Annotated in this window: 40 protein-coding genes; 24 read left to right on the top strand and 16 right to left on the bottom strand. The window is 59.9% G+C overall.

Annotation, left to right across the window (positions count from 1 at the left end):
* Nucleotides 1-157 precede the first annotated feature (157 nt).
* Nucleotides 158-1462, top strand: coding sequence for a TAXI family TRAP transporter solute-binding subunit (locus tag JNM42_RS13945; protein WP_294271160.1), 1305 nt, complete (start codon nt 158-160; stop codon nt 1460-1462).
* 276 nt (nt 1463-1738) lie between these two features.
* Here the strand turns inward: JNM42_RS13945 and JNM42_RS13940 are convergent, their stop codons facing one another.
* From JNM42_RS13940 to JNM42_RS13925, 4 genes are all read right to left on the bottom strand, one after another.
* Entirely contained in the window at nt 1739-2038 is a 300-nt protein-coding gene (locus JNM42_RS13940; protein WP_294271157.1) for a hypothetical protein, read from the bottom strand.
* Nucleotides 1989-2279, bottom strand: a complete 291-nt coding sequence (locus JNM42_RS13935) for a hypothetical protein (protein ID WP_294271154.1) — start codon at nt 2277-2279, stop codon at nt 1989-1991. Before JNM42_RS13935 ends, JNM42_RS13940 begins: the two co-directional genes overlap by 50 nt.
* Nucleotides 2280-2652: 373 nt before the next feature.
* Nucleotides 2653-3282, bottom strand: coding sequence for a PEP-CTERM sorting domain-containing protein (locus tag JNM42_RS13930; RefSeq protein WP_294271152.1), 630 nt, complete (start codon nt 3280-3282; stop codon nt 2653-2655).
* A 477-nt stretch (nt 3283-3759) separates the two neighbouring features.
* The gene (locus JNM42_RS13925) at nt 3760-4275 is read right to left on the bottom strand and encodes a DUF1269 domain-containing protein (protein WP_294271149.1); all 516 of its coding nucleotides are present in this window, start codon (nt 4273-4275) and stop codon (nt 3760-3762) included.
* Between the two features lie 363 nt (nt 4276-4638).
* Here JNM42_RS13925 and JNM42_RS13920 point away from each other — a divergent pair, with 363 nt between their 5' ends.
* The 4 genes from JNM42_RS13920 (at nt 4639) to JNM42_RS13905 (ending at nt 7506) form a co-directional block, all read left to right on the top strand.
* The gene (locus JNM42_RS13920; protein ID WP_294271147.1) at nt 4639-5505 is read left to right on the top strand and encodes a hypothetical protein; all 867 of its coding nucleotides are present in this window, start codon (nt 4639-4641) and stop codon (nt 5503-5505) included.
* Nucleotides 5506-5550: 45 nt separating this feature from the next.
* A complete protein-coding gene (locus tag JNM42_RS13915; protein WP_294271145.1) occupies nt 5551-5985 on the top strand; it encodes a hypothetical protein in 435 nt (144 codons plus the stop codon).
* Between the two features lie 146 nt (nt 5986-6131).
* The gene (locus JNM42_RS13910) at nt 6132-6599 is read left to right on the top strand and encodes a nucleoside 2-deoxyribosyltransferase (RefSeq protein WP_294271143.1); all 468 of its coding nucleotides are present in this window, start codon (nt 6132-6134) and stop codon (nt 6597-6599) included.
* 22 nt (nt 6600-6621) lie between these two features.
* Nucleotides 6622-7506, top strand: coding sequence for an alpha/beta hydrolase (locus tag JNM42_RS13905; protein WP_294271140.1), 885 nt, complete (start codon nt 6622-6624; stop codon nt 7504-7506).
* Between the two features lie 114 nt (nt 7507-7620).
* On the opposite strand, the gene JNM42_RS13900 is transcribed toward JNM42_RS13905, so the two are convergent.
* Together JNM42_RS13900 and JNM42_RS13895 are read right to left on the bottom strand one after the other, a co-directional pair.
* A complete protein-coding gene (locus tag JNM42_RS13900) occupies nt 7621-8067 on the bottom strand; it encodes a rhodanese-like domain-containing protein (RefSeq protein WP_294271137.1) in 447 nt (148 codons plus the stop codon).
* 20 nt (nt 8068-8087) lie between these two features.
* The gene (locus JNM42_RS13895) at nt 8088-9740 is read right to left on the bottom strand and encodes a phosphoethanolamine--lipid A transferase (RefSeq protein ID WP_294271134.1); all 1653 of its coding nucleotides are present in this window, start codon (nt 9738-9740) and stop codon (nt 8088-8090) included.
* A gap of 234 nt (nt 9741-9974) precedes the next feature.
* Between JNM42_RS13895 and JNM42_RS13890 the strand changes: the two genes are divergently transcribed.
* Both JNM42_RS13890 and JNM42_RS13885 read left to right on the top strand, forming a co-directional pair.
* Complete coding sequence (locus tag JNM42_RS13890) at nt 9975-11120, top strand: trypsin-like peptidase domain-containing protein (RefSeq protein WP_294271131.1); 1146 nt, start codon at nt 9975-9977, stop codon at nt 11118-11120.
* Between the two features lie 283 nt (nt 11121-11403).
* A complete protein-coding gene (locus JNM42_RS13885; RefSeq protein ID WP_294271128.1) occupies nt 11404-13110 on the top strand; it encodes a diphosphate--fructose-6-phosphate 1-phosphotransferase in 1707 nt (568 codons plus the stop codon).
* 100 nt (nt 13111-13210) lie between these two features.
* On the opposite strand, the gene JNM42_RS13880 is transcribed toward JNM42_RS13885, so the two are convergent.
* Nucleotides 13211-13918, bottom strand: coding sequence for a hypothetical protein (locus JNM42_RS13880; protein ID WP_294271125.1), 708 nt, complete (start codon nt 13916-13918; stop codon nt 13211-13213).
* A gap of 112 nt (nt 13919-14030) precedes the next feature.
* The gene (locus JNM42_RS13875; RefSeq protein ID WP_294271122.1) at nt 14031-14435 is read right to left on the bottom strand and encodes a surface-adhesin E family protein; all 405 of its coding nucleotides are present in this window, start codon (nt 14433-14435) and stop codon (nt 14031-14033) included.
* 284 nt (nt 14436-14719) lie between these two features.
* Here JNM42_RS13875 and JNM42_RS13870 point away from each other — a divergent pair, with 284 nt between their 5' ends.
* Nucleotides 14720-15772, top strand: a complete 1053-nt coding sequence (locus tag JNM42_RS13870; protein ID WP_294271120.1) for a DMT family transporter — start codon at nt 14720-14722, stop codon at nt 15770-15772.
* A gap of 429 nt (nt 15773-16201) precedes the next feature.
* Nucleotides 16202-17470 (top strand): ATP-dependent 6-phosphofructokinase, encoded by a 1269-nt coding sequence (locus tag JNM42_RS13865; RefSeq protein ID WP_294271115.1) that lies wholly within the window; start codon nt 16202-16204, stop codon nt 17468-17470.
* A gap of 45 nt (nt 17471-17515) precedes the next feature.
* On the opposite strand, the gene JNM42_RS13860 is transcribed toward JNM42_RS13865, so the two are convergent.
* Nucleotides 17516-17944, bottom strand: coding sequence for a hypothetical protein (locus tag JNM42_RS13860; RefSeq protein ID WP_294271113.1), 429 nt, complete (start codon nt 17942-17944; stop codon nt 17516-17518).
* Nucleotides 17945-18190: 246 nt separating this feature from the next.
* Between JNM42_RS13860 and JNM42_RS13855 the strand changes: the two genes are divergently transcribed.
* From JNM42_RS13855 to JNM42_RS13820, 8 genes are all read left to right on the top strand, one after another.
* On the top strand, nt 18191-19015 hold the full coding sequence (locus JNM42_RS13855) for an undecaprenyl-diphosphate phosphatase (RefSeq protein ID WP_294271111.1): 825 nt from the start codon (nt 18191-18193) through the stop codon (nt 19013-19015).
* Nucleotides 19012-19581 (top strand): YqiA/YcfP family alpha/beta fold hydrolase, encoded by a 570-nt coding sequence (locus JNM42_RS13850; protein ID WP_294271108.1) that lies wholly within the window; start codon nt 19012-19014, stop codon nt 19579-19581. Before JNM42_RS13855 ends, JNM42_RS13850 begins: the two co-directional genes overlap by 4 nt.
* 8 nt (nt 19582-19589) lie before the next feature.
* Complete coding sequence (locus JNM42_RS13845; protein WP_294271105.1) at nt 19590-21527, top strand: RNB domain-containing ribonuclease; 1938 nt, start codon at nt 19590-19592, stop codon at nt 21525-21527.
* A 1-nt stretch (nt 21528) separates the two neighbouring features.
* Complete coding sequence (locus JNM42_RS13840) at nt 21529-22413, top strand: energy transducer TonB (protein WP_294271102.1); 885 nt, start codon at nt 21529-21531, stop codon at nt 22411-22413.
* 10 nt (nt 22414-22423) lie between these two features.
* Nucleotides 22424-23245: a shikimate dehydrogenase gene (aroE, locus tag JNM42_RS13835; protein WP_294271099.1), complete on the top strand. Its 822-nt coding sequence runs from the start codon at nt 22424-22426 to the stop codon at nt 23243-23245.
* Between the two features lie 14 nt (nt 23246-23259).
* Complete coding sequence (gene mtgA / locus JNM42_RS13830; protein ID WP_294271171.1) at nt 23260-23949, top strand: monofunctional biosynthetic peptidoglycan transglycosylase; 690 nt, start codon at nt 23260-23262, stop codon at nt 23947-23949.
* A 191-nt stretch (nt 23950-24140) separates the two neighbouring features.
* The gene (corA, locus tag JNM42_RS13825; protein WP_294271096.1) at nt 24141-25439 is read left to right on the top strand and encodes a magnesium/cobalt transporter CorA; all 1299 of its coding nucleotides are present in this window, start codon (nt 24141-24143) and stop codon (nt 25437-25439) included.
* Between the two features lie 52 nt (nt 25440-25491).
* Nucleotides 25492-26826: a DUF3422 domain-containing protein gene (locus JNM42_RS13820; protein WP_294271093.1), complete on the top strand. Its 1335-nt coding sequence runs from the start codon at nt 25492-25494 to the stop codon at nt 26824-26826.
* A gap of 40 nt (nt 26827-26866) precedes the next feature.
* Here the strand turns inward: JNM42_RS13820 and ilvD are convergent, their stop codons facing one another.
* The 4 genes from ilvD to JNM42_RS13800 all read right to left on the bottom strand — a co-directional run bounded on the left by ilvD (nt 26867) and on the right by JNM42_RS13800 (nt 33754).
* Nucleotides 26867-28546, bottom strand: a complete 1680-nt coding sequence (gene ilvD / locus JNM42_RS13815) for a dihydroxy-acid dehydratase (RefSeq protein ID WP_294271090.1) — start codon at nt 28544-28546, stop codon at nt 26867-26869.
* Nucleotides 28547-28653: 107 nt separating this feature from the next.
* Nucleotides 28654-29619, bottom strand: coding sequence for a DUF6671 family protein (locus JNM42_RS13810; protein ID WP_294271087.1), 966 nt, complete (start codon nt 29617-29619; stop codon nt 28654-28656).
* Nucleotides 29616-32102, bottom strand: coding sequence for a DUF2309 domain-containing protein (locus tag JNM42_RS13805; protein ID WP_294271084.1), 2487 nt, complete (start codon nt 32100-32102; stop codon nt 29616-29618). The genes JNM42_RS13810 and JNM42_RS13805 overlap by 4 nt, the downstream gene beginning before the upstream one ends.
* Nucleotides 32102-33754 carry an NADH-quinone oxidoreductase subunit L gene (locus JNM42_RS13800; RefSeq protein WP_294271081.1) on the bottom strand — a complete coding sequence of 551 codons (1653 nt, stop codon included), beginning with the start codon at nt 33752-33754 and terminating at the stop codon, nt 32102-32104. The genes JNM42_RS13805 and JNM42_RS13800 overlap by 1 nt, the downstream gene beginning before the upstream one ends.
* A gap of 227 nt (nt 33755-33981) precedes the next feature.
* On the opposite strand from JNM42_RS13800, the gene JNM42_RS13795 reads away from it, so the two are divergent.
* Nucleotides 33982-34953: a LysR family transcriptional regulator gene (locus tag JNM42_RS13795; protein WP_294271078.1), complete on the top strand. Its 972-nt coding sequence runs from the start codon at nt 33982-33984 to the stop codon at nt 34951-34953.
* Nucleotides 34954-34979: 26 nt separating this feature from the next.
* Here the strand turns inward: JNM42_RS13795 and hemL are convergent, their stop codons facing one another.
* Genes hemL through JNM42_RS13780 form a run of 3 tightly spaced genes read right to left on the bottom strand, consistent with a single transcriptional unit; the run spans nt 34980 to nt 37736 of the window.
* Complete coding sequence (gene hemL, locus JNM42_RS13790; RefSeq protein WP_294271074.1) at nt 34980-36260, bottom strand: glutamate-1-semialdehyde 2,1-aminomutase; 1281 nt, start codon at nt 36258-36260, stop codon at nt 34980-34982.
* Nucleotides 36257-36901 carry a thiamine phosphate synthase gene (gene thiE, locus JNM42_RS13785; protein WP_294271072.1) on the bottom strand — a complete coding sequence of 215 codons (645 nt, stop codon included), beginning with the start codon at nt 36899-36901 and terminating at the stop codon, nt 36257-36259. Before thiE ends, hemL begins: the two co-directional genes overlap by 4 nt.
* On the bottom strand, nt 36894-37736 hold the full coding sequence (locus JNM42_RS13780; protein ID WP_294271070.1) for a hydroxymethylpyrimidine/phosphomethylpyrimidine kinase: 843 nt from the start codon (nt 37734-37736) through the stop codon (nt 36894-36896). Before JNM42_RS13780 ends, thiE begins: the two co-directional genes overlap by 8 nt.
* 137 nt (nt 37737-37873) lie before the next feature.
* On the opposite strand from JNM42_RS13780, the gene JNM42_RS13775 reads away from it, so the two are divergent.
* The 6 genes from JNM42_RS13775 to JNM42_RS13750 all read left to right on the top strand — a co-directional run.
* Nucleotides 37874-38026, top strand: a complete 153-nt coding sequence (locus JNM42_RS13775; protein WP_294271168.1) for a rubredoxin — start codon at nt 37874-37876, stop codon at nt 38024-38026.
* Between the two features lie 130 nt (nt 38027-38156).
* Nucleotides 38157-38516: a response regulator gene (locus JNM42_RS13770; protein WP_294271164.1), complete on the top strand. Its 360-nt coding sequence runs from the start codon at nt 38157-38159 to the stop codon at nt 38514-38516.
* 43 nt (nt 38517-38559) lie between these two features.
* Nucleotides 38560-38922, top strand: a complete 363-nt coding sequence (locus tag JNM42_RS13765; protein WP_294271067.1) for a response regulator — start codon at nt 38560-38562, stop codon at nt 38920-38922.
* 15 nt (nt 38923-38937) lie between these two features.
* Nucleotides 38938-39447: a chemotaxis protein CheW gene (locus tag JNM42_RS13760; RefSeq protein WP_294271064.1), complete on the top strand. Its 510-nt coding sequence runs from the start codon at nt 38938-38940 to the stop codon at nt 39445-39447.
* Between the two features lie 146 nt (nt 39448-39593).
* Nucleotides 39594-41678: a methyl-accepting chemotaxis protein gene (locus JNM42_RS13755; protein WP_294271061.1), complete on the top strand. Its 2085-nt coding sequence runs from the start codon at nt 39594-39596 to the stop codon at nt 41676-41678.
* A gap of 33 nt (nt 41679-41711) precedes the next feature.
* Nucleotides 41712-45178 (top strand): Hpt domain-containing protein (locus JNM42_RS13750; RefSeq protein ID WP_294271055.1); only part of this gene is annotated, 3467 nt, incomplete at its 3' end.

Genomic DNA, 45178 nt, shown 5'->3' with positions numbered 1-45178 from the left:
AAACCTTCACTGATGTTAGAGGCACCAGGGGTGGTGCTTGGCAGAGTGGTGGCGCGCCGATTCGTTCTTTAACTGCCCATCGTGCCATTCTGGCTGCGAGAGTTATTTATTGCCATTCAGCCATACTTTTTCACGGTAATGAACAGGGATGTCCTCAATGTTTAATCGCTATGCCTTTGCCGTATTCATCGCGGTTGGTGCCATTGCAGCCACCATTACCTGGTTCTGGTTCCCTTGGCTATTTTCTCCGACATATACCATTCGCGTAGCGACCGGGCCGGTCGGCAATACCGGGCAAAGGTTCGTTGCCGCTTTGAAGCGCGAGTTGGCGGAGGAACATCCCCGCGTACGTCTGGTTATGGAGGAAAGCGAGAGCCTCAAGCAAAGCGCCGAGGAATTTCAAACCGGCAAGTTCGACCTGGCCGCTGTCAGGAGCGACCACCCGGCGGCGGCCAGCGGGGGAACGATCGTTATTTTGCGACGGATTCCTCTGGTGATCATGGTGCCGGCGAATTCATCCGCCAAATCGATGAAGGACCTTGTCGCGAAAAAGATTGCCGTTCTTGAGGGTACGCCGGACGACGATCCGCTGCTCAAAACGGTGATGCAATTTTATAGTCTCAAAGCCGACGATATCGTCAAGACGGCACCTGCCGAGATCGGGGAATCGCTGCGCAACAAGCGTGTGGCTGCCGTTCTCGCCATGGGCCCCGGCGGACCGGGGGCGGTAAGCGATGCGGTCAAGGCCATCGTCAAGGCGACAAAAAAACCGCCGAAATTCATCGATCTTGAGGCCAAGGAGATTGCCGCACAAAGTCCGGTGTATGAGGAACTGGAAATTCCCAAGGGCGCCTTCCTGAGCGTGCCGGCCATTCCCGATGACGACGTGACGACGGTGGCGGTCACGGTTCGGCTGGTGGCCAAAAACTCCATGCTGAACGATGTCGCCGGAGAACTGACGCGTTTGCTGCTGGCGACGCGCGCCAAGCTTGCTGCGAATAATGTGCCGGGTGCGGGGCAGATTGAAGCGCCGGACACGGATAAAAAAGGCGTTCTGCGCGTGCATCCGGGAGCCGCCGCCTACCTTGACGGGACTCAGGAAAGTTTGTTCGACCAGGCGATGAGCCAGCTTTTCAATATATCGATCATCGGTGGCATTCTGGGTTCCTTCGCGCTTTGGGTGAACGGCTATTGGCGCAAGCATCGTCCTGACGAGGTAATGGCACAAAAGAATCTGGCGCGACTGCCGGCCATGATGAGCGAGGCCAGGACGGTTCCCGTCGATCAACTGGAAGCGATCGAGGAAGAGCTTGATACGCTGTCGGGATGGCTGCTTGAGCGCTTTGTTCACGAAAAGATCGAGGCAGACCGGATTAACGGCGTCGCGGTAATCATATCGCATATCCGCCTGATTATCGAACGCCGTCGGAGACTCGCGCAAAACATGGTTCCTGGCGGATGATAGCCGCATGGATTTTTGATCGCTACACCCTTGCCATGCGAAGGCAGGTCAGGGATGAAGAGTGTCTTCTGGGCGTGAGCGACGGTTTCATCGGATCGGCGACAGTGCGGGCAGAGCCTGGAAACGACGCTCGGCTTTGCCTTTACATGGTAGTCGGTACCGGCTGCCTTGAAGTCCGGCACTCGCAAGCCAGTGAAATTAAGGACTTTGACGGGCACATGCAGGGTTCAGATGGGGTATCCCGCCAAGCCAATTGAGCAAAGCGGAGTGGCATTTCTATTTTTCCCCGTAGGCACCATCGTGAACAAGGTGGAGCGTTTGAAACAGCATCAACGCGCCCTCTCGTTCGACAACGGTGCGATACGATTTTGATAGTCGAATCGTGAATGTACCTGGTTCTTTTTTGACTTGTTCCCACCTCAACCCGTGGTCACGGAAGACCTCGTTCCAGGTTAGCGCTTGAAGCTTCTGAAACGTCTTGAACACCTTCCTTACCTCTCCGGCATCAAGCTCAAACAGTTTCTTCTCAAACGCGGGCACGTTCAGGTCTAACAGCACCGCATCGTCGTTGCTCACTCTTCCGTAATTTCGAGTTTGGTTCAGTTGCTTTTGCCGGGTTGTTTCGCCGCCACTCGCGGGCAGCCTCCAGTTCCGCATGCACTACCGGGTCAAGCAGTCTTTCGTTCATAGGAACGACAACGGCTCGTTTGAGCACGATGTCACCTCCGGGCAGTTCTTGCATAATGAAACCCATCCCGGCCATTGCCTTGCCAAGCGAGATTTGCCCGCTTTTTCCAAGCGTTTTGATAGTGTGCATTACGCTATCCTTCGTGCCGCATGATTGCCTGCCTGCACGATGCATTCAATTTGGTGCTATGGGAATTTGATTTAGCGGGGCGACGTTGTTTATAGAAGCAGATTCCGGCAATCGCGTACTAAGGGAAGCATCCTCAACACGACACGCAGCACAGGTGCAGTGCAGCACTTTCTCTCAAGAAATCCTGTTTAAGCACTGAATTGGTTATGTCTCAGTACGACCCATCGTTGCCATTCAGAATCGTACGCAGCGGACGTCAGCTTTGTGAGGTGGGGTTACCGCTTGGTGGGTAGTGGCAAACTTCGGCATGTCGGACAACGCGGGGATTTCGAAACCACATGTTCGAGTCATGGTTGGCGCCCTGTTTCTTCCGTCATACGACTCGTGCAGGAACGCAGCTTTTACTCCGTCGAGAAAGTAATCCCATAACACTTAGACCGATTGCGAAGAGTACGAACGGCGAGGGCTCAGGAACGGCACTTAAAGGCGCTACGCTAAACCGCAGGTTATCGAGTTGTATCCATTCGTCAGAAATGACATCCACACGGGCAATTCCCGATCCAGAAATACTGATGGTTCTGAAGCCCGGCCAGGGTGTTGCAGGTACTGTAACCCAATCCGAGTAGCCCAGCGAAATACCATCCTTATCATATGCAGCCAAGATAGCTGAATCGGTTCCGAGGCCCTGATCGTCGTTGACAACATCGATAGCGAAGAAAGAAATCGGGTTGTTGAATAACGCAATGAACTGCTGTCCATTGTGGAAGCCACCGCCAAAATTGCGAACCCCTGTAGATGAATAATCAGCCCCGAGTTCAATACTCATGACCGGTATGGTAAAGGGAATCTGATAGTTCCTCATCTCTAAGGTAACGCCGGGATAGACGATATCGGCGCCAGACGCATAGTCATCCGGCTCTATGGTTTGGACAGCCGCCCAGGCGAGTTGAGTACTCGCCGCAAGAGCAATGACGAAAAGAAGACTTTTCTTAATGGTTTTCATGGTGTTCTAATCCGATAAAATTTCAACAACTCAGCACAAAACATGCCAGAACAGTAACCAACTGATTGGCCACACGATTGTCATTGGCATTGACAGCGAGTGTAAAGATTCTCGACAATTTCGAATCTATGGTCAGGGAATAACCCAGGCTTTTCTAGGTTCTCGCGAGTGTCTGCAATGACCGCTGTCAAGACTCAAGCCGACGCTCAAAGGTGGGTAATTCATGCGTCGCCACTGTTGGCTGCTGGCCGGACTCGGACCTAGCTCATCGCTCGCATTTACATGATGGGTCAATTTTGCACTGCACAATGCGTAACCAAAATCTTACCCGTCCACCGAAAAATCCGGATGTCCACAATTTAAACAGATAGATGACTCTGGTTTCCGGCTTGTGCCGGAAAGACCGCGAAGCCCGGCCTCGGGCCACGGTGGACGGTCAGAACAAATTTACCCTGCTGCCCACCTGCCTCGCGTTGCTTACGGAAAAGCCGGAATACACGGGTCGGTGCCTTCGAGTGCAGCTTCCGGGTGATGCGACTTGACCAGTTCGTCGATCTCCTCGACACGCGATATCGGCACGTCGATCATCATCAGAATCTCGCCTTTCTCGATCGCTGCCTCGAACTGCGTGTGCCGGGTATTGTCGACACTGAGTCCTATCATGCCGCTCAACCAGGCACCGACTCCCGCCCCACTAAGGCCAGAGGCAAGAAGGACGCCTCCCGCGATCACGGCGGCACCGGGCGCCACCGCTATGGCAACCAGCCCGGCCAGCGATCCGATAACTCCCCCCAGGGCGAGTCCGCGCTGGACTGCCGGGACGAAATCGGATTTTTGCATCAGCGTGGCCTCAGGCAGCTCATGCATATCAGTGCCCTCCTTGGCCAGGATGTGCATGTGATGCTCGTCGACGCGGGCCAACAGCAACTCGTTCACGATCGTTCTGGCCACGTCGGCGTTCGGCACCATGAAATAGATTCGCTTTATCTTCATCTTGTTCTCCTGGAAGGACTGGAATGTCAACGTTTAAGCCTCAAGTATCCTCGTCCGCCGCACCCCGGTCAATGTCTGTTTTCATTCCGAAATCCCTGAGTCAGGTCAATTTTCAGGCACCGCTCACGAGGGAAAAGTCAGGCGTTGCTAGGACAGCGCTTGAATCCTCGGCGCCTTGTGCCGAGGACACCTTCGCATCCGCTGCCGGCCGGTATGCTGACGCCCATCTTGTTCGGCAAAGTGCGAACTGGCGCCGATCATTGTAGGCGTCCTGGCACTCTATCGTCCTATCCGCCGAAGAGCAAACATCGACTTGTCGGGTTTAAAGCAACGCGTTGCGGGTATATCTATAGAATACTCGGCATGGAATTTTTCGTTGTGCGCGTACGCTACTCGCTTGGGCTGGCTGTCATTGTTTCCCTGCTGCTGCACGCGGCTGTACTTTTCATCAATTTCTCCCCACCCGACCAGTCATCCTGGCTGGCAGACAATCCCGACACGTCGCGCGGCACGGCGCGACCCCGTTACTTCGCCACCCTGACCAGACCGGCGACTCCCCGGCCAGTGGAGCCATCCCCAAGCACTGCCGCCGCCGCGCAGAGCCCGCCCAGGAAACCTGCGGCATCGTCAGGGAAACCCTCTGAACCGCGCAAGTTGAGTGCCCCCTCCGGGGTCTGGGCGAATCGCACGTGGTCGAATGCCGAGCGGGCAGACATGAATAAATTCCTTAACGAGCTGGCGGCCGAGGCCAGAGCGCCAGACCCGCGCAATCTATCGCAACGGGCTCTGGCCATGGCAAGGGAGTTGGGCAAGCTGGGGCCAAAGGAGGGTGAAGACGAGGCTCTGGGCCGGCCGGAAGCCAGTGGCAAAGTCGTCGAGCCGTACAGTCTGGAAATGTATTTTGACGCCTTCGTGCGCAAGATGAACCGGAGTGCGGCCTTCGTCAAGAATGAACCGAGAGTCCGCGGATCGCGCAAGGCGCTGGTGGAGATTTCGCTGAATTCTGACGGCTCGCTGAAAAGCTACCGCGTGCTTCGCTCGGGCGATCAGGCGGCGGAGATTGCCTATATCAAAAGCGTGATTGACCGCGCGTCACCATTTTCAGCGTTTCCTCCCGACATCCGTCGGGCCAGGGATTCACTGTCGATCATGATGTGCATCATCCCGGCCAGTGCGGGAGGGAGCGGGGGCTTCTCGCGCAGCTTCGGCGCTCAGGATTGCACGGACTGAGTGCTCCCGACAGCCGGGTGTCCAAGCCTGTGGCCGGTCACGGCGGTGTCCAGCGTCACGCCATTGCGCCCCTTGTTTTTTAGAGACGTAGAGGGCGTTGTCCACGCGTTCGATAAACTCGCCGGCCGTTTCATCGGGGCGATACGCGGCAACCCCGAGCGATACCGCGATCCGGGCTATTTCCTGATTATTGTCGGCGTGACGAACCCGGCTTGCTTCAATCGTCAAGCTGGCTTTTTAAGCCACCGCACGTGCACCGTCAAACCTTGTCTCGGGAAGCGGAACGAAAAATGTCTCGCCGCCATGGCGGGCCGCTGTATCCTACCCTTTCATGCTGGCCTTCAGAGTTTTCGCCACGGCGCGAATCACCTTGTCGCCAAAGAGATGGCGATCCTGGGTCCCGGCTTTCGCCGGGACGACGGTTTCTGGATAAGAAAGGCTCTGTGGAGCCTCGAAAAAATGACAGATGCATTCATATGATTACCCTTCGGTGCTTGTGAAGGATTTGACGCCCCCTGGGGTAAAATCCACGCCATGACACTCTCCGATCTGATCAAGGCAAACAAGGAAATTCGGGAACGCGTCGAACCGTCGGTCAGGCGCACGCCGTTCGAGCGGGCGGACTGATGCGTGTCTATATTGCCGGGCATGATATCTTCCGCGCGGACGCTGCGATCTGGGCAGAATCGGTGCGCGATCTTCTTGACAGGCACGGCCATCAGGCGCTGATTCCCCTCGATGGCGAGGAAGTCACGGCCAGCGGCATCTACCAGGCCAACATCAGGATGATCCGCTCGGCCGATGCGGTGCTGGCCAATCTGAACCCCTTTCGCGGCGACGAGCCGGATTCGGGCACCTGCTTTGAGGTCGGTTTTGCTGTCGCCCAAGGCCTCCCCGTGATCGGCTACCTCAGAGATGGCCGCAGGCAGATAGACAAAGTGGGCGATGGCGATGCCGATAGGCCGCTCGATGCCAATGGCCAGCTCATCGAGAATTTCGGACTTCCGCTCAATCTGATGCTGGCGATACCCTGCCGCATTGTCGTCGGTGACCTGCGCGTTGCCGTCGCCGAACTTTCAACCCTGATTTCCTGACTCCCTGACTCCTGGATCGCCGATGCCACGTATAGCTGCCAACTCGATAGAACTTCACTACGACTCCTTCGGAGCCGCCAGCGCCCCGGCTATTCTTTTGATCATGGGGCTGGGCGCTCAACTGACGCGCTGGAACAGCGAACTCTGCGATCTGCTGGTTGAACGCGGCTTTCGTGTCCTCCGCTTCGACAATCGCGACTGTGGCCGCTCGACGCTCTGCGACGGCCTGCCCTTGCCCGACATCGGTGCCGCCCTGCGCGGTGGCTTGCTGTCTGCCCTGCCCTACACCCTGGAGACGATGGCCGCCGACAGCGTCGGCCTGCTTGATGCGCTGAGAATCGATCAGGCGCATCTGGTCGGCGCCTCGATGGGGGCATCCATTGCCCAGACCATCGCCGCCCGTTACCCGCAGCGAACACTCTCGCTGACCAGCATCATGTCAACCAGCGGCAACCCGCTGCTGCCGCCACCGACGGCGGCCGCCGCCATGTCACTCTTCGCCCCGCTCCCCGCTTCCCGCGATCGGGCAAGCATCGTCGCCGACGCCATCACCCGTCACCTGGCGGTTGCCAGCCCGGACTACCCCACGCCCCTGGCCGACTTGCAGCAAATGTTCGGCGAGGAATTCGATCACGGCTTCTACCCTCAGGGCGTCGCCCGGCAGCTCGCTGCCCTTCTCGCCAGCGGCGATCTTCGCCCGCTGCTGAGAACGATCACCTGCCCGAGCGTCGTCGTCCATGGCCGCAACGATCCGCTGATTCAACTGGCTTGCGGCGAGGATGTGGCCAAAAATATTCCGGATTCACAGATGCGGGTGATCGAGGGAATGGGGCATGATTTTCCGGTGGCTCTGAGCGGGGCCTTCGCCGACGCGATCTGCGCGGCGGCGGAGCGATCAAGGCGTTGAAAAGTCAAGACACTGGATACCGGCTTCTGCCCCGAAGGTGAAAGGGCCTATGGCTTGAACACGTCTGGACGTGCGCCGGTGTGACGGCATATTTGCGTTTCCCCAGGATAATTTTCAGCAGCGCGTCCCCGGTGCGCAAACCGCCATCGAAGTAGACGGCGGAACCAATGGCCGAGCGTCGCCGGCCCACGCCTTGATCCCCTGGCTGACGTTGTAAACCGTCTTATAGCCGGCTTGTTCCGCGAGGAACTGCGCTGCGGCTCTGGTGCGGTTTCCACTGCGGCAGACCAGAATCACCGGCTGCTCGGGTTTGGCGATCGGCTTGAGCTTCTCCAGCCATTGCGGCGGATTGCTTCGCCCGTTCTCGTTAAAGAAGGTGAGCAGCCGGCTACCGGCAATCACCCCGGTTTCCTTCCATTCGCCTTCAGTACGGATATCGATCACCGGAACACCACTGGCCGCCAGCCGCGCCAGCTCGGCATTGTCGATGTTGATGATCTCGGCACGCGCCGTCAGTGTGGAAAGGCAAAGTACGGCAAGCACCAGGAATGCTTTGATCATGATTACTCCTTTATTGATTATCAAGGTCGGCAAGTCGCCGACAGATCCATTGAACGCTCGTAAACCCCGGTGCGCACATCAAGCAGGCCGAGCACCGTATGAAACAGATTGTCGTGCGATGCAGGCAAGCCGGAACGCTGTTTCAGGCAAGCCTTGTCAAGCGAAAAACTCGCTGCAAAACCGGGCGAGAACCACATCACCATGGGCACCTCGATCTGCACCTTCGGCGCAATCGAGTAGGGCACGCCGTGCAGATACAGCCCGTTTTCTCCGAGCGACTCGCCGTGGTCGGAGAGATAGATCATTGCCGTGTCGAATTTGCCGTCCTGCCGCTTGAGGAAGGCGATCGTCTGCGCCAGCATGTGATCGGTATAGAGCAAGGCGTTGTCGTAGGTATTGACCACCGCCTCACGCGAACATTTGGCCAGATCGGCTGTTTCACAAACCGGCTCGAACTTGCGGAAAGCCGGCGGGTAGCGCTTGAAGTAGGCGGGTCCGTGGTTGCCGAGCTGGTGCAATACCAATACCAGATTGCCTTTGCTATCGGCCAGGATGCTGTCGAGACCGTGCAGAAGGATTTCGTCGAGGCAGCGATCCCCGTCGCACCATTCCGGCACTGTGGAGTTTCCAAGCTTGTGTTCCTCAACCCCCGTACAGACTCCCTTGCAACCGGACTGATTGTCCCGCCAGATGACCTTCATGCCGACTCGATCAAGTATGTTGAGCAGCGACTCGCTGTTGCGGATCTTGTCATCGTCGTACTTGCGTCGCCCGTAAACCGAGAACATGCAGGGCAGCGAAACCTCCGTGTTGGTTCCACAGCTTGTCACCTGAGTGAAGTTGATCACATCGAGCTGCGCCAGTTCCGGCGTAGTCTGCCGTGCGTAGCCCGACAAACCCCAGTTGGCGGCTCGCGCCGTCTCGCCGACCACGATAACGAAGAGCACCGGCTTTTTCCGTTGTTGCCAGCTCTCGGCCTTCACCGCATCGAGGCCGACCGGTTCGCGCGGGCGGGTGGCCGCGCTGGCATCAGCACCAAGCACCCGCGCCAGCGAGTAGAGATAATTACCCGGCGTAATGAGGTAGCGAATCTCCTTGTTGTTGCGCATCAGCGGTGCCACGTCCTTGAAGATCAGCAGCAGGGATCCCGCACCGACAAGCAGGGCGAGAGAAATCGAAAGGAGACGTACCAGCACGGCGCGCCGGAAGGAATCAAGGCGCAGACGTATCCTGAACAGCAGCAGCAGGGGCAGCAGCGCATAAAAAAACAGATGCGGCAACATGCCGAAACTGAACAATTCGCCCGCTTCCTTGACATCGGTGCGCAACACATTGCGCAGCATGCTCGGATCGAGGAATACGGTGAAGGTGCTCATGTAATACGCCGCAAAGGCGGTGACCACGATCAGCAGTCCAAGCAGGGGCTTTGCCGTCCACCGGTTGAGGGCGAGGCACAGCAGGGTAAAGTGAAGCGCCGTTAGCGCGACTAAAAGGCAGGCGGCAAATAGCCAGGTATCTGCCTGAGTGAATGAACGTCCGGCGAGCGTGGACTTCCAGAACAGCCCGTTGCAGGCCAGCGAGAAGTACAGGCTGGCGATCAGGGCCAGCGTTTCGACACGCAGGGTGGGTTGCCATTTGCGCCATCGGCCGAAAGCCGAAGCAAGGATTGTCATGCGTTGGGTCGAACGGAAAAAAGAAGAGGGCGTGAGTATACCTGCATGCCCCGTCGCTTTGTCGATTCGGCAACGCCTGGGCACATCGGCTGACACCCACAGCCTCAAACACTGCCCCCGCGCCGACATTCCGCAGCCGACCCCTTGCTTTCTCCGTGCAGCGCAGACCAGGCGCCAAGTTCGGGCGCGGCATACTACAATTCGACTATTCCGAGCACCGCACTGAGCTGAGACATGAACAGCCCGAATACTCTCTACGCCGCCCTCGGCATTACACCGGAGGCCACTGCCGACGCCATCGAGGCGGCCTTCCATGAGCGCAAGCAAGCACTGCAGGGGAATACCGATGCGCTCTCTCTCGTCCGCGTAGCCTACGACACCTTGCGCCACCCGGTAAGGCGCGCCGCCTACGACAGCACGCTGGAACAGCAGCTTGCGCGTAGCGAAACCATCGTCAGCGAATACGATGTGGCTCCGCAGCGGAATTCGTACGCCAGGAATGGGCTCATTCTGGCCCTCGTCGTTGCCTGCACTGCCGGTCTATTCTGGTTCAACAAGAAGCCTGTACTGAAGATGGTGACGCCAGGCGTCGCTAACCGGCCGGCAGCGGAGGCCAGTGCCGGAGAAACGCCCCCGTCAATACGCACAGCCGTCGAAGCGATAACGCCCAATGAGGCTCCTGCTGCAATCGTCAGCCGCGAACTTACAGTTTCTGCCGCACCGACGCTGGCGACAACAACGGTCATGCAATCGCGCGGTGTCAAACCTCCGGGATTCGATGCCCGCTATGTTGCATGGTCAGTATTCGCCATCCGTCAGCGCAATCGTTCCGGATCGGGGGTATTGATCGGCCCGGATCGCATTCTTACCAACTGCCACGTACTGGCTGGCGGCGCCACCAACGGACTGGTGGTCATCAACGGCATGACCGACAAAGTCAGCACAGTGGAAAAGTACGCTCGGCTCGATGACGAGGACGCTTGCCTGCTGCTGGCGCCGGGAGCAGGTAGCGACAGCATTGCCTGGGGCAGTTGGGCTGCGTTGCGCCAGGGCGACACGGTGTACACTTTTGGCCACCCCGGAGGTTCGAGCGACATCATGTGGTCGGAGGGATCGTTCCGCGCCCCGGTCGAACGGAGCGGTGAAACATTCCTGATCACCACCAACTATTGCCGCCCCGGCTCATCCGGCGGCCCGCTGCTCGATAATGAGGGGCGGCTGGTCGGCATCGTCACCGCCGTGCAGCGCTTCCAGGCCAGGGGCGGCGATCCGCAATATGGCGCCTGCATCTCGGTCACCGAAGCCTCGGCACGGGCGCTGCTCTCGAAACCGCTGTTTCCGATTGCCTTGGCGCCGGCGCAGTACATCTCGAACTACTGACAGCAGCTCTGCTGCACGCTCCAATTCCCTGACCTCGTAACCCGTCTTGTAGCCGGCCTGCTGCGAGAAGAACCGGGGATCCTCGTTCTCGCGCCTTGCGCCGGGCCGCCATACTGACGGCCTGACTGACTACTACACCACAACAGTGATTGAGGTAGAATCACACCGATTTTCGATGATCGGCGCGATCAAAAGGTGATAGCGCTTCAGGCACGCCGCGAGCGCCCTGTCAGATGGGTGACAGCGCAGTTTTGCAGCTCTTTTTTCTAATAAGGATCAAACCATGAGCACTCTGACAGAACAGTTACAGAAAATGGAAGCGCACCATTCGATTTTCGAATCGGCCGTGCGCCAGTTGCCGCTCCCCGTTTGCGCCGCCTTCGGCTCAGCTACACAGCCGCAAGCGGTCAGCTTCGCGAACAGTTCGCGCGTATTGAGTACCAAGGACAGCGACAGCGTCGCCAGGAGCTTCCCGAATTCGGTCAAAGCTTCGGGCAATGTCGTTCTTTCTTCTTCCGGCAGCAATGCCAAGGCGGCGCAGGGCAAGCGCGTTGCCGTACTGTTCTCCGGCGGCCCCGCGTCCGGCGGCCACAATGTGGTGTGCGGCATCAAGCGCGTGCTCGGCAAGGGCAACACCCTGTTTGGTGTCAAACCCGGCCCCAAGGGCCTGCTGCTCGGCAACCTGTTCGAGATCACCGATGCCGATGTCGACACCATCATCAATACCGGCGGCTTCGACTTCCTCGGCACCGACCGCACCAAGATCAAGACCGACGCGCAGTTCGCCGACGTCAAGACGACCTGCATCAAGCATAACCTCGATGCCATCGTCGTCATCGGCGGCGACGACTCGAATACCAACGCCGCCGTGCTCGCCGAATTCCTGTTCACCGGCGTCAAGGCCGACGGCTCCGGCGTGCAGGTGATCGGTGTGCCGAAGACCATCGACGGCGACCTGCAGATTGGCGACTTGCTGCCGATCTCCTTCGGCTACGATACTGCGACCAAGATCTACAGCGAAATGGTCGGCAATATCCTGCAGGACACCCGCTCGTCGCTCAAGTACTGGCACTTCATCAAACTGATGGGCCGCTCGGCCTCGCACGTGACCATCGAAGTGGCGCTGCAAACCAAGCCGGCGGTCACCATCATTTCGGAAGAAGTGGCCGAGAAAAAACAATCGCTGGCGTCAATCGTCGAGCAGATCGCCCAGGTCGTGGTGCTGCGCGCGAAGAAGGGCATGAACCACGGCGTGGTGCTGATCCCCGAAGGCCTGATCGAGTTCATCCCCGAGATGAACGCCCTGATCGCCGAACTCAACGACGCGCTGGCGCACAATGTGGCCGAGTTTGCCGCGCAAGCCGACGACGCCAAGGCAGCCTTCATCCAGGGCAAGCTTTCCGCCGACAATGGCAAGCTGCTGGCTTCGCTGCCGGCGTATGTGGTCAGGATGCTGCTTGCCGACCGCGACTCGCACGGCAACCTGCAGGTTTCGCTGATCCCGACCGAACAGTTGCTGGTCGATATGGTCAAGGCACGCGTCAAGCAGATCGATGCCAAGGTACCGTTCGATGCACACTGCCACTTCCTCGGTTACGAAGGCCGCTGCGGTGCGCCGACGCTGTTCGACGCCGCCTACACCTACAACCTCGGCCTCACCGCCGGCTCGCTGATCCTTGACGGCCGCACCGGTTACATGGCCACGGTGACCGACCTGACCCGCGGCGGCAAACCGCAGGCGATCCCGCTCACCGGACTGCTCAACATCGAGCGCCGCCATGGCCAGGACGAGTTCGTGATCGAGAAGGCGCTGGTCAAGATGGATTCCGCCGCGATGAAGTACTTCGTCTCGCGGCGTGCCGACTGGTCGGCCGACGACCTCTTCTCTTCGCCCGGCCCGCGCCAGTTGTGGGGTACTTCGGCATTCCAGCAACCAGTCAGCGTGGCGCTGAACTCCGGCTGCGATTCGCTGGCCTTCAAGATCGGCTGATCCGGAGGATGGGTCAAAAAAAGCCACCCTCACGTACGGGTGGCTTTTTTACGTCTGCCGGTGCGCCGTCTTGCGGCGGTCGGAAACGGCAACAGGCCGGCTACTTGGCCGCTTTCGGCGGGGAGTTTGCGTCGTAGAGGGTTTGCATCTGGCGCAGCTTGAGCACGCCGTAGAACAGGGTAATCACCATGGCGATGACCAGCACGCCTACCAGCGCCTTTTCGACGCCGAACGCGCCCTGGCGGTTAGCCACCGTGCTGGCGATGATCAAGCCCAGAATGCCGATGTTGATGGCCCAGTTCATCGGCCTGGACACGATGTAGTGCAGGGTGCCGAAGCCGGCGAGCTGATAGAGCATGAAGGGCAGGATCGCTACCGCCGGCAACAGTTCGGAGGCGCCCAGCGAGATGTCCACGGCGCCAGGGGTCAAGGCATGCAGCAGCTTGCTGTTGGCCAGCTCATGGAACAGCGAGGGTACCGCACAGAGGATCGGTACCACGGCGAGTAACTCGAGCACCAGCGACCCGCACCAGGTGCCGATGCGCGACGAATGGTCGGCCCCGGCACTTTCCGACTGCGTGCCGATATAAAGTCCGCCGACAATGGCCGACATGCTGCCCAGCATCAGCAGTTCCACCGAGATGCCAAAACCCGTCGGTTCGCCGACCTTGAGCAGCAGCAGGGCCAGGAAACCTGGGGTGTAGAACATGATCCGGCACAGGCGCGCCCAGACGCGCGGATCGCGTTCCGGCGGCAGGATGGGCAAGGCGAGTCCGTCGGTTCCTATGGTGGGTCTATCTTTCGACATTGCATTGTCCTCAAGGTGGAATTGTTTTTCGAGAGGTTATTACCTTAGCACAGCAGCGCCGTACCGGAAAAGAACGAGGCCTCGAACTTTCCTCATGCCGCAGGGCCTGACGTTACTTCAGCCCGCAGGCGATCTTCCAGAGTTTATCTTCCATGGACGACTCGGAGATCGAATACCAGCCTTGCGCCTCGTTGTTATCCGCGACCACTTTGGCACCGTTGCCCATCGAACCGGCGTAGGACGTCGATGAAAGGTATTTTTCCCGCTTGCCGATGCAATCGTAAGCCGTGCGTACGGTTGTCGACAGGTACGCCGGCAAGCCCTCATCTCTCTGTGGTTCACTCCAGCGTACGAGGTGTTCAAGCTTTGCCGTATCGCCGCTTCTGCGAACGCTCGAGCGTTCGACAAACACCCGTATTCCATCCTCGAATTTTTCAATCTCGACCCATTCGGCCAGCGCAGCGCCATTCAGCAAGGCCAGCGCGAGGGTCAGGGCGAATCGTTTCCTCGTTTTCATAGGTTCCCATTTTACCGTTCAAAGGCGCAAGGGAAAGCAGCCTGATCACTCAACATCAGGAGATGCGGCGTATTATCGGTTACCGGATTCAGTGATTGAATTTACTAATGTGCAGCGCAACAGAAGGAGTCATTGACTTATGGTGAAGGTTCTGGTTGTTGCCAAACGGCCCGTTCCTGTCATTGATGACACTCAGAATAGGGAATCATTGGCAACCGCTTCGCTCCCGGTGGCTGTCATTCAGTCACACAGGGGGTATCCTGTCTCCACTATGGCAGGCATCGATGAACGGTAAAACTCAAATGTTCAGCTCAGGGGTAGTTGCGGCGCTCGGTGCAGCACTGCTCTTTGGCGCCAGCACGCCGCTGGCGAAAATGCTGTTGCGCGATGTCGATCCCTGGCTTTTGGCAGGACTGTTCTACCTCGGCTCTGGTATTGGTCTGACACTGTGGCGCGTGCTCACTCGTGCCGCACCTGTCCTTCTTTCTCGAGGGGAAACTGGCTGGTTGGCTGGGGCCATCCTTACAGGCGGGGTGGTTGGCCCGGTCCTCCTGATGTTTGGTCTAACAGGCATGCCGGCATCAGGTGCAGCCCTGCTGTTGAATGCAGAGGGTGTTTTCACAGCATTGCTGGCCTGGATGGTCTTCAAAGAAAACTTTGACCACCGCATTGCGTTCGGCATGGCCGCCATTGCCGCAGGTGCTGTGGTGCTAAGTTGGCCGGGAGAGGCGAAGTTTGCCGGTACGCTGCCTGCCTTGGCGATACTGGGGGCTTGCCTGGCCTGGGGCATCGACAACAATCTGACGCGCAAGGTCTCTCTAACCGACGCAACATGGATTGCCGCGGTAAAAGGCATGGCTGCCGGTAGCGTGAATCTCGTACTCGCCTTTGCCCTTGGCGACCGTCTGCCTGATTGGCCCACCACGGCAGCAGCCATGGGGGTTGGATTGCTCGCTTACGGGGTCAGTCTGGTTTTGTTTGTCGTCGGCATGCGCCATCTGGGCACCGCTCGTTCAGGTGCTTACTTTTCAGTGGCGCCCTTCTTTGGCGCGCTCATTGCGCTTGCTAGCGGAGAACCGCTGACCCTTCGACTGACAGTTGCCGCCGCCCTGATGGCGATTGGCATCTGGCTGCACCTAACCGAGCGACACGAGCATAAGCACACCCATGAGGTAATGGAGCATAGCCATGAACACGAGCACGATGAGCATCATCAGCACGCTCATGATTTTCCTGTAGCCTCGGGTACAAAGCACACGCACCCTCACAGGCACGCCCCGCTACTTCATGCCCACGCTCACTTTCCCGATGCCCATCACCGGAATCACGCACACTGAGGAGCACGATACAAAGTGGCGCACCTTGTATCGTGCTCGTCGAGCAGCGACTGCTTCGGCGCATGTTACCGACATTCGGCAATTCATAACCCTGCTGGCCGTTTGAGGTCGATTCTTGCCCGACAATGTTTCAGAAAATGATCGGCGTTCAACTGCTTGTGAGCCGCATCGCGCTATCAGCATATCAATGACAGTATCCGGATAGCCCATTATATTAATAGCCACACGAGACTATAGGAACAGCGCAAAGCCTGCATCAAGAGTGACGACAATGATTTTCTCGGCGTTCTCTGCGCCTCGGCGAACTCTGCGTTGAAAGCGCTTCAATACGTTTCATGTTCACACCACAGTCTGCCGGGTTTGACCAGGCCAGCCGTGTCGAGGATACTTCGGCTTTGCCCGAAAACCCTGCCCCCCGGATAACCCATCATGAATATAACCGTTCTTGGCGAAGCCCGTTTTCCCTCGCCGCTTCCCTTCTACGTGAGCGACAAGGCGCGCGTTCTTTTCAACGTCATCGTCGATCCCGATGCGCCGCCGAAAGAGGAGCTTCTGTTTGAGGTCGCCGGTCCTCGCGAACACCTTTTTTTCGACCCGAAGGAAACGCGCGCCGGCATCGTCACCTGCGGCGGCTTGTGTCCCGGACTGAACAACGTCATCCGTTCGCTCGTTCTTGAACTGCATCACGGCTATGGTGTGCGAGAAATCCTTGGCTTCATGAACGGCTATCAGGGCCTCGATCCCTGGCGCGGTTCCGAGCCGATCCCGCTGACCCCGCAGTTCGTCGAGGATATCCACAAGGAAGGCGGCACCGAACTGAATACTTCGCGCGGGCCGGTCGATGTCAGCGTCGCGGTGGACAACCTGATCCGGCGCAAAATCAACATGCTTTTCGTCATCGGCGGCGACGGCACCCAGCGTGGCGGCGAGGCGATCTATCAGGAAGCCAAATTGCGCGGTCACGCGCTGGCCGTGGTTGGGGTCCCGAAGACCATCGACAACGACGTCGCATTCGTCTCGCGCACCTTTGGCTACGTCACGGCCGTCGAGGAAGCGGCGAAGGCGATCAACTGCGCGCATACCGAAGCGCACAGCGTGCACAACGGCATCTCGCTGGTCAAGATCATGGGGCGTCATGCCGGTTTCATCGCCGCCGGCGCAACGATTGCCAGCCAGGACGTCAATTTCACGCTGGTGCCTGAAGTGCCCTTCGTACTCGAAGGCGAGGACGGCTTCCTGGCCGCGCTCAAGCGGCGCGTGGTCAAGCGCGCGCATGCGGTGATTCTCGTTGCCGAGGGGGCCGGCCAGCATCTGCTGGAAGCCGGGGGTGAGCAGTACGATGCCTCGGGCAACCTCAAGTCCAAGGACATCGGCCACTTCCTTTGTGAGCGCATTGACGACTATTTCAAGGCCGAGGACATTCCTTTTGCCTTGCGCTACTTTGACCCGAGCTACATGATCCGCAGCGTTCCGGCCAGCGCCGAAGATGCCATCCTCTGCGACTTCTTCGCGCGCAACGCCGTGCACGCGGCAATGGCTGGTAAGACCGGCCTGGTCATCGGACTCCAGCACGACACCTTCACCCATGTGCCGATCGAACTGCTCACCCGGCACAAGAAACAGCTTGACCTGAACAGCCCGGCCTGGCTTGGCGTGCTGGCCGCCACCGGCCAGAAGTTCGCGCAGTTCGCGTTTTGAAAAGCCACGACGGGAAACCCGTAAGCGCACTGGCTCACTTCATCGCTAGTCAATAGAGTGAATCTTCTGCGACAAGGTGGCGAGCACCGCCGTTGACCAGCCGAACATCAGCATGCCGGTCATCGCCTCGAAGCCGCCGAAACCAGTCCAGTGCCCGCGTAATTCGTGGGGAGCGCCAATGGTGGTGTAGCTGAGCATCGAATACAGCATGGCATCCTGCGCACTCGCGATAATGCCGGCCAGAAAGTAAAACCCGGCCCAGATGACCACACCGAAAAAGTGTGTCACGAGCATGATGGCGACGATGGCGATCATGAAAAATGTGCGCAACCCGATGCGCCGACTGTCGAGCAAGTCCGCCCGGAAACGTTTGTAACATCGACGCACCACATCCATGCCCAGTCCGTGAAAGATTACCGTCAGTCCCAGAGGGATCAGGGCGGCCAGAACTTGATCTGCGTATTCGAATTTCATTTCGGCATTCGTTGGAAAAATTGGTGATTCTTCGCCTGGGATCAGAGGGATCCTGCTGGCTTCTGTGATCCTTGCCTATACTTGCTTTGCGGCTGGCCGATGTCAACCATTGCCGCACCATTCCTGTATTGCGCTGAAGTTAAATCCCCCCGCCAGCCCTGCGTCTTTTTTCCCTGCTGCCGCTTTTGCCCGAGCCTTCTTTCCGTGTCAGGCTGATAGAATGCGCCTTTTGTCTGGAAGTGCTCCGTGGATCCCATGCTCCTGCTCAAAGCCCTCATTCTCGGCCTCGTCGAGGGTGTGACCGAATTCCTGCCGGTTTCTTCGACCGGCCACCTGATCCTTGCCGGCGATCTGCTCGATTTCAATGACGAGCGCGGCAAGCTGTTCGAGATCGTCATCCAGTCGGGCGCCATTCTCGCCGTCTGCTGGGAGTACCGGGGGAAGATCGCCGAAGTCGTTCTCGGCCTGCCGCGTGAGCGGGCAGCGCAGCGTTTTGCGCTCAACATCGCTGTCGCTTTCATGCCGCTGGCCATTCTCGGCCTGCTCTTCGGCAAAACCATCAAGGCCTATCTGTTCAACGCCCCGGTCGTGGCGACGGCATTCATCGTCGGTGGGCTGATCATTCTCTGGGCCGAACGCCGCGAGCATCGCATACGCATCGAGTCGCTCGACGAACTGTCGCTGCTCGACGCCATGAAGCTTGGCCTGGCGCAAGCACTGGCGCTGATTCCCGGCACCTCGCGTTCGGGAGCGACGATCATCGGCGGCTTGTTCTTTGGCCTGTCGCGTCGCGCAGCGACCGAGTTTTCGTTCTTTCTTGCTATACCGACATTGATCGCGGCGACCTTCTACCAAGTCTACAAGGAGCGGGCGCTACTCTCCTTCGACGACATCGGCATGTGGGTGGTCGGCTTTGTCGCGGCCTTCATTTCGGCTTTCTGGGCGGTGCGCGGACTGTTGCGTTACATCAGCACGCATGACTTCAGCATTTTCGCCTGGTACCGCATCGCCTTCGGCTTCGTGGTGCTGGCGACCTGGAAACTGGATCTGATTGCCTGGTCAAATCCTTGAGCGCCAGCATTCTCTATCTGCACGGCTTCTGCTCGTCGCCGGCGTCGTGGAAAGCCCGGATTCTGGCCGACACGATGAGTGCGCGCGGACACGGCGAGCGGTTTTTCTGCCCGGCACTTTCACCCGTCCCGCATGAGGCCATCGCGCAGGCCGAGGCGATCATCGGCGCACAGGCCCGTCCGCTGACGCTGGTCGGTAGCTCGCTCGGCGGCTTTTATGCCACCTGTCTGGCCGAAAAGCATGACCTGCGGGCGGTGCTGATCAACCCCGTGGTCATCGCGCCGATCTCGTTCAGCGAATTCATCGGCACCCAGACCAACCTGTACACCAGCGAAACCTTCGAATTTACTGCCGAACACGTCGAGCAGTTGCGCGCACTTGATTTACCGATAATCACGCCAGAACGCTACCTGCTGCTGGTCGAAACCGGCGACGAAGTGCTCGACTACCGGCTGGCGCTGGCGCGCTACGCCGGTTGCCGCCTGCAGGTGCGGGCGGGCGGCGATCACAGCTTCACCTGTTTTCCGGATTTGTTGCCGCAACTGCTTGAATTTTGCGGGTTATAATCCTTCCGATGCATGTTCTGTTTGAAGAAGACGGCGCCTTCAAAACCGCCACCATACTGACCGACAACGAAGCTTCGTTGCAGGTCGAGACGGCCTCCGGCAAGCGCGCCAAGATCAAGTCGGCCAATGTTCTCTTGCGTTACAAGGAACCGGCGCCGGGGGAGTTGTTGAGTCGTGCCGAATCCATGGCCGAGGCTATCGAAACGGAATTTCTTTGGGAGTGTGCGGGCGATGGCGAATTTTCTTTTTCTGATTTTGCCGACGACTACTTCGGAGGCTCGGGGCACAAGGCGACTTCGCTCGAAGCGTCTGCGCTCCTGCTGGCCCTGCATTCAGCGCCCATCTACTTCCATCGCAAGGGCAAGGGGCGTTTCCGCAAGGCCCCTCCAGACATTCTCGCAGCGGCTCTGGCCGGTCTTGAAAAGAAGCGTCAGCAAGCGCTAGCCATCAAGCGCATGGTCGGTGAACTCAAGACCTTTACGCTGCCGCCGGAGTTTCCGCCGCTGCTCAATCAACTGCTTTACAAGCCCGACCGCAATCGCTTCGAAACCAGGGCGCTGGAAGCCGCCTGCACCGAGACCGGGCTCTCCGCCGTGCACCTGCTGGACAAATGCGGCGCCATCCGTTCAGCGTACGATTACCACGTACAGCGGTTTCTGCTCGAATATTTCCCGCGCGGCACCGAATTTCCGGCTACCGAGACCCCTGTGCCACCCCCCGGCTTGCCACGCGCCAGTGTTCAGGCCTTCTCGATCGACGATGCGGCGACCACCGAGATTGACGATGCCTTCTCGCTGCAAACGCTACCCGGGCTGGGCTGGCGTGTGGGTATCCACATCGCGGCGCCCGCTCTGGGATTTGCCCCCGGTTCACCGCTCGATGCCATGGCGCGCGAACGGCTATCCACCGTGTACATGCCGGGCAGCAAGATCACCATGCTGCCGGCGGCGGCAGTCGAAAACTTCACGCTGTCGGCCGGTCGCGATTGCCCGGCCGTCTCGCTTTACCTGACGGTGTCGCCCGAATTCGAGATCGTGGCGCACGAATCGCGGATCGAACTGGTTCCTATCGTCGCCAACCTGCGCCACCACGATATCGAGCCGCTGTTCAACGAACAGACGCTGGCCGCCGGTCTGCCTGCGAGCTTGCCCCAACTCCCGTTTCGTGATGAACTCAAAACGCTCTGGCACCTGGCCAATGCCTGCGAAGGCCGGCGCGGCAAACCCTCGGCGATGCACGGCAACAACGACTACAACTTCGCCATCGAAGGCGATCTGGCCGATGCCGAAAACTGCCGGGTAGGCATCAGCGAACGCCGGCGCGGCAGCCCGCTCGACAAGCTGGTCGCCGAACTGATGATCGTCGCCAACAGCACCTGGGGCGGCCTGCTCGCCGAGAAAGGCATAGCGGCGATCTACCGCGCCCAGTCCGGCGGCAAGGTGCGCATGACGACCTCGCCACAGCCGCACGAAGGGCTGGGTGTTGCCCAGTACGCCTGGTCGTCCTCGCCCTTGCGCCGCTACGTGGACCTGCTCAACCAGTGGCAACTGATCGCTTGCCTGAACGGCGAGACACCGCACTTCAAGGCCAAATCGGACGCCCTGTTCGCCGCCCTGCGCGACTTCGACCTGACCTACGGCGCCTACGCCGAATTCCAGCGCGGCATGGAACGTTACTGGTGTCTGCGCTGGTTGCGCCAGGAGCAAGTGCTCACCATCGACGCCACCCTCCGGCGCGACAATCTGGCCAAGCTCGACCACCTGCCGCTGCTGCAGCGCGTGCCGTCCGCACCCGAACTGAAAACGGGCCAACGCCTCCGTCTGTCGATCGAAACGCTCGATTACCTGACGCTCGATCTGGGTTGCCGCTTCATCGAGACGCTCGATCTGGCGGTGACGGCTGACGCCGCCAGCGAAAGTGACGAAGCGCTGGAGGCAATCGACTGACGTGAGCCGCGCTGACCGCCAATCGTCGGCTCCATCGACCAGCGAGCGCACCCTTTGGTTGGCGATCGGCGTCTCGCTGTTTCTCCACGCGGCGCTGTTGTCTCTTCACTTCAAATTCCCTGAGGCCTCACGCGCCTTTCAGGATCGGGGACTGGATATCATCCTGGTCAACAGCAAGTCGGCGCGCAAGCCCACCAACGCCCAGGCGCTGGCGCAAGCCAACCTCGACGGCGGCGGCAACACCGACGAGAACCGGCGCACCAGGACACCATTGCCGCCCTCGGACAAGCAGCAGAGCGGTAGCGAACTGGAACAGGCGGAAAAGCGCGTACAGGCGCTCGAAGCACAGCAGCAGCGATTGCTGACGCAAACACACAGCAAAGGAACGCTGGCCCAGAGAAACGGCGCGGATGCGCAGCCGGAACCCACCCGAAGCGTGAGTGGCCGTGACCTGGCGAACAGCGCACTGGAGATGGCGCGCCTCGAAGGCGAAATCGCCCGGGATAGCGATGAATACAACAAGCGGCCACGCAAGAAGTTCATCGGCACGCGCACCGACGAATATCGCTTTGCCCAATACATCGAAGACTGGCGTTTGAAGGTCGAACGCGTCGGTACGCTAAATTACCCGGAAGCGGCCAAAGGCAAACTCTATGGCGCGCTGGTTCTGTCGGTGACCATCAAGAGCGACGGCACTGTCGACAAGGTCGAGATCAACCGTTCGTCCGGCCACCGGATTCTAGACGATGCGGCGCGACGCATCGTCACCATGGCCGGCCCCTACGCCGCATTCCCATCGGACATTCGACAAGACACCGACATTCTGGTCATCACCCGCAACTGGAATTTCACCAGCAACAATCAGCTTGAGACCAAAGCGCGCTGAAGCCTCGACCATGACTGATCGCTACTGCGTTTTCGGCAACCCCATCGGCCACAGCAAATCGCCGCTGATCCACGCCGCCTTTGCTCGCCAGACCGGCGAGGACATCAGTTACTCGGCCATCCTTGCACCGCTCGACGGCTTTGCCGCCAGCGTACACGCCTTCGTCGCGGCCGGTGGGCGCGGTGCCAATGTCACTGTGCCGTTCAAGGAACAAGCCTGGCAACTGGTGAGCCGCCGCACTGCGCGCGCCGAGCTGGCCGGCGCGGTCAATACGCTGGTTTTTGGCAACGCCGAAATCGTCGGCGACAACACCGACGGCGCCGGCTTGTTGCTTGACATTGCGCTCAATCTGCGCTGCCCGTTGCTGGCCAGGCGCATTCTGCTGCTCGGTGCGGGAGGTGCGGCGCGTGGCGTCAGCGGCCCATTGCTCGAGGCACGGCCAGCCGCGCTGGTCATCGCCAACCGCACGGCAGCCAGGGCGCATGCACTGGCCGGGCACTTTGCCCCGCTCGGTGCCGTTACCGGATGTAGCTTCTCCGAACTGGCCGGCCAGTCCTTCGACATCGTTATCAACGCAACTTCCGCGAGCCTGGGCGATGCCTTGCCGCCCCTGCCCCCCGGCCTCTTTGCTGCCGGTAGCCTGGCCTACGAGATGATGTATGGCCGCGAGGACACCCCCTTCCTGGCGTTCGCCCGAGCGCAGGGGGCAGCGCAACTCGCCGACGGGTTGGGCATGCTCGTCGAACAGGCCGCTGAAGCCTTTCATGTCTGGCGCGGTGTGCGTCCGGACGTTGCTCCCGTGCTCGCCATGCTAAGGAACAGCGGCGCGTGAGACCGGCCCTGCCATTGCCTGTGCTCTGGCTAAAACGGCTGCTCCTCGGCCTGTTTGGCCTTCTGCTGCTTTACCAGTTGTGGTTGTTTGGCTGGGTGCTGTGGTGGAATTGGGTGAACCCCGAGAGCACGCGTTTCATGGAAATCCGGCTTGTAGAATTGCAGGCCAAAGACCCTAAGGCACAGCTTCAAAAGCAGTGGGTCAGCTATGGAAAAATCTCGAATCACCTGAAGCGCGCCCTCATCGTCTCGGAAGACGGGCTGTTTATCCATCACGAAGGATTTGACTGGGACGGCATCCAGAAAGCCATCGAGAAAAACCAGAAGAAGGGCAAGATCGTTGCCGGTGGCTCGACCATCTCGCAGCAACTGGCCAAAAACCTTTTCCTGACGCCTTCGAAAACCCCCTGGCGCAAGGCCGAGGAAGCCATCATCACGCTCATGCTCGAAGCCGTGTGGAGCAAGCAGCGCATCTTCGAGGTCTATCTTAACGTCATCGAATGGGGTAACGGCGTGTTCGGCGCCGAAGCGGCAGCGCGGCACTATTTCGGCATCAGCGCGGCACAACTCTCCGCCGAACAGGCGGCGAGACTGGCCGGCATGGTGCCGAGTCCGCGCTTTTATGACCGTAACCGCAGCGCACCGGGATTGGCCAGGAAAGCCGAAGTGATTCTGGGCCGCATGCCGTCTGCACAGGTTCCCTGAGCAAGACCCACAGCAGGCCATCCAGATCTTTCAAAGCCTAGCAGCCTGTCCCGGCAAGCTGTGCACTCCCCTGCATCGGATGTGCTGCACTGGATGTAGGGTTAATGTGTTTTTGACTTCGGTCACTTCGCTGCAGCGTGCTAAAATCCCCGTCTGTTTGACGCACTGCAACACCGTGGGAAATCTGCGCGATGAGTGAAGAAAAAGTCCTGGATAATCTGGGCCATGTGAAAGCCATGCTTGCCAAGCACAAGCTGGTGGAGGATCTCGTCCATCGTCAGGATATGCCGCGCCATGATCTTGTGGAAGGCGTGGTACACAAGCAACATCTGGCTGGTCTGCGCTCCCTGCTTGAGCGCATCCCTCTGGTCGAGATTGCCGGGATCATAGAAGCGCTGGCGCCTGAAGATCGCCTGCTGGTCTGGTACGAGGTACGCGAGGAACGCGGCGAATCGATCCTTGAAATTCTCTCTGACGAAGTGCGCCAGGACCTGATCGGCGACAGTCATTACCGCAACGAAAAAACCACGGTCAGTGCCTTCGAGTTGCGTAATGGCCGGCTCAGCCAGATCAGCGTCCATACCCCCTACGACCTGAAAAGCCTGAAGCCGATCTGGGTCGATCTGGTGGCACCGACGCCGGAGATTCGGGTGTGGGTTGGCCGGTTTTTCGATGTCCAGCTTCCGAATCCGAGCAACCTGACCGACCTCGAGGCGAGCGCGCGTTTCTACGTCGAGGACAACAGTGAAATTCACCTGCACTCCGACTTCCTGCTCGACACCAAAGAAGGGTCACGCAACGTGGCGGTGGCCCTGATTCTGCACCGCGATATCCTGTTCACCGTGCGCACAGAAGAACTGCCGGTCTTCCGCCTGCAGCGTTTGCGTGCCCGTACCCAACCCGGATACGTGACCGACGGCAAGGATGTTCTGCTCGACCTTTATGCCGCCGATGCCGAATATTCGGCCGATGCGCTTGAGGATGTTTATGCGGCACTCGAGGATGTCAGCAAGCATGTGCTGGGAACCGAAGTCACCGACACGGAAGCGGCCAAGATTCTGGCCGACATCGCCCGCGAGGAAGACCTTAACGGGCGTATCCGGCGCAACGTTCACGACACCCGGCGCGCGGTTTCCTTCCTGACCCGTGGCAAGTTCCTCAATGCCGATCAACTGGAAGATGCACGGCAGATTCTGCGCGACATCGAATCGCTCGACGGGCACACCTCGTTCCTGTTCGGGAAAATCAACTTCCTGATGGATGCCACGGTCGGTTTCATCAACATCAACCAGAACAAGATCATCAAGATCTTTTCCGTGGCCTCGGTCGCCATGCTGCCGCCGACACTGATCGCCAGCATTTACGGCATGAACTTCAAAAGCTTACCCGAGCTTGACTGGGAGTATGGCTACCCGTTTTCATTGGTGCTGATGTTCGTTTCCGTTGTCGTTCCATTCTGGTTCTTCAGGAAAAAGGGCTGGCTACGCTAGCAGCCTGCCGGACTTGACCACGTAACGAATACGTCCTAACCCGGAGGTCCACTTGAGTTCCCTTCCCCTGCCGGCAACGCTGTTGCCGCCCGACCATCCGCAACGCGCCTTGCTCGCCGCCGAGGTTCTGGCGCGGGTGCCGGAGCCGCTCTCGGCTCCATGCCGGGCCACCTATGTAGCGGTGCGCATCGATGCCGAGGCACTGGATGCCGAGTTGGCGCACATCGCCGCACTGTGCGCCAGCCAGGGGATGGAACCGCCGGCCGAGCACGCCACGCACTGGTCAGCCGCGCTGGGTGTGCTGCGCCTGAAGTGGGAGCGGCATGGCGAGTTTTCGAGCTACACCTTTTTTTCTGACGGGCTTAGCCCCAAGCCCTTCAGCGAGCCGGTGGCCGCGCTGCTGCCGCCGGGCTGGCTGGCCTCAGTGCCGGGGCAGACAGTATTCGCCGCCCACGCCAAACTGGTGGTGGCCAATGTGCAGCCTGACGGCGCCGCAGCAATACCCACGACCGAACAGTTGTCTACCCATTTCGGACAGAACATGGTGGTCGGTTCGCGCATCGGTGACGGCGCCGGACTGGCGTTCACCGATTTCGTGATCCATGACGACGGCTTTGCCCGCTTTCTGCTCCAGGACAGGGACATGACCGCGCGCTCGGCCGGCCGGATGCTGCAGCGGCTGTTCGAGATCGAGGCCTACCGCATGATGGCACTGCTGGCGCTGCCGATAGCGCGTGAGCTGTGGCCGCGGCTGATGACGATCGAGCGTACGCTGGTCGGGTTGATCGAACGCATTGCCCGCGACGCCAGCGAGGACGAGGATTTGCTGCATCGGTTGACGGCGCTGGCTACCGAGGTTGAAAGTGCGCTGGCTGCCAGCCAGTTTCGCTTTGGTGCCAGCCGCGCCTACCATGCGCTGATCACCACCCGCATTGGCGAATTGCGTGAACAGCCAATCCGCGGCCTGCAGAATTTCGACGAGTTCATGACCCGGCGGCTGAGCCCGGCCATGGCCACCTGCGCCACGGTATCGCAGCGGCTGGGCGACCTGTCGGACCGGGTGGCACAGGCCAGCAGCCTGTTATCGACGCGGGTGAACATCGTTCGCGAACGCCAGAATCAGGAACTGCTGGCCGCTACCGCGCGCCGCGCCGCACTCCAGCTCAAGCTGCAGCAGACCGTCGAGGGGCTGTCGCTGGCCGCCATCGTTTACTACCTGACGGGATTGCTGGGCTATGGCGCCAAGGCGCTGAAGACCCTCGGTGTGCCGATCTCGCCCGATCTGGTCATCGGTGCTGCGGTTCCGCTTCTTGCACTGGTCGGATTGCTGGTGTTGCGGCGCGCGCGCCGCAACATGGGCCAGGACTCCGATGCGGGGGCCGCGTAGCGCATTCAACGCGGTGGATTTTCAGTTTGCCGACAAACTCTCAAGGGGCATCGGTAATCGCTCCAAGACTGGCGCTGCCCACCTGTCTGGCGTATTTGGCCAACACGCCACGCGTATAGCGCGGCAACGGGGGCGACCAGGCTGCGCGCCGGCGGGCGATTTCAGGTTCAGCAACTTCGAGCTGGATCAACAGACGATGCGCGTCGATGGTGATCGCATCGCCCTCCTCGACCAGCGCAATCGTTCCGCCGACTGCAGCCTCGGGCGCGACATGCCCAACGACCATGCCCCAGGTGCCGCCGGAGAAGCGTCCGTCGGTGATCAGGCCGACCGATTTGCCAAGACCCTTGCCGATAATCGCCGCTGTCGGCGCCAGCATCTCGCGCATCCCGGGGCCGCCTTTAGGCCCTTCGTAGCGGATGACAAGTACATCGCCGGCACGGATGCGGTCGGCCAGGATTGCCGCAAGCGCCTCCTCCTCGGAATCGAAGACTCTCGCCGGGCCGGTAATGACCGGATTGGCCAGCCCCGTGATCTTGGCTACACAGCCTTCGCTCGCGAGATTGCCACGCAGGATCGCGAGATGGCCCTGGGCGTAGAGCGGCGCGGCGAACGTCCGGATCACCTCCTGACCGGGCCGTGGGGCGGCGGGGATATGCGCCAGGGTCTCGGCGATGGTTTGCCCGCTGATCGTCATGCAGTTGCCGTCGAGCAGTTTGTTTTCGAGCAGCATTTTCATCACCTGCGGAATACCGCCGGCCCGGTGCAGATCGGTAGCGACATAGTGCCCCGAGGGTTTAAGGTCGCAGATGACCGGCACCTTGCGGCGCACCCGCTCGAAATCGTCGAGCTCCCACTTGACGCCGGCGGCATCGGCGATCGCCAGGAAGTGCAACACCGCGTTGGTGGACCCTCCGACCGCCATGATCACAGCAACGGCGTTCTCGATGCTGGCGCGCGTGATGATGTCGCGCGGGCGCCGTCCGGCGCGAATCGCCGACATCAGCGCCTGCGCCGATGCGGCGCTGGAATCGGCCGTTTCACTGTCCTCGGCGGCCATTGTTGACGAGGCCTGCAAGCTCATGCCGAGCGCTTCGAAGGCCGAGGACATGGTGTTGGCGGTATACATGCCGCCGCAGGAACCACTGCCGGGGCAGGCATGGCGTTCGATACCGAGCAGGTCTTCCGCCGACAGCGTGCCGGCCGCATGCTGGCCGACCGCCTCAAAGGCCGAGACGATGGTCAGATCCTGCCCCTTCCAGTGTCCCGGTTTAATGGTGCCGCCATAAACGAAAATGGCAGGGATATTCAATCGTGCGATGGCGATCATCGCGCCCGGCATGTTCTTGTCGCAACCGCCCAGCGCCAGAACGCCGTCAAGGCTCTGGCCGAGACAAACGGTCTCGATCGAATCGGCGATGACTTCGCGCGAGACGAGCGAGCATTTCATTCCTTCGGTTCCCATCGAGATGCCGTCCGAGATGGTTATCGTGCCGAAAACCTGGGGCATGGCGCCGGCCACCTTCAATGCCGTTTCGGCGCGTCGCGCCAGTACGTCGAGGCCGCTGTTGCAGGGGGTGATGGTCGAATAGCCGTTGGCAATGCCGACAATCGGCTTGTCGAAGTCGGCGTCGGCAAAACCGACTGCGCGCAACATGGCGCGGTTGGGTGTGCGGGCGAGTCCGGCGGTAATCGTTCGACTGCGGTGGTTGTCGGCCATGAGCTAGCTCCCGATGAGGTGGCGTTGTCGAATAGTCCTGCCCCGAATGTTCAACGTGCGTGGCGTCAATCGGGGACGGACTCTCGATGATAGCCTGCTTTTGCGAGTCATGGATTGCAGTACGCGCAGCGGCCCGGGTCGGCATAAGGCGGGCCATGGCGCAGGTGGTCGATACGGTAAGCGCATTTGAGACAGCCATGAACTTCGCAAAGAACCTCGCCGGTCGGCGCACCGCACGCTTGACACGGCAACCCGACGACGCGCTCGACGATCCAGAATCCCGGAGTTGCGCAAACCGGACAGCAACTGCACAGTTTCCTGGCCAGATCCTCGCCAGCGCGACGAATGATTTCCATGCGTGCCGGATTGGCATGGGCGCGCCCGTCTGTCTCGACAAAGACGAGACCATTGGCCGAGTCGGCCAGCGCACAGAAAAAAGCGGTGTGCAGGTCCTCCCAGCGGCCGATTCCCTTGCAAATGCGCAAATCCTGTTCGCCGTCCGGGCGCAGCACCAGATGCTGTTCGGGAAAGCGCACCTGTTTGGCGAAGGCCTCGACCGCCGCCCACTCCGGCGCCAGCAGGTGGGCAAAATTCGCCTTGCCCTGCGCGACGCCAATGACTTCCAGTTCGCGCTCGTCGTCGAACCAGACCAAAATCTCCGTGTTCCAGGGGAAAAGTCCGGAAAACGGATCCGGCCCGTAGCTGCCTTCACTGGCCAGTCCCAGTGACAGCCCAGACCGCTCCATGCCGATGCGCGCCTTTTTCCGCGCTGCACCAAGCTGCGTGCCGGCGCGCGGGATCTCGCGAGTGAAGCTTCCCAACTGATCGGTGTCGTAGCCGGTAACCAACTGCACCCGGCAGCCGAGTGCTCGTTCCAGCGGCTGCGCCAGGACTTGCTCCTTGCCGTGCTGGGTGAGCAGCGCGACCGGGCGGCCGGAATAAGCGTCCATGATGCTCTCAGCCTGGTCCGCTTGCATCGGCAAGCGGTAACCCGTGCCGCCGACGATAGCGGCGGCTGGCTGCCTGTCGGACAAGACCGAGTCGGCTATGAAATCGGGAAGACGGCTGATCATGGTGCTGACTTGACTTCCTGCCATGCCCCGCCGGGGCGATAGCGCGAGACCGTCGTCCCGGCCGGCTCGATGTGGAACAGGTGCAGCCACTCGTTGTCAACGAGCTGTCTGACGAGGGCATGCTTGCCGATGATCTTGTCGATCTCGTGGCGCGGGGCCTCGATGAACACCGACAGGCGCAGCGGCGTGTGCACGAAGCGCTCGCCGTCGTGGATCGATTGCATCGGCAGGCCGATGCGCAGGTCACCGCCGTTGCCCTCGAATACGCCAATGTCACCACCGACCACGTTGTGCAGCACTTTGTCGCCGCTGCCATAGAGCGGGTTGTCCACCGTTGAGGCGTAGTACTGCATGTTGATCCAGTTGGTGACGACCATCGGCGCAGTCATGATCAACTCCAGCACCTTGAAGCCGGGGTCGCGCTGCCAGCGGTAGTCGTGCAGGAAGCTGCGACCGCCGAGGTTGATGTGCTGGCTGCGGCTGCGCGGTGCGACGACGAAGGCGGCACAGCCGGCGAGACCCCATTCGGGCCGCACCTGAGCCCAGTCGCTGGTGCGCGACTTGATGGACTCATGGAGAGCGGCGGGTGAGTCGATCTGGCTCGCAAGACCCAGCAATGCGGCGCGTTCGGTGCGCGCGCGCTGGCCTGCTTCGCCGAGCCAGCGGCGCAGCTCGTCCAGGTCTTTGGTATGGCTGGCGGGCAGGAGATCGGTGTCGTAGAGCAGCATCTCGTCGGTGGTGGTGTTGTGCAGGCCGCCGACGAAGATCGTGCTCTCGGGCACGTCCAGCCCGCGCTGCTGCAAGCCCTTGCGCACCGCCGGGTCGTTCAGCAGGGCGGCGAGCGAGCGCGAATTCACCTCGCCGGTCTGCCCGCCACAGGCGCCGCAATCGAGTCCCGCAGCATGCGGGTTGTTGGCGCTCGTGCTGCCGTGCCCGGCGAGCAGGATCACGCGCGCATAGCCAGTGGAAAGACCCATCGCGCCCAGCGCCGTGACCGCCATGTTGACGCGCGCTTCCAGGTCCGGCCCGCCGCGGGTGGGGAAACGCGGGCGCAGTAACTTGCGCTCGGCCTCGGGTAGACCGCTCTGTTCCACGGGCACGGGCTTCCTTTCACCGCCGAGGCGATTCTTGAGCAGCTTGCCGGCATAGAACAGCCCGCAGGCTTCCACGAAGGAGAACGTGGACCCGGCGCCGCCGCGGAATGTCTGCCACTGCTGGCGCATCAGCAGGTATTTCCTGCGGTGCCTGGCCAGCGCTTCAGTGTGGGCAGGCGAATCGCCTTCGTCGGTGACGCACAGCCCCGGATGGAGCAGGCCGGGCAACTGCGGCCGGACCATCTGGCTGCCGAGAGGCCGGTACTCGATGAACAGCGCGAAGAAGCCGGCAAAACCCATGGTCTGGACCTTGTTGGCGCTGCTCGCCTCCAGCGCGCGACGGTAAACCTCGGAGCGCACGTCGATACAGAACACCGCCTGCACGGCCGGCGCAGTCTCCACGGTATCGGGCTGCGCGGCTCCCGCCATCAGTGCCTTCGCTACCGGCCCCTGGTAGGCACGCTCGAGCGCTACCTGCCACAGCCAGTCGCGGCTCTGCGCGGCCTGTACGTGGGAGACCACTCCTTCTGCTCCGCGCCAGGCGAAAGCCAGACCTGCGGCCACCCCGGCCTCGGGGTAACCCTCATGCAGCAGCAACTCCCAGGCCAGGCGAATGGCGAGCAGATGCACGATGTGATCGTCATCGCGCTGGGCGAGCCGCGCCTGCCAGCGCTGGTAGGCACACCAGGACGACCAGCCGTTGATGCTCATCAGCAGCGCGGTGAAGTAAGCCTCGCGCCCCTCCTCCGGGATGCACAGCACGGACACGGCGGCGTCGATCAGCGTCATCGGGTCGGAGGGCAGTTTACGCAGCCGCTGGCTGAAGCCGTGGTAACCCATCAGCATCGCCGGGCCGAAGTCGTGCTCCGACTGCCGGCGCCAGCTCGCGTAGAGACCGCCGCTGTGGTCCGGCCCCCAGGTGGCCTGCCCCTGGTCGAAGTACGCAGCCGTGCCCTGGCTTACGTGATGCGTGACGTAGTCGCGCCAGGCCATGTGGTGGCGGGTGTCGCGGCGGGCGTCCACCAGATCGGTCGCCAGCGGCAGGCGTCCCGGAAAGGTCGGGGTCGCGCTCAGGCTCGCCACCAGTTCCTCCACCGTGCAGTTGGCTCCGCTCGCCTCGATGGCCTCCCTGAGGTGCGCCTTGGTGACACGGCCGGCCTGCCAGTGTTCGCGGTACCAGCTTCTCGGCATCAGCATCGGGCTCCCCGCCAGCGCGGCGAGCTTGGCCGCGGCGACCGCGATCGGCCGCTCCAGGTGACCCCAGTAGGGGTTGACCGCGATGAAGCGATCGAGCGGCCAGGTCGGGGCGATTCGCCCGCACGCGGCGTCAATCGCGGGTCTGAGGGCGGAGGGTGTCGCCCGGGTCGAAATTTCGGTCACAGCGTTCATCAGAGTGCTCCAGATGTGCGTACTTGTTCGTGAAGGATGGGTTGCGCTGTGACCGGCTTGGGCGGCAGACGAGCCGGCCACACGCGGAAGGTCAGGCGGGTGAAGACTTCATCCAGGTACAGGCCGGCGAACAGCCACGGGTAAAGCTTGCGGGACAGCGCGCCGTGGGGCCGGGCGCGTACCGCACCCTGGACGATGAACAGCAGCGCGAAGCAGCCGATCACCCAGGCCACCAGGCCCATGTTTGCTGGGGCGGGCGCACCCAGCCAGTGCCTGAACAGCAGGTGCAGACCAAAGTAAGCGAGTGCGACGGCGAAAGCCCCGGCGACACCTGCGAGGACCCATACGCCGCCAGCACGAAGCAGCGGCCCGGTGAGCAGCGGCACCAGAGCCAGCGCGAGGACTGCGCTCACCGCCCACAGCGCAGGCGCTTCGGCCGGATGGATGCCCCAGGCGAGCGCTGCCGCGGCGACGATGCCGACACCGACGATGGCGCTGGTGAACCAGGCGAAGCCGCTCAGCGTTGGCAGGGGCGTGGTCATCTGTTGCAGCCGGTTCTGCTCCACGGCCGTACCGGCGGTCAGGAACGCATGCGCCTTGTACAACGAGTGGGCGACGATATGCAGCAGCGCTAGATCGTAGAGGCCGAGGCCGCATTGCATGAGCATGAAGCCCATCTGCGCGCAGGTGGACCAGGCCAGCGCCACCTTGATGCTGATGCGGGTCATCATCGTTGCTGCCGCGACGACGGCGGTGATGCCGCCGACAACGACCAGCAATGCCTGCGCGTGCGGCACGTCGGCGACCAGGGTACCGAGGCGGATCAGCACGAAACCGCCGAGGTTGACGACACCCGCATGCAGCAGTGCCGAAACCGGCGTCGGCGCCTCCATCACCTGGATCAGCCAGCCGTGCACCGGCAGTTGCGCGCACTTGAACAGCGCGCCGATCACAAACAGTACCGCAGCCGCCTGCAGCGTGCCGGAGTACTCGGGGAGCGCCCGCGCGGCAGCGATCGCCTGGTCGATCTCGAACGTGCCGAGCTGCGACCAGACGATGGCGATGGCGCTCAGCATGCACACGTCGGCCACCCGGCTGGCGAGGAACTTCTTGTGTGCGGCGATGAGTGCTTGCGGCCGCTGATCGAAGAACGTCAGCAGGGCATGCAGCGCCAGGCTGGTGCCGATCCAGGCGAGCACCAGCAGCAGCAGGTTGTTCGACAGCACCAGCACGGTCACTGCGGCGAGCGTCAGCATCAGACTGCGGATGTAGCGCGGCTGGCCGCGCTGACCGCCGAGATACGAGTGCGAATAGCCGACGATGACCCAGCCGATGAAGCACACCAGCACCAGCATGACGTTGGCCAAGACATCGCTGCGCAGGCTGAAATGGACACCCGCGTCGGTGCCTGCGAGAACCGGCCCGCGCCAGACTCCGGGGCCGCCGGCAATCAGCCAGGCGAGCGAGGCGAGCGAGGCAGAGAGCGCCAGCACGGCGCCGACGCGCGACCAGCGCCACGGGGAATCGGGAGAATCCCGAGAATCCGATGCACTCGTCGTCAAGGCCGGCACGGCGGCGAAAACAAAAAGAAGCGGCACCGCGCACAGCAGGGCAACGCGCAGGGTCGGCAATTCGGCGAGCATTGTTTCCATCGGGGAGGCCTCGTTGAGTTCGTCGGATGCTGTACTGTGGCAAATCAACAAACTTTTGTAAAATACAATAATTGATGCTTATTGTTCTACAAATAAGAATGATCAGGGCGCACGGCGCGACAAGCGTGCGTCGATGGACGCAACTTTGCACAAGCTGATTGATTCTGTAATACTCATAGATCGCTACGCTACGTTTTATAAAAACGAATGAATTATCTGCATTGCCCATGTCCCGCCTGAACTATCACCATCTACGCTATTTCTGGGCCGTCGCCAGGGAAGGCAATCTGACGCGCGCCGCAGCGCAGTTGCATGTGTCGCAGTCCGCCCTGTCGACACAGATCAAGCAGTTGGAGGATCAGCTCGGCCAGGCCCTGTTCGCGCGCGAGGGCCGCGCTCTGCAGTTGACCGAAGCCGGCCGGGTGGCGCTGACCTATGCCGAAACAATTTTTGCGACGGGCAATGAACTCACCTCGCTGCTGCGCGACGGCACGCGCCGCGAACGACAGGTTTTGCGCATTGGCGGTGTGGCCACGCTGTCGCGCAACTTCCAGGAAAATTTCATCAAGCCGTTGCTCTCGCGAGCCGACGTCGCGTTAGTGCTGCAGTCGGGCAGCCTCGATGAGTTGCTGGCCAGTCTTTCCATACACAAGCTCGATCTGGTGCTTTCCAACCAGCGTGTTCACAGCGATTCCGATCATCCTTGGCGCTGCCATCGAATCGCACGCCAGCCGGTGAGTCTGGTGGGGAAAAAACGCTCGCGCGGGAAAGCCTTCCGCTTCCCGCAGGAGCTTGCTGAGGTGCCCTTGCTACTGCCTAGCCGCGCCAGCGATATTCGCACCGGTTTTGATCTCTTGTGCGATCAACTCGGGCTGCGCTACCAGGTGCAAGCCGAAGTCGATGACATGGCCATGTTGCGGTTGCTGGCCAGGGACTCGGACAGTGTCGCACTGCTGCCAAGGGTGGTGGTACAGGATGAGCTGCGCAACGGGCAACTTGAGGAATACTGTGTTGTACCGCAGCTTCATGAAAACTTTTACGCCATAACGGTGCAGCGCCACTTCGAACCGCCGCTGCTGAAAACCCTCCTGAAACGTCCGGAAGCCGACGTGCTGGAGGCGGGGATGGTTTCTTCCAGCGTAAAAGCCGGATCGGCAGGAAAAGTAAAATCCGGAGCAAAGCCGGGGGAGCGTCGTTAGGTCGACGACGCCGTCACCGGCCTTGTTTACCAAACCTTGAAAATCGACTCTGCCGCAGAGACCGTTTCGGCGATATCCGCATTGCTGTGTGCTGCGGAAACGAAGCCGGCCTCGAAGGCCGACGGGGCAAAGTAGTGTCCGGCGGCCAGCATGGCGTGGAAAAAACGGTTGAACGCGGCCTTGTCGCACTCCATGATTTCAGCGTAGTTCTGCGGGCAATGCGAGCGGAAGTAAAGGCCGAACATGCCACCCACCGATTGTGCTGAGAAAGCCACGCCGTGTTGCTTCGCTGCTGCAACCAGCCCCTCGCACAATTGCCGGGTGCGCAAGGTCAGCGTCTCGTAAAAGCCCGGCGCCTGTACCAGCTTCAAGGTCGCCAGGCCCGCCGCGACCGCCACCGGATTGCCCGACAGCGTTCCGGCCTGATAGACCGGGCCGAGCGGCGCGATCTGTTCCATGATCTCGCGTTTGCCGCCGAAAGCGCCAAGCGGCATGCCGCCGCCGATCACCTTGCCGAGCGTGGTCAGATCCGGTGTGATGCCGTAGTGCCCCTGTGCGCTTTTCAGATCGACGCGGAAGCCGGTCATCACTTCGTCGAAAATGAGTACGGCACAATGCTGGGTGCATAGCGTGCGCAGGGCCTCAAGGAACGCCTGCTGCGGCAGCACCAGATTCATATTGCCGACCACCGGCTCGACAATGACCGCCGCAATTCTTGCACCATGTTCGGCAAAGGCATTTTCGAGTTGGGCGACATCGTTGTAATCGAGTACCAGCGTGTGCTTTGCCAGATCGGCCGGAACGCCGGCCGAACTCGGGTTGCCGAAGGTCAGCATGCCCGAGCCGGCTTTCACCAGCAGGCTGTCGCTGTGCCCGTGATAACAGCCCTCGAACTTGATCAGCAGGTCACGGCCGGTGTAGCCGCGCGCCAGACGGATGGCGCTCATCGTCGCCTCGGTACCCGAGCTGACCAGACGCACCATGTCGAGCGACGGCAGCAGCGCACAAAGCAGGTCGGCCATGTCGACTTCGCGTTCGGTCGGCGCGCCGAAGGTCAGTCCCTGAGCCGCTGCCTCCTGAACGGCAGCAACGACCTGCGGATGGGCGTGTCCGAGGATCAGCGGCCCCCATGAGCCCACGTAGTCGAGGTAGGACTTGGCGTCGGCGTCGGTCACGTGCGAACCATTGCCTCGGGTGAAAAAGCACGGGGTGCCGCCAACTGAACGGAACGCACGCACCGGGGAATTGACACCGCCGGGAATGTGCCGCTGTGCGCGTTCGAACAACTGCTGATTGTGCGTACTCAAGCCGGTTCTCCTGTGAAAAGATTCTGAAAGCTTCTGGCGCGCGACTCGATGTTGGACGCTGCAAACAAATCGGTGATGACGGCGAGCAGGTCGGCACCGGCGGCAACAAGCGCAGGTGCGGTCTCCAGTGTAATACCGCCGATGGCGCAAGACGGAACTCCCAGTTCGTCCCGGCAACGCCCGAACAGCGACAGCGGCGCCCGTAGCGCCTGCGGCTTGGTCGGCGACGGATAGACCGCACCGAAGGCGACATAATCTGCGCCAGCGGCAACGGCGGCACCTGCCAGAGCGAAGTCAGCGTAGCACGACACCCCGAGCAGCTTGCGCGGGCCAAGCGCTTGCCTGGCAGTCGCCAGATCGCCGTCGTCCGCGCCCAGATGCACGCCGTCGGCATCGACGCCGAGCGCCAGTGCGAGATCGTCATTGACCATGAAGCAGGCGTCGTAGCGCCGACAAAGCGCGCACAGGGTGCGGGCAATTCCGGCTTGCTGCGCGGCATCGCGCGTCTTGTCGCGATACTGGAGCATCCTGACGCCGCCACGGAGCGCCGCATGCACGCGGGTCAACAGTTCATCCGGATCGATACCGTCAGGAGTGATGGCATAGAGTCCGCGCAAGGATTGCTTGTTGAGTTCAGGCATCGCTGCCATCTTCCGTCCGGCGCGCCCAGAAAAAACGATCCGGAATGAATTGTCCCATTCCTGGCCGAAACCCTGCGGCCAAAGTCTTCCAGGTGTACTCCTGCGCTTCGCGTACTGCCTCGCTGACCGATAGACGGTGTGCCAGACTGGCCGCCAGCGCCGAAGCCAGCGTGCAGCCGGAACCGTGATAACTGCCCGGCAGGCGCTGCCAGTTATCGCTACGCACCAGTCCGTCGCTGGCATAGAGGTCATTGACCACCTGCGGCGTGTTTTCATGGGTGCCGGTAAGCAGCACATACTCGCAACCATAGGCAATCAGGCGGCGCGCGCATTCGTTGAGCGGCAGATCGTTGTCCACCTCATCCGTCTCACCGCTCAGCCGACGCGCCTCAAGTGAATTCGGGGTCAGGATGGTGGTCTGCGGCAACAGCATCTCCTGAAGAGCAGAAATCATCTCTGCATCGGCCAGTTCGTCACCACGACCGGAAGCCAGCACGGGATCGAACACCAACGGTACATCCGGGTAGTCCGCAAGAATTGCGGCAATCACCGCAATATTCTCGATACTGCCGAGCAGTCCGATCTTGAAGACATCGACCGGCATGTCTTCAAGCAGCGTACGCGCCTGATCGTCGACCCAATCGGCATCAATGGCCAGCAGGCTGTCGATGCCGAGCGTGTCCTGTACGGTCAGTGCCGTTATCACCGACAGAGCATGGCAGCCCATTGATGAAATTGTCATCAGGTCAGCCTGAATACCGGCACCGCCCGAGGGATCACTGGCAGCGAAGGTGAGGACAATGGGCGGCGATAGTTGCGTCGAGCGAAAATCCATTGGGGAGAACCCACGCAAAAAGACTTGGCAGATGCAAGCGTGTTTGGCTAGAATCAAGACCATTTTCAATCGGCAATTCTAACCGAAATCCGACAATCGACATGAGCACGACCATTGACGCGGAATACAAATGCTGGATGTGTCTGACCTGCGGCCATATTTATGACGAGGCCGCAGGCTGTCCCGAAGACGGTATTGCGGCCGGTACGCGTTGGCAGGATGTTCCGATCAACTGGGTTTGCCCCGAATGCGGTGCACGCAAGGAAGATTTCGAAATGGTTGAATTCTAGGCCATTGATGTATAGTGCTGTTTAAACATTATTTTCCGATGTGATCATAGCCCCGTACCAGACTCCAAACCGAAGGGCACTGTGGAGGTAGAAATTGGCCGACGCTGCGAATTTGAGTGGCATCAAAGTGATGATCATTGACGACAGCAACACCATCCGGCGTAGTGCGGAGATCTTTCTCGTGCAGGCCGGATGCCAGGTGGTTCTTGCCGAGGATGGTTTTGACGCGCTGGCAAAAATTGCTGACCACCAGCCCGAAGTGATCTTTTGCGACATCATGATGCCCAGGCTTGATGGTTACCAGACCTGCGCACTGATCAAAAAAAACCAGCGCTTTCGCAATACACCACTGATCATGCTCTCCTCCAAGGACGGACTGTTCGATCGGGCACGAGGGCGAATGGTCGGTTCCGACCAATACTTGACCAAACCGTTTACCAAAGACAGTCTGCTCCAGGCCGTCGCGACATTTGCGCCGCCGAAGGCCTGAGACAATATCCGTACAATTAAAGGCAAACCAGGGAGTTATTGACATGCCTGTAAAAAAAATCCTCGTCGTCGACGATTCGCCTACTGAACGTCATGCGCTGTTTGAACTGCTGACCAAGCACGGTTACCAGGTGATCACGGCCGAGAGCGGTGAAGAGGGTATCGAAAAGGCCAAGTCCGAATTGCCTGATCTGGTCCTGATGGATGTCGTGATGCCAGGTCTTAATGGTTATCAGGCAACCCGAACGCTGACTCGCGACGAAGCAACCAAACACATCCCGGTCATCGTGTGCACTTCCAAGGGCCAGGAAACGGACAAAATCTGGGGTTTGCGCCAGGGTGCACATGACTATATGGTCAAACCGGTTAATGGCGAAGATTTGCTATTAAAAATTGCAGCCCTTTAAATACCAAGAGAACGTATGGCCAAAAAAGGCAGTCTCCGGGAGTTTCAGGCACACTTGGCCAAGCGGCTTGCCGGTGCCAGCGAGCAGACTGCCGCCGGGCTACTGGGTATCCAGTCGGGTACCGACTACTGGCTGCTTAACCTGACCGATTCCGGAGAAATCGTTCCGCTGACTTCGCTGACCGGCGTGCCTCTAACCAAACCGTGGTTTGTCGGAATTGCCAATATCCGTGGAAATCTTTATTCGGTCGCCGACTTTTCCGCCTTTCAGGGCAAGGAGGCGACACCACAAAACAACAGTTCGCGATTGCTGCTGATCGGCACCCGTCACGGCGATAACTCCGCCCTGCTGGTGACGAGAATGCTCGGCCTGCGCAACGTGGACGATTTGACACCCGTGGCCCCTGATCAAGATGCTCCAATCTGGGCCGACAAAGCCTATAGCGATAACGAAGGCCACCGCTGGAAAATGCTTAATGTTCGCCTGCTCCTGGCGGATGAGAAGTTTATGGATATTGGTATTTAAGCCCGTTTTGTATCCGCTCCACAAATGACAACCCGTACCTTCAAGACGGTAACCGGAGAAGCACTATGGCGTTCAATTTGAAATTGCCAAAATTTTTGACAGGCAGCAATGGCTCTGCAGATCATACCGTTTCTGCCGCCACGCTCATGGATGACGACCAGCCGGTAGCAGCACCAAAAAGCGAATACGGCCTAGGTTTTCTTGGTCAATACACCGTCACCAAGCAATTGCAAATCTTGGGTGGCATACTCCTCCTGATGATGGTGATTATCGCCATAGTTATCTATCATGACAACCGGGAATCGACTTATGGCAGCGCCTACATCGCCACCGCCGGAGAAATGCGCATGCTCTCTCAACGGCTGGCCAAGGCCTCCAGTCTTGCCCTGCAGGGTGACCCTGGGGCATTCAAACAATTGCGCGATTCGCACAGCCAGTTTGCCACCAACCTGGAACGTCTGACCAGTGGCGGGGAACTGGCCAACACCGTTGTGCCGCCCTCGCCCGATGGCGTGCAGCCGCAGTTGCAGACACTGACAAAAACCTGGAGCACGACCGATAAAGACGCGGTTCAGATGCTCGAGATGGAAAAAAACCTGGTCGCGTTGAACAAGGATGTAAGCGCCATCAGTGATAAAAACCCCCAACTACTTGAACTTTCGGAGCAGGTTGCAGCACTCAAGCTGCAAACCGGCGCGGGTGTTCGTGAAATTGCCGCCGCCAACCAGATGGTGATGTTGACGCAACGGATTGCAAAGAACGCCAGTTCATTGCTGGTCGGCGACGAAATCAGCCCGGAGATCGCCTTCCTGCTCGGCAAGGATACCAATACCTTCCGAGACTTGCTGGACGCCTTGACCAAAGGTAGCGACACACTGCGCATCTCAGGTACAAACGATGCAGAAACAAGGCGCAAACTTGGCGAACTCGATACCAGCTTCAAGGAATATCAGAGCGCCGTCAATGGCATTCTTGGCAACATGCAAAGACTGGTCGTCGCCAAGCGCGCAGGCTCCACAATCTTTCGCGGCAGTGAAGAGCTGCTCGACACGACGGACACTTTGGCACAAGCCTATCAGCGAGGCATTGCCGAGCGTGCGGCTTACGGCATCACCCTGGCCATCCTGATACTCGTTGCGCTTGCCGCACTGGGCATGATGGCCAAGGTTTACCTCGACGATACTCGCCGCCAGGCTGAAACGGCAGACTTGAGCCGGCAAGCCAGCGAATCGATAAACCGCCAGAACCAGGACGCCATTCTGCGCCTGATGAACGAACTGGGAGATCTGGCCGATGGCGATCTGACGGTCACCGCAACGGTCTCCGAGGATATTACCGGCGCTATTGCCGACTCGATCAACTACACCATTGAAGAACTCCGCGTGCTGGTCGGCCGCATCAACGATGCGGCGGGTCGCGTAACCATTGCTACCGGAATCGCTCAGCAAACTTCGGCTGAATTGCTTGACGCAACGAAACGGCAGTCGGTAGAAATTCAGGATGCCGGTGATTCCGTTCTGGCCATGGCCAGTTCGATGACCAAAGTGTCGGGTGAAGCTGACCAGTCAGCCCAGGTAGCGCGTCAGTCCTTGGCGGCTGCCGAAAAGGGTACGCAGGCGGTGCAGGATTCAATCAAGGGCATGAACGAAATTCGCGAACAGATTCAGGAAACCTCTAAGCGGATCAAGCGGCTTGGCGAATCATCGCAGGAGATCGGTGAAATCGTCGAACTGATTTCAGACATTACCGAGCAAACCAACGTGCTAGCCCTTAACGCCGCCATTCAGGCCGCTTCAGCCGGCGACGCGGGACGCGGTTTCACCGTGGTTGCTGAAGAAGTGCAGCGACTCGCCGAACGTTCCGGTGAAGCAACAAAACAGATCGCGGCGATTGTGAAGACCATTCAGACCGACACACAAAGCGCTGTCTCAGCTATGGAAGAATCTACGCGCGGTGTGGTCGATGGGGCGAAACTCTCCGACGCCGCAGGCCAGGCACTGGCCGAGATTGGGGAGGTTTCGCACAATCTGGCCGAATTGATCGAGAGCATTTCCGACGCAACGCGCCGTCAGGCCGACTCGGCGACTGGCGTGGCGGGCAAGATGCAGGACATTCTGCGGGTCACCGAGCAGACCACAGCCGGCACACAAAAAACTGCGTCTGCGGTCGGCGAACTGGCAGGTCTGGCAACGGAATTGAAGAGTTCGGTTGCCGGCTTCAAGGTGGGCTGATCGGCCTGCGCTGAGATTGGAGACACTGCCCCCATGAATGCCGTAACGGAATTCGATATCGGCCCGCTGACCTGGGTCAAGAGCGAGATCGATCTTGCGCTGGAGCGATCTGACCAGGCGCTACAGCAATACAAAGAAAGTGTTGCCGCTGATGCTGGCGACCTGACGCAAATAAAATTCTGTCGGACGCACTTGCACCAGGTTCAAGGTGCGTTGACCATCGTCGGCCTTGACGGGGTCACGCAATTTGCCGAAGCGGTTGAGGCAATGCTTGAGGCCATCGAGCAGCAGACCCGACCACCGAAAGAATCGTCGATCGCCCTTGCGCAACTCGCGCTGGCAACTATCGGCCACTATCTTGATGACTTGATCAACGGCCAGCCAAACCAGCCACTACGCCTCTTGTCTCTCTACCGCGAGGTACAGGGAGCACGCGGGCTGCAGAACGTCTCGGCAACGGATCTTTTCTTTCCTGATTTGACTGCCCGCCCGCCGCGTCGCGAAACACCGACGAGAAAAATTTCACGCACTCAATTTCAGTCAATCCTGCGCCAGGAACGGGGCCGTTTTCAGCGCGGACTCCTTTCGTGGTTGCGCAACCCGCAGGATCGTAAGGGCATCAGCGAAATGCTGGGCGCTGTGCAGCGCATCGAAGATACTCAGGATGCTGCATCGGCACGCGCTTTCTGGTGGATTACCGCTGGTTTTCTTTCCGCATTGGCCGAGGGTGCCTTGGCTCAGGAAACAGATGCCAAGCAGATGTGTGCGCGCATCGACATGCAGATCCGCCGACTGCTGGAAGGTTCAAAGAACGTCGCCGAGCGCTTGATGCGTGATGCGCTTTACTTGGTTGCCAGTGCGCACAGCAACAACAGCCTGGTACGACTGGTCAAGAAAACCTATCAGTTGCAAGCGGTCATCCCGACCACGGAAACCGCCGCCCCAGCCCCGGAAGAAACAGTTCGCCGCAAGTTGCGTGACGTGATCACGGCAACTGAAGAAGCCTGGAACAAGTACTGCACTGGCTCCATGCAGTCGCTGCCCTTGTTCAAGGATCATGCCAACGCGCTGACTGCTGTCGTCGAACAGCTTGGGCACACCGATTACCGTCGGCTGGTGCAGGCGATTGCTGCGGCCGCCAATTGGCTATCGGATGACAGTACCCGCCATTCTGAAGCGCTGGCGATGGAAATTGCAACGGCGATCCTGCTGACCCAGAATGCGCAGGAAAACTTCCAGCGACTGGGTAGCGACTTCGCACACCAGGTCGACGTAACGGTAGCGCGAATACATGGCTGTCTTGCCGGAGCACCTCCGCAACCCGGATCGGAAATCCCGCTGCTCGACGAGATGTCGCGGCAAGCACAGGAAAAGCTGCTGGTCGGGCAGGTGGCCAAAGAAATTCAAAGCAATTTTGCCCAGATCGAGCAGGTGCTCGATGGCTTCTTCCGCGATGTCGCCAGGCGTGCAGACCTCGTTAGTCTGGAGGTGCCGTTTCGCCAGGTTGCTGGCGCCTTGACCATGATGCGCCACGACAGCGCGGTTGAGGCCGTGCGCGAATGTTCAGCAGAAATCAAGCGCTTTACTGATCCCGAGTACGAGCCTCAGGAAACTGATTTCGAACGCGTCGCCAATCAATTATCCCTGATCGGCTTTTTTATCGATTCGCTGCAGCACGGCGCGACCGACTTCGAAAGTTTCGTAAGACAGATGCAGTCAGGTCTGGCGCAAGAGGTCAAGGGGTCGGAAGAGGCTGAGGAAGACGAAGGAGAAGAACCCGGCATAACGCTTGAGCAGGAAGTTGATCGGCAAAAACTTGAAACCCATGCGCTGCTTGGTGCGCTCAAGGAACAGCAGGGCGACACAGGGCTGCGTGAGGAAATCAAACTCAATCTGGTCGCTCTGAAAAACGACGCTGAACTCGTTGCCGACACGGCTCTCGGCGAACAAACCAAGGCCATGCTGTCAGCGCTGGCAACAGGTGAAGATGCGTCATCACAGATTGACCAGGTGATGGCAACGCTGAAGCCGCAACTGCCGGAATTGATTCAGCCATCGGCAGAAACCATTCAGCTGGCACAGGCCAGCACCGAAGAAGTCGACGCCGAACTGCTTGGTATTTTCCTGGAAGAAGCCAACGAAGTACTAGGCACCATCGATGAGAACCTCAAGATTCTGAAGAATCAACCGCATGACTTTGCAGTACTTACGACCATTCGGCGCTCTTTCCATACGCTCAAGGGGAGTGGACGCATGGTTGGCCTCAAGGATGTCGGCGAGGTCGCATGGTCTATTGAGCAAACACTAAACCAGTGGCTACAGCAGGAACTGCAAGTCGGGCCTTCCCTTGTCCAACTGCTCGAGCAGGCGCACTCAATTTTTTCAACATGGGTCAAGTATCTGGAAACCCATTCTGGCAGTGCTCCCGATGCCGGCGACCTTATTGCATTTGCCGAATATCTGAGGCACGGCAAAGAAGAGGATTCAGAAGAAACAGCGATTATCATAGCCGAGCCGGCAAGCCCCGATGTTGTCGCCGAGCCGGAGACCTCGATCGCCAACGATGTGACGCTGGAGGCGCCTCAAGAATTATTGGAACCTGTACCCAGTGCTGAAATCATTACACTCAGCATTTCTTCAGCTCAAGCCGAGAGAGAGGATGGTGATCTCGTCATCGATCTTGAAGCGGTCAAATCAGCAGAGATTACGAATGTCGACTTTGCAGCTCCCTTGGCCGAAATGCCAGTGCTGGTTGCTGATCAAGCACCGCTGAGCGCAGATGAACATACAGACGAGAGCGTACCGGACGAGCCGGGTACACATCAGCGAATTACCATTTCGCCAGCACTTTTTGCGATTTTTTCCGAGGAAGCCAGCACCCACCTGGCAACACTCCAACAAGAATTACCCGTACTTGAATCGGACGAGATTTCGCCAACCCCGCACGACATGTATCGGGCAGCGCATACGCTTGCCGGCATCTCTGCAACTGTCGGCATAACGCCAATCAATCGACTGGGGCTGGCGCTTGAACACGCCCTGTTGCGCCGTGACAACTCGGCGCAGCCCGGCAGCCTTGAAGCGCTTGGGACAATCAGGCTGGCGATTGGCGAACTTGAACTGATGCTATCTGCCCTTGCCGGGCAACAAGCACCCGATGTTCCCCTCGGACTGATCGAGGCGCTTGATGCGCTTTATCCCGCCAACGTGATTGCACCCCATGAACAGTCGGTGGCGGCTGAACAGCCGGCGATTGCTGAAGCAAGCCCGACGCCAGAAGAGGCCAGACCTGAATTCGCACCGCGCGCGGCTTTTGTTCCCGAACCCCAGAAATTGCAAGACGAAATTGACCAGCAACTGCTACCCATCTTCCTCGAAGAAGCGCTCGACCTGAACCAGGGTATCGCCACCCAATTGCGCGCCTGGCGCAGTGAACCGGGCAATGCCGAAGCCGTGCGCATGCTGACGCGTCTGTTGCACACCCTCAAGGGAAGCGCGCG

Source organism: Propionivibrio sp. (assembly GCF_016790145.1).
Taxonomy (GTDB): domain Bacteria; phylum Pseudomonadota; class Gammaproteobacteria; order Burkholderiales; family Rhodocyclaceae; genus Propionivibrio.
This window is presented reverse-complemented; position numbering and strand designations above follow the sequence as displayed.

Coding starts and splice junctions, on each gene's coding strand:
- JNM42_RS13920 (WP_294271147.1), top strand. CDS start 4,639: ATGGAATTTTTCGTTGTGCGCGTACGCTACTCGCTTGGGCTGGCTGTC.
- JNM42_RS13780 (WP_294271070.1), bottom strand. CDS start 37,736: ATGGATTTTCGCTCGACGCAACTATCGCCGCCCATTGTCCTCACCTTC.
- JNM42_RS13865 (WP_294271115.1), top strand. CDS start 16,202: ATGAATATAACCGTTCTTGGCGAAGCCCGTTTTCCCTCGCCGCTTCCC.
- JNM42_RS13925 (WP_294271149.1), bottom strand. CDS start 4,275: ATGAAGATAAAGCGAATCTATTTCATGGTGCCGAACGCCGACGTGGCC.
- JNM42_RS13905 (WP_294271140.1), top strand. CDS start 6,622: ATGCCACGTATAGCTGCCAACTCGATAGAACTTCACTACGACTCCTTC.
- JNM42_RS13845 (WP_294271105.1), top strand. CDS start 19,590: ATGCATGTTCTGTTTGAAGAAGACGGCGCCTTCAAAACCGCCACCATA.
- JNM42_RS13800 (WP_294271081.1), bottom strand. CDS start 33,754: ATGGAAACAATGCTCGCCGAATTGCCGACCCTGCGCGTTGCCCTGCTG.
- thiE (WP_294271072.1), bottom strand. CDS start 36,901: ATGCCTGAACTCAACAAGCAATCCTTGCGCGGACTCTATGCCATCACT.
- JNM42_RS13875 (WP_294271122.1), bottom strand. CDS start 14,435: ATGAAAACGAGGAAACGATTCGCCCTGACCCTCGCGCTGGCCTTGCTG.
- JNM42_RS13765 (WP_294271067.1), top strand. CDS start 38,560: ATGCCTGTAAAAAAAATCCTCGTCGTCGACGATTCGCCTACTGAACGT.
- JNM42_RS13885 (WP_294271128.1), top strand. CDS start 11,404: ATGAGCACTCTGACAGAACAGTTACAGAAAATGGAAGCGCACCATTCG.
- JNM42_RS13770 (WP_294271164.1), top strand. CDS start 38,157: ATGATCATTGACGACAGCAACACCATCCGGCGTAGTGCGGAGATCTTT.
- JNM42_RS13795 (WP_294271078.1), top strand. CDS start 33,982: ATGTCCCGCCTGAACTATCACCATCTACGCTATTTCTGGGCCGTCGCC.
- JNM42_RS13870 (WP_294271120.1), top strand. CDS start 14,720: ATGAACGGTAAAACTCAAATGTTCAGCTCAGGGGTAGTTGCGGCGCTC.
- JNM42_RS13810 (WP_294271087.1), bottom strand. CDS start 29,619: ATGATCAGCCGTCTTCCCGATTTCATAGCCGACTCGGTCTTGTCCGAC.
- JNM42_RS13805 (WP_294271084.1), bottom strand. CDS start 32,102: ATGAACGCTGTGACCGAAATTTCGACCCGGGCGACACCCTCCGCCCTC.
- JNM42_RS13860 (WP_294271113.1), bottom strand. CDS start 17,944: ATGAAATTCGAATACGCAGATCAAGTTCTGGCCGCCCTGATCCCTCTG.
- JNM42_RS13945 (WP_294271160.1), top strand. CDS start 158: ATGTTTAATCGCTATGCCTTTGCCGTATTCATCGCGGTTGGTGCCATT.
- JNM42_RS13880 (WP_294271125.1), bottom strand. CDS start 13,918: ATGTCGAAAGATAGACCCACCATAGGAACCGACGGACTCGCCTTGCCC.
- JNM42_RS13775 (WP_294271168.1), top strand. CDS start 37,874: ATGTGTCTGACCTGCGGCCATATTTATGACGAGGCCGCAGGCTGTCCC.
- JNM42_RS13910 (WP_294271143.1), top strand. CDS start 6,132: ATGCGTGTCTATATTGCCGGGCATGATATCTTCCGCGCGGACGCTGCG.
- JNM42_RS13890 (WP_294271131.1), top strand. CDS start 9,975: ATGAACAGCCCGAATACTCTCTACGCCGCCCTCGGCATTACACCGGAG.
- ilvD (WP_294271090.1), bottom strand. CDS start 28,546: ATGGCCGACAACCACCGCAGTCGAACGATTACCGCCGGACTCGCCCGC.
- JNM42_RS13930 (WP_294271152.1), bottom strand. CDS start 3,282: ATGAAAACCATTAAGAAAAGTCTTCTTTTCGTCATTGCTCTTGCGGCG.
- corA (WP_294271096.1), top strand. CDS start 24,141: ATGAGTGAAGAAAAAGTCCTGGATAATCTGGGCCATGTGAAAGCCATG.
- JNM42_RS13935 (WP_294271154.1), bottom strand. CDS start 2,279: ATGCACACTATCAAAACGCTTGGAAAAAGCGGGCAAATCTCGCTTGGC.
- JNM42_RS13760 (WP_294271064.1), top strand. CDS start 38,938: ATGGCCAAAAAAGGCAGTCTCCGGGAGTTTCAGGCACACTTGGCCAAG.
- aroE (WP_294271099.1), top strand. CDS start 22,424: ATGACTGATCGCTACTGCGTTTTCGGCAACCCCATCGGCCACAGCAAA.
- JNM42_RS13895 (WP_294271134.1), bottom strand. CDS start 9,740: ATGACAATCCTTGCTTCGGCTTTCGGCCGATGGCGCAAATGGCAACCC.
- JNM42_RS13755 (WP_294271061.1), top strand. CDS start 39,594: ATGGATGACGACCAGCCGGTAGCAGCACCAAAAAGCGAATACGGCCTA.
- JNM42_RS13900 (WP_294271137.1), bottom strand. CDS start 8,067: ATGATCAAAGCATTCCTGGTGCTTGCCGTACTTTGCCTTTCCACACTG.